General features: G+C 50.4%; 63 protein-coding genes and 1 pseudogene (2 of these 64 only partly in view). 8 read left to right on the forward strand and 56 right to left on the reverse strand.

Annotated features, from left to right (window positions below):
- From R6H26_RS03375 to R6H26_RS03485, 23 genes and pseudogenes are all read right to left on the reverse strand, one after another.
- Window positions 1–235, reverse strand: the start of a protein-coding gene (locus R6H26_RS03375; protein ID WP_404788317.1) for an ester cyclase. It extends 278 nt beyond the left edge of the window; only the first 235 of its 513 coding nucleotides appear in the window; the start codon lies at window positions 233–235; the stop codon falls past the left edge of the window.
- Between the two features lie 204 nt (window positions 236–439).
- Window positions 440–823 carry a nuclear transport factor 2 family protein gene (locus tag R6H26_RS03380; protein ID WP_404788319.1) on the reverse strand — a complete coding sequence of 128 codons (384 nt, stop codon included), beginning with the start codon at window positions 821–823 and terminating at the stop codon, window positions 440–442.
- Between the two features lie 79 nt (window positions 824–902).
- The gene (locus tag R6H26_RS03385; protein ID WP_404788321.1) at window positions 903–1,211 is read right to left on the reverse strand and encodes a putative quinol monooxygenase; all 309 of its coding nucleotides are present in this window, start codon (window positions 1,209–1,211) and stop codon (window positions 903–905) included.
- A gap of 105 nt (window positions 1,212–1,316) precedes the next feature.
- Complete coding sequence (locus tag R6H26_RS03390; protein WP_404788323.1) at window positions 1,317–2,072, reverse strand: SDR family oxidoreductase; 756 nt, start codon at window positions 2,070–2,072, stop codon at window positions 1,317–1,319.
- A 137-nt stretch (window positions 2,073–2,209) separates the two neighbouring features.
- Window positions 2,210–3,178, reverse strand: a complete 969-nt coding sequence (locus R6H26_RS03395) for an SDR family NAD(P)-dependent oxidoreductase (RefSeq protein WP_404788325.1) — start codon at window positions 3,176–3,178, stop codon at window positions 2,210–2,212.
- Between the two features lie 136 nt (window positions 3,179–3,314).
- Window positions 3,315–4,106 (reverse strand): CPBP family intramembrane glutamic endopeptidase, encoded by a 792-nt coding sequence (locus R6H26_RS03400; protein ID WP_404788327.1) that lies wholly within the window; start codon window positions 4,104–4,106, stop codon window positions 3,315–3,317.
- A 73-nt stretch (window positions 4,107–4,179) separates the two neighbouring features.
- On the reverse strand, window positions 4,180–4,500 hold the full coding sequence (locus R6H26_RS03405; protein WP_404788329.1) for a hypothetical protein: 321 nt from the start codon (window positions 4,498–4,500) through the stop codon (window positions 4,180–4,182).
- Between the two features lie 126 nt (window positions 4,501–4,626).
- Complete coding sequence (locus tag R6H26_RS03410) at window positions 4,627–5,310, reverse strand: type 1 glutamine amidotransferase domain-containing protein (RefSeq protein ID WP_404788331.1); 684 nt, start codon at window positions 5,308–5,310, stop codon at window positions 4,627–4,629.
- Between the two features lie 41 nt (window positions 5,311–5,351).
- Window positions 5,352–6,113, reverse strand: coding sequence for an SDR family oxidoreductase (locus tag R6H26_RS03415; protein ID WP_404788333.1), 762 nt, complete (start codon window positions 6,111–6,113; stop codon window positions 5,352–5,354).
- 151 nt (window positions 6,114–6,264) lie between these two features.
- Window positions 6,265–6,657: a RidA family protein gene (locus R6H26_RS03420; RefSeq protein WP_404788335.1), complete on the reverse strand. Its 393-nt coding sequence runs from the start codon at window positions 6,655–6,657 to the stop codon at window positions 6,265–6,267.
- Window positions 6,644–7,237 (reverse strand): SDR family NAD(P)-dependent oxidoreductase, encoded by a 594-nt coding sequence (locus R6H26_RS03425; protein WP_404788337.1) that lies wholly within the window; start codon window positions 7,235–7,237, stop codon window positions 6,644–6,646. Before R6H26_RS03425 ends, R6H26_RS03420 begins: the two co-directional genes overlap by 14 nt.
- Window positions 7,238–7,431: 194 nt before the next feature.
- Window positions 7,432–8,391 (reverse strand): lysostaphin resistance A-like protein, encoded by a 960-nt coding sequence (locus tag R6H26_RS03430; RefSeq protein ID WP_404788339.1) that lies wholly within the window; start codon window positions 8,389–8,391, stop codon window positions 7,432–7,434.
- 314 nt (window positions 8,392–8,705) lie between these two features.
- On the reverse strand, window positions 8,706–9,278 hold the full coding sequence (locus R6H26_RS03435; protein ID WP_404788341.1) for a TMEM175 family protein: 573 nt from the start codon (window positions 9,276–9,278) through the stop codon (window positions 8,706–8,708).
- Window positions 9,279–9,434: 156 nt separating this feature from the next.
- The gene (locus R6H26_RS03440) at window positions 9,435–10,283 is read right to left on the reverse strand and encodes an alpha/beta fold hydrolase (RefSeq protein WP_404788343.1); all 849 of its coding nucleotides are present in this window, start codon (window positions 10,281–10,283) and stop codon (window positions 9,435–9,437) included.
- Between the two features lie 69 nt (window positions 10,284–10,352).
- Window positions 10,353–10,703, reverse strand: coding sequence for a hypothetical protein (locus R6H26_RS03445; RefSeq protein ID WP_404788345.1), 351 nt, complete (start codon window positions 10,701–10,703; stop codon window positions 10,353–10,355).
- A gap of 29 nt (window positions 10,704–10,732) precedes the next feature.
- On the reverse strand, window positions 10,733–10,876 hold the full coding sequence (locus R6H26_RS03450; protein WP_404788347.1) for a hypothetical protein: 144 nt from the start codon (window positions 10,874–10,876) through the stop codon (window positions 10,733–10,735).
- An 83-nt stretch (window positions 10,877–10,959) separates the two neighbouring features.
- Window positions 10,960–11,115, reverse strand: coding sequence for an SDR family NAD(P)-dependent oxidoreductase (locus R6H26_RS03455; protein ID WP_404788349.1), 156 nt, complete (start codon window positions 11,113–11,115; stop codon window positions 10,960–10,962).
- Between the two features lie 71 nt (window positions 11,116–11,186).
- Entirely contained in the window at window positions 11,187–11,978 is a 792-nt protein-coding gene (locus tag R6H26_RS03460) for a CPBP family intramembrane glutamic endopeptidase (RefSeq protein ID WP_404788351.1), read from the reverse strand.
- 200 nt (window positions 11,979–12,178) lie between these two features.
- On the reverse strand, window positions 12,179–12,832 hold the full coding sequence (locus R6H26_RS03465; RefSeq protein WP_404788353.1) for a GPP34 family phosphoprotein: 654 nt from the start codon (window positions 12,830–12,832) through the stop codon (window positions 12,179–12,181).
- Window positions 12,833–12,920: 88 nt separating this feature from the next.
- The gene (locus R6H26_RS03470) at window positions 12,921–13,892 is read right to left on the reverse strand and encodes a lysostaphin resistance A-like protein (RefSeq protein ID WP_404788354.1); all 972 of its coding nucleotides are present in this window, start codon (window positions 13,890–13,892) and stop codon (window positions 12,921–12,923) included.
- Window positions 13,893–13,922: 30 nt separating this feature from the next.
- A pseudogene (locus tag R6H26_RS03475) lies at window positions 13,923–13,997 on the reverse strand (AraC family transcriptional regulator); the annotation flags it as partial.
- Between the two features lie 248 nt (window positions 13,998–14,245).
- A complete protein-coding gene (locus R6H26_RS03480; RefSeq protein ID WP_404788356.1) occupies window positions 14,246–15,316 on the reverse strand; it encodes an LLM class flavin-dependent oxidoreductase in 1,071 nt (356 codons plus the stop codon).
- Between the two features lie 127 nt (window positions 15,317–15,443).
- Window positions 15,444–16,343 (reverse strand): pirin family protein, encoded by a 900-nt coding sequence (locus R6H26_RS03485; RefSeq protein ID WP_404788358.1) that lies wholly within the window; start codon window positions 16,341–16,343, stop codon window positions 15,444–15,446.
- Window positions 16,344–16,489: 146 nt separating this feature from the next.
- On the opposite strand from R6H26_RS03485, the gene R6H26_RS03490 reads away from it, so the two are divergent.
- Window positions 16,490–17,857 (forward strand): IS4 family transposase, encoded by a 1,368-nt coding sequence (locus R6H26_RS03490; RefSeq protein ID WP_404783463.1) that lies wholly within the window; start codon window positions 16,490–16,492, stop codon window positions 17,855–17,857.
- 108 nt (window positions 17,858–17,965) lie between these two features.
- Here the strand turns inward: R6H26_RS03490 and R6H26_RS03495 are convergent, their stop codons facing one another.
- The 4 genes from R6H26_RS03495 to R6H26_RS03510 form a co-directional block, all read right to left on the reverse strand.
- Window positions 17,966–18,313, reverse strand: coding sequence for an AraC family transcriptional regulator (locus R6H26_RS03495; protein WP_404788359.1), 348 nt, complete (start codon window positions 18,311–18,313; stop codon window positions 17,966–17,968).
- Window positions 18,314–18,414: 101 nt separating this feature from the next.
- On the reverse strand, window positions 18,415–18,972 hold the full coding sequence (locus R6H26_RS03500; RefSeq protein ID WP_404788360.1) for a DsbA family protein: 558 nt from the start codon (window positions 18,970–18,972) through the stop codon (window positions 18,415–18,417).
- A 319-nt stretch (window positions 18,973–19,291) separates the two neighbouring features.
- Window positions 19,292–19,708, reverse strand: a complete 417-nt coding sequence (locus R6H26_RS03505; protein WP_404788362.1) for a hypothetical protein — start codon at window positions 19,706–19,708, stop codon at window positions 19,292–19,294.
- Entirely contained in the window at window positions 19,701–20,594 is an 894-nt protein-coding gene (locus R6H26_RS03510) for a pirin family protein (protein ID WP_404788364.1), read from the reverse strand. Before R6H26_RS03510 ends, R6H26_RS03505 begins: the two co-directional genes overlap by 8 nt.
- A gap of 124 nt (window positions 20,595–20,718) precedes the next feature.
- On the opposite strand from R6H26_RS03510, the gene R6H26_RS03515 reads away from it, so the two are divergent.
- A complete protein-coding gene (locus tag R6H26_RS03515; protein ID WP_404788365.1) occupies window positions 20,719–21,252 on the forward strand; it encodes a PadR family transcriptional regulator in 534 nt (177 codons plus the stop codon).
- 235 nt (window positions 21,253–21,487) lie between these two features.
- On the opposite strand, the gene R6H26_RS03520 is transcribed toward R6H26_RS03515, so the two are convergent.
- The 5 genes from R6H26_RS03520 to R6H26_RS03540 form a co-directional block, all read right to left on the reverse strand.
- Window positions 21,488–21,958: a nuclear transport factor 2 family protein gene (locus R6H26_RS03520; protein ID WP_404788367.1), complete on the reverse strand. Its 471-nt coding sequence runs from the start codon at window positions 21,956–21,958 to the stop codon at window positions 21,488–21,490.
- A 106-nt stretch (window positions 21,959–22,064) separates the two neighbouring features.
- On the reverse strand, window positions 22,065–23,630 hold the full coding sequence (locus R6H26_RS03525) for a GMC family oxidoreductase (RefSeq protein ID WP_404788369.1): 1,566 nt from the start codon (window positions 23,628–23,630) through the stop codon (window positions 22,065–22,067).
- A gap of 4 nt (window positions 23,631–23,634) precedes the next feature.
- Window positions 23,635–23,835, reverse strand: coding sequence for a hypothetical protein (locus R6H26_RS03530; protein ID WP_404788371.1), 201 nt, complete (start codon window positions 23,833–23,835; stop codon window positions 23,635–23,637).
- A 212-nt stretch (window positions 23,836–24,047) separates the two neighbouring features.
- Entirely contained in the window at window positions 24,048–24,677 is a 630-nt protein-coding gene (locus tag R6H26_RS03535; protein ID WP_404788373.1) for a response regulator, read from the reverse strand.
- A 7-nt stretch (window positions 24,678–24,684) separates the two neighbouring features.
- Complete coding sequence (locus R6H26_RS03540) at window positions 24,685–28,137, reverse strand: PAS domain S-box protein (protein ID WP_404788375.1); 3,453 nt, start codon at window positions 28,135–28,137, stop codon at window positions 24,685–24,687.
- 221 nt (window positions 28,138–28,358) lie between these two features.
- Between R6H26_RS03540 and R6H26_RS03545 the strand changes: the two genes are divergently transcribed.
- Together R6H26_RS03545 and blaOXA are read left to right on the forward strand one after the other, a co-directional pair.
- Window positions 28,359–28,796 (forward strand): VOC family protein, encoded by a 438-nt coding sequence (locus R6H26_RS03545; RefSeq protein WP_404788377.1) that lies wholly within the window; start codon window positions 28,359–28,361, stop codon window positions 28,794–28,796.
- Between the two features lie 85 nt (window positions 28,797–28,881).
- Window positions 28,882–29,766 (forward strand): class D beta-lactamase, encoded by an 885-nt coding sequence (gene blaOXA / locus R6H26_RS03550; protein ID WP_404788379.1) that lies wholly within the window; start codon window positions 28,882–28,884, stop codon window positions 29,764–29,766.
- A gap of 116 nt (window positions 29,767–29,882) precedes the next feature.
- Here blaOXA and R6H26_RS03555 read toward each other — a convergent pair whose 3' ends face one another.
- From R6H26_RS03555 to R6H26_RS03610, 12 genes are all read right to left on the reverse strand, one after another.
- Window positions 29,883–30,032, reverse strand: a complete 150-nt coding sequence (locus R6H26_RS03555; protein ID WP_404788381.1) for a helix-turn-helix domain-containing protein — start codon at window positions 30,030–30,032, stop codon at window positions 29,883–29,885.
- A gap of 114 nt (window positions 30,033–30,146) precedes the next feature.
- A complete protein-coding gene (locus tag R6H26_RS03560) occupies window positions 30,147–30,566 on the reverse strand; it encodes an ester cyclase (protein WP_404788383.1) in 420 nt (139 codons plus the stop codon).
- Between the two features lie 52 nt (window positions 30,567–30,618).
- The gene (locus R6H26_RS03565; RefSeq protein WP_404788385.1) at window positions 30,619–31,995 is read right to left on the reverse strand and encodes an FAD-dependent oxidoreductase; all 1,377 of its coding nucleotides are present in this window, start codon (window positions 31,993–31,995) and stop codon (window positions 30,619–30,621) included.
- Window positions 31,983–33,563, reverse strand: coding sequence for a GMC family oxidoreductase (locus R6H26_RS03570; RefSeq protein WP_404788387.1), 1,581 nt, complete (start codon window positions 33,561–33,563; stop codon window positions 31,983–31,985). The genes R6H26_RS03565 and R6H26_RS03570 overlap by 13 nt, the downstream gene beginning before the upstream one ends.
- A gap of 24 nt (window positions 33,564–33,587) precedes the next feature.
- Complete coding sequence (locus R6H26_RS03575; protein ID WP_404788389.1) at window positions 33,588–34,301, reverse strand: MBL fold metallo-hydrolase; 714 nt, start codon at window positions 34,299–34,301, stop codon at window positions 33,588–33,590.
- A gap of 125 nt (window positions 34,302–34,426) precedes the next feature.
- Entirely contained in the window at window positions 34,427–35,350 is a 924-nt protein-coding gene (locus R6H26_RS03580) for a GNAT family N-acetyltransferase (protein ID WP_404788391.1), read from the reverse strand.
- A gap of 24 nt (window positions 35,351–35,374) precedes the next feature.
- Window positions 35,375–36,106, reverse strand: coding sequence for an SDR family oxidoreductase (locus R6H26_RS03585; protein WP_404788393.1), 732 nt, complete (start codon window positions 36,104–36,106; stop codon window positions 35,375–35,377).
- Window positions 36,107–36,145: 39 nt separating this feature from the next.
- Window positions 36,146–36,523: a nuclear transport factor 2 family protein gene (locus tag R6H26_RS03590; RefSeq protein WP_404788395.1), complete on the reverse strand. Its 378-nt coding sequence runs from the start codon at window positions 36,521–36,523 to the stop codon at window positions 36,146–36,148.
- A 143-nt stretch (window positions 36,524–36,666) separates the two neighbouring features.
- Complete coding sequence (locus R6H26_RS03595) at window positions 36,667–37,662, reverse strand: aldo/keto reductase (protein WP_404788396.1); 996 nt, start codon at window positions 37,660–37,662, stop codon at window positions 36,667–36,669.
- 46 nt (window positions 37,663–37,708) lie between these two features.
- Window positions 37,709–38,965, reverse strand: coding sequence for an MFS transporter (locus R6H26_RS03600; protein ID WP_404788398.1), 1,257 nt, complete (start codon window positions 38,963–38,965; stop codon window positions 37,709–37,711).
- Window positions 38,966–39,003: 38 nt separating this feature from the next.
- Entirely contained in the window at window positions 39,004–39,792 is a 789-nt protein-coding gene (locus R6H26_RS03605) for an SDR family oxidoreductase (protein ID WP_404788400.1), read from the reverse strand.
- Window positions 39,793–40,038: 246 nt separating this feature from the next.
- Entirely contained in the window at window positions 40,039–40,953 is a 915-nt protein-coding gene (locus R6H26_RS03610; protein WP_404788402.1) for a helix-turn-helix domain-containing protein, read from the reverse strand.
- A 308-nt stretch (window positions 40,954–41,261) separates the two neighbouring features.
- On the opposite strand from R6H26_RS03610, the gene R6H26_RS03615 reads away from it, so the two are divergent.
- Window positions 41,262–41,426, forward strand: coding sequence for a hypothetical protein (locus R6H26_RS03615; RefSeq protein WP_404788404.1), 165 nt, complete (start codon window positions 41,262–41,264; stop codon window positions 41,424–41,426).
- A gap of 50 nt (window positions 41,427–41,476) precedes the next feature.
- Here R6H26_RS03615 and R6H26_RS03620 read toward each other — a convergent pair whose 3' ends face one another.
- The 7 genes from R6H26_RS03620 to R6H26_RS03650 all read right to left on the reverse strand — a co-directional run bounded on the left by R6H26_RS03620 (window position 41,477) and on the right by R6H26_RS03650 (window position 46,323).
- Window positions 41,477–42,106, reverse strand: a complete 630-nt coding sequence (locus R6H26_RS03620; RefSeq protein WP_404788406.1) for a GNAT family N-acetyltransferase — start codon at window positions 42,104–42,106, stop codon at window positions 41,477–41,479.
- A gap of 88 nt (window positions 42,107–42,194) precedes the next feature.
- Window positions 42,195–42,635, reverse strand: a complete 441-nt coding sequence (locus R6H26_RS03625) for a DUF2267 domain-containing protein (RefSeq protein WP_404788407.1) — start codon at window positions 42,633–42,635, stop codon at window positions 42,195–42,197.
- 30 nt (window positions 42,636–42,665) lie between these two features.
- Window positions 42,666–43,088: a GFA family protein gene (locus tag R6H26_RS03630; protein ID WP_404788409.1), complete on the reverse strand. Its 423-nt coding sequence runs from the start codon at window positions 43,086–43,088 to the stop codon at window positions 42,666–42,668.
- A 30-nt stretch (window positions 43,089–43,118) separates the two neighbouring features.
- Window positions 43,119–43,706, reverse strand: coding sequence for a TetR/AcrR family transcriptional regulator (locus tag R6H26_RS03635; protein ID WP_404788411.1), 588 nt, complete (start codon window positions 43,704–43,706; stop codon window positions 43,119–43,121).
- A gap of 158 nt (window positions 43,707–43,864) precedes the next feature.
- Entirely contained in the window at window positions 43,865–44,479 is a 615-nt protein-coding gene (locus R6H26_RS03640) for an FMN-dependent NADH-azoreductase (protein WP_404788413.1), read from the reverse strand.
- A gap of 335 nt (window positions 44,480–44,814) precedes the next feature.
- Complete coding sequence (locus R6H26_RS03645; RefSeq protein ID WP_404788415.1) at window positions 44,815–45,798, reverse strand: NAD-dependent epimerase/dehydratase family protein; 984 nt, start codon at window positions 45,796–45,798, stop codon at window positions 44,815–44,817.
- A gap of 120 nt (window positions 45,799–45,918) precedes the next feature.
- Entirely contained in the window at window positions 45,919–46,323 is a 405-nt protein-coding gene (locus tag R6H26_RS03650) for a GFA family protein (RefSeq protein WP_404788417.1), read from the reverse strand.
- Here R6H26_RS03650 and R6H26_RS03655 point away from each other — a divergent pair.
- Entirely contained in the window at window positions 46,323–46,457 is a 135-nt protein-coding gene (locus R6H26_RS03655) for a hypothetical protein (RefSeq protein WP_404788419.1), read from the forward strand. The genes R6H26_RS03650 and R6H26_RS03655 overlap by 1 nt on opposite strands.
- Window positions 46,458–46,475: 18 nt before the next feature.
- On the opposite strand, the gene R6H26_RS03660 is transcribed toward R6H26_RS03655, so the two are convergent.
- The 3 genes from R6H26_RS03660 to R6H26_RS03670 all read right to left on the reverse strand — a co-directional run bounded on the left by R6H26_RS03660 (window position 46,476) and on the right by R6H26_RS03670 (window position 50,762).
- A complete protein-coding gene (locus R6H26_RS03660; protein ID WP_404788421.1) occupies window positions 46,476–48,236 on the reverse strand; it encodes a mechanosensitive ion channel family protein in 1,761 nt (586 codons plus the stop codon).
- Window positions 48,237–48,249: 13 nt separating this feature from the next.
- The gene (locus R6H26_RS03665; RefSeq protein WP_404788423.1) at window positions 48,250–48,867 is read right to left on the reverse strand and encodes a GerMN domain-containing protein; all 618 of its coding nucleotides are present in this window, start codon (window positions 48,865–48,867) and stop codon (window positions 48,250–48,252) included.
- Window positions 48,868–48,959: 92 nt separating this feature from the next.
- A complete protein-coding gene (locus R6H26_RS03670; RefSeq protein ID WP_404788425.1) occupies window positions 48,960–50,762 on the reverse strand; it encodes a proline--tRNA ligase in 1,803 nt (600 codons plus the stop codon).
- A 371-nt stretch (window positions 50,763–51,133) separates the two neighbouring features.
- Here R6H26_RS03670 and R6H26_RS03675 point away from each other — a divergent pair, with 371 nt between their 5' ends.
- Window positions 51,134–52,531, forward strand: a complete 1,398-nt coding sequence (locus R6H26_RS03675; protein ID WP_404788427.1) for an S-layer homology domain-containing protein — start codon at window positions 51,134–51,136, stop codon at window positions 52,529–52,531.
- Window positions 52,532–52,564: 33 nt separating this feature from the next.
- Here R6H26_RS03675 and dusB read toward each other — a convergent pair whose 3' ends face one another.
- Window positions 52,565–53,620, reverse strand: a complete 1,056-nt coding sequence (gene dusB, locus R6H26_RS03680; RefSeq protein ID WP_404788429.1) for a tRNA dihydrouridine synthase DusB — start codon at window positions 53,618–53,620, stop codon at window positions 52,565–52,567.
- Window positions 53,621–54,002: 382 nt separating this feature from the next.
- Entirely contained in the window at window positions 54,003–54,257 is a 255-nt protein-coding gene (locus R6H26_RS03685; protein WP_404788430.1) for a hypothetical protein, read from the reverse strand.
- 215 nt (window positions 54,258–54,472) lie between these two features.
- Here R6H26_RS03685 and R6H26_RS03690 point away from each other — a divergent pair, with 215 nt between their 5' ends.
- A protein-coding gene (locus R6H26_RS03690; RefSeq protein WP_404788432.1) for a sensor histidine kinase crosses the window boundary here: on the forward strand, window positions 54,473–55,797 show its 5' portion. It continues 361 nt past the right edge of the window; 1,325 of the gene's 1,686 nt are visible here — the first part of the coding sequence; it begins with the start codon at window positions 54,473–54,475; the stop codon falls past the right edge of the window.

Here is a 55,797-nt window from a genome sequence, read left to right on the forward strand (position 1 = left end):
CATCGACCAGTTGATCCGTCCCGATCGTGCGCGAAATTGGAACTAGCTCGAAGTCTGGCGGGATTTGTGGAATGAAGTATTTGGAATAAAACTCACCCACTGCTGGTTTTCCGACTCCTCCGGTCATGACCGGAACGTGGTTCACGTAAGCATCTTCAACCATCGTCGCGAGAGCATCTTCAGTGCTGTGAGTGCCATACTCGGACTGTATATGTGCTTCCCAGACTGCTTGCAAAACCTCCTGGGCTGGTGTTAGGTTGGTGGTTGCCTTTCTATTTGCTTGTTCGTCTACAGTTTGTTTATTGACCGTGTTATATTCTCCTGGTTCTATTCATTTAGAGTGTATTCAGTTCCAATGCTTGATTTCTTTCAGATTCTTATGATTTGATGATGTCCCCCACTATACAAAATGGACTTCACACTACCAGCACTGGACTGTTCAGAACATCGTGTTATCGTTAGCCGACACTTGGATGGTCTGAAGCACATCCCAATGCTCGACTATCTTGCCTTTATCATCCAGGCGGAAGATGTCGATACCTGCCCAGTCGTTGTCGCCCGGCCATTGTTGATAGCAATGCAAGACTACATAATTGCCTTCAGCGAAGACGCGCTTAAACTGAACGCACTTGCCCGGATATTCTTTCGCCATCCTCTCAAAATATTCGATGAAAGCCTGCTTCCCGTCGGCTACTGCTGGGTTGTGCTGGATATACAGGTCGCCGACATATTTCTCGATGGCTTCTGCGGGCTGACACTGATTGAACATCAGGTCATAAAATGCCGTGACCGTCTGTTTGTTCTGCTCAAGTTTATCCATCATTCGTTCCACACCTCACATTACCCGAAACACCCAGCAGCTCAAATCAGCGGCGGCAAAGAAACTCGAACGCAGCACCCATTTAGATTGACGTGAGAACAAGAACTGCTCGCGGAGCTGCGTAGAATGGTTCGCTGCGTTCCAGGTACCGCTGGTAGAAGGGCAGTTGCAGGATCTCGTTCAGGTACTCGTTTCCGTTACGCCAGCGCTCGGACAGCACAAACATCCCAGGGCGATCGGCGACCTCACCGACCTCAAGTGAGAGGCACGCTTCCAAACAGCGGGCTTGAGGCAGGATCTCCCGGAGTTCCATTAAGAACTTCTCGCGGTACTCAGGCTGAATCGTGAGCGTGTTACTCATCATCAGTTCTTGGTCAGAGACTTGCGGCATTTTTTCCTGTGGTATGTGTGTTTCTCCTTCGACTCTGTTCGATGGGAAATTGATAGATAGACTTTTACACGCGATCGCGGAGTGCTTTTGAACTCGGAAGCGATCTTAGATTTGTGCCATACCACCATCGACGAATAGCTCGATGCCGTTGACAAAGCTGCTGTCATCGAAAGCCAGAAAGACAACGGCTTTGGCGATCTCATCAGGCGTGCCGACTCGTCCCAATGGGATATCTTTAGCTTGGTTCTCCATCAATTCTTTCAGTTGCTCTTCACTGAGTCTAAAGAGAGGATTGTAACCGGGAGTCGGAACGGTACCAGGGCTGACCGCATTCACTCGAATCTGGCGGTCTTTGAGGTCGAGTGTCCAGTTGCGGGCAAACGATCGCACGGCAGCTTTAGTCGCGCTATACACGCTGAAGGCTGGGGTGCCCAGGATGGAAGTCGTTGAGGCATTCAGAATGATGGAAGCTCCCTCTGGTATCAGCGGCAGCGCCTTCTGCACGGTGAACAGTAGACCCTTGACATTGATGTTGAATGTTTTGTCAAAGTGTTCTTCGGAGATCGATCCGAGCGGGACGAATTCTCCAACGCCAGCATTGGCGAAGATGACATCCAGGCGACCTTGCTCTCGCTCGATCGTGGCGTAAAGCCGATCGAGGTCTGCCAGATTTGAGACATCGCCCTGAATGCCCATCACATTTTTACCAATCTCGTCTACAGCCGCATCAAGTTCGGTCTGACGACGACCCGTGATAAAGACATAGGCACCTTCGGCAACGAATTGCTTGGCAGTGGAAAGCCCAATACCGCTGGTACCACCCGTAACGAGAGCGACTTTGCCTGAAAGTTTTTGTGACATTGTGTTTTCCTAGTTGAGTTTACGAGAAACGTAAGGGATGGCGATCGACTCTTATACGTCAATCGGGCATTCTTGTGAGCGTTCATCCAAGTCCGAAAGTGGAATGGATGATTGCGTTTAGATGTGCGCGATAACCTTCAAGACGCAGCGCCGATCAGTTCCTCACTTTTTGCCCAAAGCTGCTTAGCTTTGTTGGCATCGAGCGCATACGATCTGACACCATCGGCAAACGGGTTGGGCGTGTCATCGATCGGCGAGATCGCACAATCTTCGAGATAGTGTCCACCGATCTTGTCTTTGTCAGCCACGACTGCTGCCCAGACCGATGTCGCGGCTGCCTGCGGAATTTCTTTCAACGCTTTCGGCGGCAGACCCGCTTCGGCGCGTGCTGCGTCAACAGTCTTCAAAAGTCCCTGCAAGTCCTCCGGCGAGAAATGGCGGGGTAGATCCGTCAGACTGTTTCCGGGCATCACCGAAGCAGCCCGAATGCCGCGATCGCGATGCCGCCTGTCAAACTCCACAGCGAACAGTGAATTGGCGGTTTTCGATCGGCTATAAGCGACCCACGGATCGTAGTCCTGCCGATCGAAATTCGGATCGTCCAAGTCGATGTCGGCACCGCGATGCGAGAGCGACGACAGGACTACCAGCCGTCCATTATCGGCGAGCAGCGGCTCGATCCGATCGAGCAGGGCGAAATGACCCAGATGGTTCGTCCCGAACTGGACTTCAAAGCCGTCGATCGTCCGACCGAACGGAGTTGCCATAACGCCAGCGTTAGCGATGATGGCATCGAACGGTTGACCGTCAGCCAACAGTTTATCCGCGCAGGCACGAACGCTTTGCAAGGATGCCAGATCGAGCTCGATCGACTCCAGGCTGCCACCGCCTTGCGATGCGGCATCACGAACCGATGCAGTGGCTGGCTCAGCTTTAGCGAGGTTCCTAACCGCGCCGACGACGCTAGCGCCGTGAGAAACCAGTGAGCGGGCGGTTTCGAGTCCAATGCCCGATGATATACCCGTAATGAGAAATCGCTTGCCCTTGAGATCGATGCCCGCAAGTACCTCGTCGGCGGTCGATTTTGCCCCAAATTTTTCAGCCATTTCTTTTCCTTTCGTTATAACTGAGGGTGTTAAAAATAGGACTGCATTTGCAACTTCAAGCGGTGTTCCAATTCGTCCGATCGGGTGAAGTCCTGTTATGTAAGCTTTGGCTTTATCCTGCCCACCTGTACCTGCTTTAGGCAAATCTTGCTAGCAAAAGGCTAAGAGCAAAGGAAAAGGCATGAAAGCTGACATGGGATAACATCGCAGCCTCAAGCGAGTATTGCCAAAAGAGCCAACCAAAAGCAATGCCAGCAATCCCATTGAGTAATATCGCTCGGATAATCACAATTGGAGTGAGTGAAACGATCGCGGCAGTTGCGGGCAGGTGTAAAAGTCCAAATACCAGCGCTGCTAGCGCGATCGCACCCTGATAAATCCCTTGACTTGGCAACGTAATGCCTTGTTTTAACCCCTTCCACGCGATCCAAACAAGCAGCGACATTAAGCCCCAGCGCATCAGAATTTCCTCGGTGATGCCGCCATAAAGCATTGCTGTAAGCGAACTCAGCCAATTCGGTTCTGTGCGATTGGATGCCTGTAGCGCTTCAGGTAGAGCAGGTTTCATGAACCGATCGAGCAACAGGAGAACGATCGTCGTCGCTGCACCTACTCGCAAGCTCCATTTCATCTCAATGACAGAATATGGAATCTTAGGGGTATGAAGTACCCAGTAGTCAATCAAATGTGAGTGTAATCCAACGCGGTAGGCACAGCCAATTCCGATCGAAATGCTGATTGCTAGTAGAACTGTAAGCTGTAGTGCTTGCAGCAGCATTAAAACCCACAGTGGTGGAACGTTTACCAGTAGTTCTGGAGACAGTTTCGCCAACTTTTGCTCAACAAATGAAACTGACGTAATCGTAGACATCGCAATTCCCGCAATGCCCAACACAAATAGAATCCCAAATTGTTTCAATACTGCCATTGATTCAATCTCCAGAGATATCAGAATACTGGGTAGACATTTAGGTGTTGGCAACTCATCGTTTGAAACGGCTCTATCCTAAAATTCGGGTTCGATAGCCGCGCCGCTCCAGTCGGTTGGCAGCACGTCGGGCATCGCGACGATTGTAGTGGACACTCTGAAAAATCCATCGCCGATCGTCACGGCTGCGGTAATAAACTACAAATGGCCGATCGCGATATCGATCGCGATATCGATCGTCACGATCGCGATCGCGATCGTACTGAGCGATTGACATATTCGGCTCTCGATTGAGGTTCTGTCCGATTTTTTTTGAATCTAGTGCCTGTGCCATAAAGGGCATAGTTACTACGAATCCCGTACTCACGAGTGCCAGCAAAATTATCTTTTTCATGAGATTATCTCCAAAGTGTAAAATTTAGCTCGATCGATTGAATTTAGAATTTGATTAATCGATACCTTCAGGATTATCAATCTGAGAGAACCTCCCAGAGTGCGGACAACGTGCCTCCCGCACAGCTCAAGCAGAGCGAAGCAACTTCAGTAACTCTTCCGCTGCGGGTCCCGAAGAGGCAGGATTCTGTCCGGTCACGAGCTTCCCGTCTACTTGGACATAGGGAATCCAGTTGGCGGTTTTGCTGTAGAGGCTACCTCGTTCCTTTAGTCGGTCTTCCAACAAGAAAGGCACGATCGCGCTCAAGCCCACCGCTTCTTCTTCTGCATTCGTGAACCCAGTCACGCGCTTGCCTTCGATCAGATACTCGCCATCCTTCCCGCGCACATTGACCAACGCGACTGGCGCGTGACACACTGCACCAACTGGCTTGTCGGACTTCACGAAGGCTTCGATCAGGGCGATCGATGTCGCGTTGTCGGGCATATCCCACATCGGACCATGTCCACCGGGGTAGAAGACTGCATCGAAATCGTCTGCGGACACGTCGGCTAGCTTTTTCGTGTGGGTAAGTTCAGCCTGCGCTGCGGGGTCTGTGCGGAAACGCTGCGTCAATTCGGTCTGGTTTTCGGGTAGATCGCTTTTCGGATCGAGCGGCGGCAGACCGCCCTTCGGGGAGGCTAACGCGATCGCTGCTCCCGCATCCTTCAGCACGTAATAGGGAGCCGCAAACTCTTCCAGCCAGAAACCCGTTTTCTTTCCGGTATCGCCAAGTTGGTCATGAGACGTGAGAACAATGAGAATCTTCATCGCAAACCTCCTTTTTAAGAACTCAAACACCTGCCGATCGACTACTGCACTACATACCCACCATCGACCATCAATGTTGCACCTGTTGTGAACGATGCCAGGTCAGATGATAAAAACAGGACTGCATTGGCAACTTCAAGTGGTGTTCCAATTCGTCCGATCGGGTGAAGTCCTGCCATGTAAGCTTTGGTTTCATCCTGCCCACCTGTCGCTGCTTCAAACATCTCTGTTTCGATTACTGCTGGTGCAACGACATTGATGCGAATCCCCGCTTTGGCATATTGGAGTGCAGCAGCTTTTGTTAAGCCTATTACTGCACTTTTACTCGCGGTGTAGAGGGGGAAGGTAGGAACTGCAACGACTCCATTCGCAGATGCCGTATTGACAATCGAACCACTTCCCTGTTTCAACATCTGAGCGATTTCATATTTCATCGACAACCAAATGCCTTTGATATTGACATTCATCGTGCGATCGTATTCCGCTTCTGTTTGCTCAATTAACGAGGAATTTTCGCCGATAGTTCCTGCATTGTTAGAAGCAATATCTAACCGACCAAAAACGCCAACCGCTTTATCAACCATTGCTTTCACATCGGCTTCTTGCGTGACATCTGCTTGCACAAAAATCGCCTCTCCGCCAGCGTTCTGAATCAATCGAACCGTTTCTTTACCTTCATCCATTCGACGACCCACCACCACCACCTTGGCTTGTTGTTGGGCATAAGCGATCGCCGTTGCACGACCAATTCCTGAAGTTCCGCCAGTGACAAGCGCAACTTTACCTGAGAGTTGTTGTGACATAGTGTTTTACTGGGTATGTGACTACTAATGCGATCGTCAAATCGGCAATTTACTTGCCAATAAGCCCGCGAATCGCTTCGCCTTGATGACAAATGTCGGGCCGGTCGAGTGCAGTGTCGGGTTATCCCGCCGCCCGCTCCGCCTGATGCATTCAGCCTGGAATACGGGCGATAACCTTGATCTCGAAGTCGAACCCCCCGAGCCAGTTGACGCCGATCGCCGTCCAATTTGGATAAGGCGCTTCCGGGAAAACTTCGCTTTTAACGGTCATGACCGTGCCGAACTGATTCTCGGGATCGGTATGAAAGGTCGTCACGTCGACGATATCGTCAAGCCCGCATCCACCCGCTTGCAGGGTCGCCTCGAGATTGGAGAATGCCAGGCGGACCTGAGCCTCAAAGTCCGGCTCGGGCGAGCCATCGCTGCGACTGCCGACCTGACCGGACACGAACAGGAGGTCACCTGATCTGATCGCTGCGGAATAGGTCTGTGACGTGTAGAGGTCATGCCGACCGGCGGGGAAAACGGCGTCACGCTGGGTCATATGGAATGCTCCTGTTGTGGGTTGCTGGAAAGCGGTGTTCGGTTTTTGCATTCTTTACAGTTTCTTCACCTTCATCAATTCGACGACCCACCACCACCTTTGCTTGTTGTTGAGCATAAGCGATCGCGGTAGCTCTGCCAATTCCTGAAGTTCCATCAGTGACTAACGCCACTTTATCCTGAAGTATTATTCTATTTCTCCTAAAATCTAAGTCCGGTTGTTCTCTCTTGAAATCGGTTTTGATGACGAAAGCCTTTAATTCGGCAATCTTACCGCTGCGAAAGCGCCAGACATCGCAGTATGAGTAATGAGCCGCCTTTCCATCTTCGTCCTTCATTGTGATGTCGCCGAGTGCTGTGATGAAATCACCCTCAGCGATTAAGTTAGTAACCATAAACTTTGGTGGCTCTACGTATGCCGTTGCCATCCATTGGCGAACGGCTTCCTTTCCTTTAAGGGTCTTTTCACCTACAAATGTCCATTCCATGTCGTCGGCGCAGAACGACAAGAATCTTTCATTTTTACCTTCAGCGATCGCCGCGTTTGCCTCTAACAAAATGGTTTTATTTCTGTCTGACATCTGAATCTCTCCATAGGTTTTAGCTAATGATTGCAGTAACGCGGATCTCAATCCGCATCGTTGGAAGTGCAAGAGCTGCAACTCCTACCTCTGTCCAAATTGGGGCATGGTTGAGCATGTAATGACGAAATGTTCAGTACGTTTGACGGTGGTTTTATGAACTGACGAGATCGCCGATGACTATTCCGATCGCTCTAGGAAACAGGTTCGGATGCCTTATCGCGTTTGAACACCCGGAAAACAATCACCAGGAAGATGGGAATCAGCACGATAGAAATGATGTCGTAGAATCTCGCATGGTACTCGCTGATGCTGAACAGGGCTGGCGCGGCAAAGAAGCTGCCAGACCAGTTGAACAAGAGAAAGTACGCGATGTTGTTGGCAAAGTGTGCGCCGATCGCAACCTCGGTGGTGCCGTCGATCGATGAAACGATCGCAAACAGCAGACCCGTGCCGACGAAGAGTCCGAGGAACATCCCGATCCAGCCACCCTCCTGTGACTCTGGGTTGGTGGCGTGCGGCAGGGTGAAGATCGCGGCTGAGACGATCGCCAGAAACACGCGGTTAGACCAGATCAGGCTCGCGCCCTGCACGATGTAGCCGCGAAAGAAAAGCTCTTCGGTGGTCGTCTGGATTGCGGTGAAAATCAGTGCGATCGGCACGAAGAGCGCGAACGTCTTGAGGTCGGAGTTGAAGGAGAAGCTATCGGGATAGAGGAAGTACTGCCCCAACCCGCCGAGCAGAACCCAGGGCACGAAACCAGCCACGAAGCCGTGACCGACGCGCCGCCAACTGATCTGCTCCCGCGCCGTGACAAGCGTTCGGGGATGACGCTGGTGGATGAGGGTGACGGCAATGACAATTCCCGCGAAGAACACCGGAAAACCCGCCATAGCCACGACAAAGCCCCCCACGGGACCGAAGGCAGCGTAATCCAGCCGACCGAGCGCTGCGGCACCCTCTTTGCCACCGAGCGCCAGCGCGACGAGCGCACTGGCGACGTTGGCGGCGATCATCCAGGAGAAGAGGATGATCGTCAGCCCCAGCAGATACCGCCACCACCGATACTTCCCCCACCCGGCAGCCTCCACGTAAGTCGCGTCTTTCACATCCGTTCCGATTCCCTGCTTTCTTTTGATTGCTTTGATTCTCATCTTTGTCTCCTTTACTGTTGCCTCTTATGCAAAACTCACGAAATAATTGCATTTCAATCCGCATCGTTGGAGGTTCAAGAGCTGCAACTCCTACCTCTGTCCAAATGGGGGCATGGTTGGGCATGTATAGACCAGCTACTAAGGCTGCGGGGAAAATGTTGTTGATCCCAGAAATTGCGATTGTGAATGAGATAGAGTGCTGTGGTAGTTATTGATTCCTTCTGAGATGAGCGAATTCAGTGAGTCTATGCGATTGAACCTCATTGTAAATCTTGCAGGTTATTAGCATAGATGGCGGTCTGACGATACTTTTATCAACGCATTGCTTTCTCAATCCGGCGATCTGGAACCAACCACATCATTGCTACTAATACATAGAGACTAAAAGCCAACCATGAATTAGCAAAGGCAAGGAGAATCGATACGGCATAGATCGCCACTGATACCTTGCCCTTAAAATCTCTCCCGATGGCAGTCGCGATCGCCGAGCCTTGACCGTGGTGAACAATCAGAGCCATAGTCAGAATTAAATAAGCAATTGCGCTGAACAACAGCACACCACCATAAAAGGCAACAGGTAAAGCGGTGAAGTAATTTTCGCCCATCCAAGCGGTGACAAAGGGAATAAGCGATAGCCAGAATAACAAATGCAAATTAACCCATAAAACTCGACCGCTGACATATTGCACTACCTGAAATAAGTGGTGGTGGTTATTCCAATAAATTCCCAAATTGATAAAGCTAAGGATGTAGCTTAGAAACAAGGGATTTAGCGGACGTAATGCAGCTAAATCATCTCCGTGAGGCACCTTCAATTCCAGTACCATAATCGTGATGATGATGGCGATGACACCATCACTGAATGCTATCAATCTTCCTTTTTCCATATCAACACGCCCCTGTTAAAAACATGGATTTAACAATCTACAATTCTTAGAATCTGGTAGCACAGCGCAACACATCGCTTCCGATCGCACGAGTTTGGCACTCAACACATCAGAGTCAGCATAAGAAACAATTTGTCTACTCTCTCGATCTGTCGATCAATGAGATGAATTCACGCGCTGAAGAAAGTCCAGTAACACGGGATTGACCCGATCGGCGTGAGTCCAGTTGATAGCGTGCGGTCCACCAGGAATGACAACCAGTTGACTGTTCTTAATCAGCTTCGGGAGTCTTGCTGCGGTAGACTCAAGCGGCAAAATGCGATCGGCATCACCATGAATAATCAGAGTTGGAACATCAATGCGGGGCAGATCGTCGCGAAAATCGGTGAGCCAGGACGGTACACAATCTAGAGTCCCTTTCGCAGAAGCTCCTGCTGCCACATTCCAACTTGCCTGAATTGCTTCATTGCTGATGCGATCGCCCAACAACACATCCATATTGAAGAACGCTTTGAAAAATTCAGAAAAGTAAGCTGGACGATCTTCAACGATCGCTTTCATAATGCCATCGAAAACGCTTCGATCGACACCTTCAGGATTATCAGCGGTCTTCAGTAGAAACGGAGGGACGGGAGCCATCAGCACGGCTTTCTGCACGCGCTCTGAGCCATATTTGCCAAGATAGCGCGTGACTTCACCCGTCCCCATTGAGAAGCCGACTAACACAGCGTCATGTAAGTCAAGCTTGGTCATCAGCCCGTTCAAATCGGCGGCGAAGGTATCGTAGTCATAACCAAACGAGGGTTGGCTAGAGTTGCCAAATCCTCGGCGATCGTAGGTAATGACTCGATATCCTGCATTCAGTAAAACTAAAACCTGCTTCTCCCAGGAATGTCCGTTCAATGGAAATCCATGAATCAGTACAATCGGTTGACCTGCCCCAAGATCTTCGTAGTAGAGATCGATGGTTGCAGAGTTTTCTTGACCAACGGTAATGTAAGGCATGAGAGGTTTCTCCGTTTTAAATTGATGATGTGTTTTTGTCTGTTGCATCACAATTGTTATGCAGCAAAATCACCGCGCACCCCAGCTGATGCGACGAAACCAGGCCCCACTTGCTGCTCCTGCTAAAGCGATTGTGGAGTAAGCCGCTAAAATAGCGACTCCAACAGGAATTAACGGACCGCCGGGCAGAAAACAAAGCATATACGTCAGTTGACCAAGAATAATACCGGCATAGTGCGACCAAACATGTTTAGGCCGAGCAAGGCCAACGATAAGGCCAACAATAAGAAGTGCTGCGGAATAATAAAAACCTTTCGCATCCCACGGTTCGACCTGACCGGATAAAAATGGTGACAAGGCCCAGACCATTGCACCGCCCACAAACGAGAACAAAAAATTTATCGCTAACTCTCTTTTCATTCTTCATCCTCGCTACATAACGACCAAGCTCACCGGACGCAGATAGGGTTGTCGAAATTCAGGGAAATGTATGTTGCGTCCTCCGCAACGAGCTGTCGGGCGGCCGCCTCGACCTTTTCGATTGCCGTATTCGCCAGAAACTCTTTGATCGCTTCGGTCGGTTGGGTACTCATGGTAACGATTCCTTTCTTTAGTTTTGTGGTGGTGAGGAGAAGACACTTTGGACATCATCATCAACTCCTAAGTTCTCTTTGTCTTAGTTCACTTGAGTGTAGTCAGTTCCAACACTCAACTTCTTGCAGATTCCTATGGATACTACCTTGGCTTGTTGTTGAGCATAAGCGATCGCCGTTGCACGACCAATTCCTGAAGTTCCGCCAGTGACAAGCGCCACTTTATCCTGAAGTATCATTCTATTTCTCCTAAAATCCAAGTTCGGTTGTTCTCTCTTGAAATAATCGCGAAATCGCTTTAGAAAAAAGCTTAGACAAACCTTGATAGTAAAAGGCTAAGAGCAAAGGAAAAGGCATGAAAGCTGGCATGGGATAACATCGCAGCCTCAAGCGAGTATTGCCAAAAGAGCCAACCAAAAGCAATGCCAGCAATCCCATTGAGCAATATCGCTCGGATAATCACAAGCGGAGTGAGTGGAACGATCGCGGCAGTCGCAGGCAGGTGTAAAAGTCCAAATACCAGCGCTGCCAGCACGATCGCACCTTGATATATTCCCTGGTTTGGCAACGTAGTACCTTGTTTTAAGACTTTCCACGCGATCCAAACAAGCAGCGACATTAAGCCCCAGCGCATCAGAATTTCCTCAGTGATGCCGCCATAAAGCATTGCTGTAAGTGAACTCAGCCAATCCGGTTCTGTGTTGTTGGATGCCTGTAGCGCTTCAGGTAGAGCAGGTTTCATGAACCGATCGAGCAACAGGAGAACGATCGTCGTCGCCGAACCCATACCCAAGCTCCATTTCATCTCAATGATAGAAAATGGAACCTTAGGGGTATGAAGTACCCAGTAGTCAATCAAATGCGAGCGTAATCCAACGCGATAGGCACAGCCAATTCCGATCGAAATGCTGATTGCTAGTAGAACTGTAAGCTGTAATGCTTGTAGCAGCATTAAAACCCACAGCGGCGGAACGTTTGCCAGCATTTCTGGAGACAGTTTCGCTAACTGTTGCTCAACGAATGGAATCGACGTGATCGTAGACATCGCAATTCCCGCAATGCCCAACACAAATAGAATCCCAAATTGTTTCAAAACCGTCATTGATTCAATCTCCAGAGATATCAGAATACTGGGTTAGACACAATGCCAAGATAGAGAATGATAACTGGTGACTAACGCCACTTTATCCTGAAGTATCGTTGTGCTTCTCCTAGCATTAATTTCGTTGCATTGATCTGAAGTGTACTGAGTTCCACTGCTTGATTTCTTCCAGATTCTTATGGTGAAGAGCGAGTTCGTTTTCATCCGCCATTGATTGCGCCCAGAGTCGTGGCTGCTTGAACCGTGAAAATTGCCTTTGAAACTGCTTTGCCGACCAACTCTTCTCTTGCGATCGCCTTAATTCGCGATCGCACTTCAGGACGTTCTTCAGGTCCAAACGCCGCATCGATCAGATGAGAGGCTTGCATCAAACTAATCAATGCTGCCATACGAGAATCCAGCCCAATGCCTTCTAACACGGCTGCACGAACTTGCTGGACAATCTCGCGCTGAATGGATTCATCTCTTAGAAAATATCGCTGCGTTGGAAATAGACCAAGAATGCGTTGCTCTTGTCGTTCTAAAACACTTAAATCGACTAGGTTCTGCAACACAATCGTTTGAAATCTTCGGTATCTTCGTCTCCAATGAGTCACCCAGAATCTTGCAGTTCGAGGACGAGACGATGCGAGAACCTCGTTGAGGCGTTGATCTAAGAATTCATCGCCTGTGCTGCCTGCGATCGCACCAATCGCACGATTGTCGTTGTCGATTTCAAGTTTGCCTTGCAGTACTAACTCTAGTAACAAAGAACCGACCAAGCCATAGTCGAGCGCAGAGTAGAAAGAGAAGCGAGTTTTCCCAGTTTCGGGATTGAGTGCAAGAAGGATTAAGTCCTGTGAAAGATATTGCATGATGAATTCCTGATTGAGGTATTATGCTGCGGTTCCTTCAGAGTTGCGCCTCGGCGCTAATCGCAAGTTTGGTGCTCAACTGACGAGATCACCGATCGCTTTGGGAAACGGGTGCGAATGCCTTATCGCGTTTGAACACCTTGTAGGCGATCGCCAGAAACACGGGTACTGCAACCAGCATTGATAGCGCCGCGTAGGTCGCATGGAATTTGCTGATTGTGAACAGAGCTGGTGCGTTCACGGCGCTTCCGACTACGTTGAACAGGAGTACGCCGCCGATGTTGTTCGCGAAGTGCGCGCCGATGGCGAGTTCGGTGGTTCCGTCAATCAACGAGACGGCGGTCCACAGCAGACCCGGAACGAGGAAGTAGTTGAAGAAGACCGTGAGCCAACCGCCCGCGCTTGCCTCCGGGTTGAGCAGGTGCGCCAGGGCGAAGATCGTGGCTGGCACCAGCGCCAGAAAGACGCGGTTCGTCCAAACAAGGCTTGCGCCCTGCACAATGTAGCCGCGAAAGAAAAGTTCCTCCGTGGTGGTTTGGATCGCAGTGAAGACTATCGCCAGCGGCACGAAGAGCGCGAACGTTGCGAGGTCGAAGTTAAAGGAGAAGGTGTCAGGATAGAAGAGGTACTGTCCCAGCCCAGCGACCAGGCAGAATGGCACAAACCACGCCACAAACCCATGACCGACACGCCGCCAACTGATTCGCTCCCGCGCCGTGATCAGCGTTCGCGGGTGGCGACGATGGACGAGGGTGACGGCAAGCAGGATTCCCGCGAGGAAGAACGGAAAAATTGCCCTGACCGCAACGAAGCTTCCCACGGGACCGAACGCGGCGTAATCCAGCCGACTGAATGCCGCAAGCGCCTCCTGACCGCCGAGCAGGAACGCAATGCGGGGGGTGGCGATGCCGCCGACCACTAGCCCCACAAAGAAGATGACTACTAATCCCAGAAGATACCGCCACCACCGATACTTACCCCATCCGGCAGCGTCCACGTAAGTCGCGTCTTTCCCTTCCGTTCCGCTTCTCTGATGTCCTTTGATTGCTTTAAACTTCATCTTTGTCTCCTTGACTTATGCGCGATCGAGTTAGCGAACCTGTTTTGGGGTCATTCCAGTCAGGCGCTTAAACTGTTGTGTTAAGTGGCTTTGCTGGGAGAAACCTGCTGCTGCTGCTGAGCCTTACCGGATTCGATTGGCGTGATGTTCCTAACGCTGAGCTAAATGGCGATCGCCGTAGTGATGCCTATGCTGAAAAGCTGCGTCAGTCTGTCGAAGTCATACAGGAATACAACGCAGGCCGTGAGCTGGTAAAGCAGTGCTGCATAAACACGTCTGTTCTAATGTCGCTAGCAGGCGTATGGAGCTAGTGTTACCCTGTCGGAACTTGAGTTGAACCATGCCCGCATATTTTAATCGTTCAAGAGTGGCGACATTTGCATTCCAATCAGTTCAATAGAGCGCATCAGTTGGGCGTGATTCATCTGCGCGTTGTCCATTTGAAAAGTTACTCTCGAAATGCCGCCGAGCGATTCGCTGTGACAGCGGATTTTCTCCGCCACTTCTTCGGGACTGCCGACTAGTAACGCGCCGGTCGCGCCGCGCTGCGCGTCAAAAGCGGCGCGTGTAACGGGCGGCCAGCCTCTCTCTCTGCCAATTTTAGTGAAGGTTTCGGCGTAGCCCGGAAAAAATTCTTCAACGGCTTGTTCGGTTGTGTCGGCGACATAACCGATTGAATGCAATGAAACTTTCAATGTTTCGGGCGCGTACCCGGCGCGCGCTCCGGCATCGCGGTATAAATCTACAAGCGAGCGAAAGCGATGCGTTTCGCCGCCGATAATGGCAACCACGAGCGGCAGTCCAAGCATTCCGGCGCGGAGGAAAGATTGCGGCGTACCGCCGACCCCGATCCAGATGGGAAATGGCTTTTGCAGCGGACGCGGATAAATCGCTTGGTTTTCCAGCGCGGGGCGAAATTTGCCCGACCAATTGATCGTTTCATTGTCTCGAATTTTGAGCAAGAGTTCGAGCTTTTCAGCGAAAATCTCGTCGTAATCGCCGAGACTAAATCCGAATAGCGGAAAGGCTTCGGTGAACGAGCCGCGCCCGACAACCATTTCGGCACGACCTTTTGAAATCAAATCGAGCGTGGCGAATTGTTGAAACACGCGCACCGGGTCAGCCGCGCTCAGCACCGTAACCGCGCTGGTTAGACGGATGCGTTCGGTGCGTGCGGCGGCAGCGGCGAGAATAACCGCGTTTGCCGAATCTAAAAATTCATGCCGATGATGCTCGCCGATACCGAAGATATCCAAGCCGGAACGATCCGCTTGCTCTATTCTCTCCAGCAATTGGGCGACAGACTGCGTAGCATCCGCCGTTTCACCGTTTTCACTCGTTCCAACCGAGGCAAAACTGTCAATTCCAACTTCCATATCATTTTCCAAGCGTTTTGCGAATGAAATAGACTTAATCCAAAACATCGCTGTTGAATCACATACTGATGGGGCGAAATCCCCATGACTTGCTAAACACACTCGCATCACCTGCTGCAACCGGGTACGAGTTAAGCTGCTGTTCTCTCGCTCAGCAAAGAACGCCTAACCATCGTCAGCTCAGAGGGGTCGCGCTACTACCGCGATCTGAATTATCAGGGAGCGGAATGAATTCAATCTCACCGGGAACCGCCGGGAAGCGGCGGTCTTGCCAATCTCGTTTTGCCTGCTCGATACGCGCTGAGCGGCTCGACACAAAGTTCCAGTACTTTATGCGATCGCCCACTGGTGCCCCGCCGATAATCATTGCTTTCGCCTCAGTCCCTGCACGGATATCTACTGATTCATCCGGCGCTAAAACGGCTAGACGATATGGCTCTAAAGGCTTTCCATTTAAGAATAGGCCGGATGTGACGCTATAAACTGCCCTTTCTAAACCTTCTATTGGCGCTAGCTGAAATTGACTACCCTCCGTGAAAACGAGCGCTAGGTAAAGAGTAGCAGAGTAGGTTATAACTGGCGATCGGTGAGACTGGTAGCTACCGGCGATCAAGGTCGCGCTGGTGCCTGTTTGAATCCACCTCGGTAAATCAGTCGCTGGATAATGTGAAAAGCTGGGCTCAACTTCTTCAGCGATTTCGGGAAGGGCAATCCAGGTCTGAATGCCGTGAAGAGTAGATTCTTTCTCTCTAAAGCTCTCGGGCGATCGCTCAGAATGAACAATACCTTTGCCCGCTGTCATCCAGTTCACATCGCCCGGAAAAATCTCTTGTACTGTACCTAGACTATCTCTATGCAGAAGGCTTCCTTCAAACAGATAGGTAACCGTCGCCAAATTGATGTGTGGATGGGGTCTAACATCGACGCCTTTTCCAGCCGGGAAAATAGCTGGGCCTAAGTGGTCGAAGAAGATGAAAGGTCCAACCGTTTTTAGGGTTTCACTCGGTAAGATGCGCTGTACGCTAAACCCACCTAAGTTGTGCTTTTCGGGCGTGATTAATTGCTGAATACTCATTTTTGTACGATCCATTCTTAGTTAACGCTGTGGACGAAGATACAATCTTAGTTCCAATGCCACTGAAATAAGGAGACAAAAAAATCTGCAAGGCATGATTTAGAAGCATCATAGCCTTACAGACCAAAATAATACCTCCTTATCTTATGCTGAATCGTGCCGAAATTCTCAAGCAGCAGTTCAATCAGAGTATTGGATTACCTTGGTTGAAGATATTGCCAGCGTCGCGGATTGAAGAAATTTTAGTAGAAGAAAATATTCAGTATCGAAACTGTGTGTATACGCCGATTGTGACGCTATGGGCACTCCTGTCTCAAGTTTTAGACCCGGATAAAAGCCTCAGCAATGCCGTCAAACGGATTACGGCTTGGGTGGGAGCGGCAGGCGGAGACAGCCCCTCCCCTGATACTGGAGCCTATAGTAAAGCCCGTCAACGATTGAGCGAAAGCGTCTTGCAGCGTCTGATTCCCGATACGGCGGAGTCGTTAGAACAAACGATTCCCTCGACCGAACAATGGTGTGGACTTCGGGTGCGGGTCTATGACGGTACCACAGTGCTGATGAGCGATACGCCTGCCAACCAAGCCGATTATCCTCAACACAGTAACCAAAAGCCAGGGTGTGGATTTCCCATCGCCAAGCTTGTGGTGGTCTTCTCCTTAATGACAGGTGCGGTTGTGTCGGCTTGCGTGAGCTGTTTTAAGACCAGTGAGCTGGAATTGAGTCGTCTGCTGTATGCGGACTTAGTGCCTGGGGATGTAGGGCTCGGCGACCGAGCTTATGGAACTTTTACAGATCTGGCCTTAGTCCAAGCCCAGGGCGCTGATGGGGTGTTTCGTAAGCATCATGCCCGTCATAGCGATTTTCGTCGAGGTCAGAAGCTGGGTATTGGAGACCATGCTGTTCGATGGCATAAACCTTCCAAACCTCCTCAACACATGAGTGAGGAAGACTTTAGCCAGTTGCCAAAGTTTTTAGATGTTCGCGAGGTGTCTATCCTAATCCGTCGTCCAGGTTTTCGAGACCTACGAATCATTATTGTCACGACTTTACTCGATGCCAAACGCTATAGTGCCAAGCAGTTAGGTCAACTCTACGGTCTGAGATGGCAGGCGGCTGAGGTTAATTTACGACATCTCAAAACCACCTTGGGTATGGAGATGCTCAGCGCCAAAACCCCGCAAATGGTGCGCAAAGACCTCTGGGCACATCTATTGGCCTACAATCTCTTGCGAACCGTCATGCTCCAGACAGCGCAATCCTCAGAACAAGCCCTATCTCGACTGTCGTTGCAGGGAACTCGACAGCAGTTCCTACAAACAATAGGGTTGTTGGCAATTACAACGCAAAAGATACAGCAAAATTTGTATCGAGTTCTAATGGAGGTTGTAGCAAAGGACTTGCTGCCTTTGAGAGTTTTTCGGTCTGAACCCAGAGTGCTAAAACGTAGGCCAAAGCCATTTGCGCGAATGAATAAACCTCGTGCTGTTCTCAAAGCTGCTCTAGTAAATTGATTTAGCTTATTTCAGTGGCATTGAATCTTAGTTCTGTTTTAAATGTAATGAGTTCCAATGTTCGATTTCTTTCAGATCCTTAGGACAAATTTTCAGACTCTTATGGTGCTAGCGAATCTGCTTGGGAGTCTTTCCCATGAATCGCTTGAAGTGCTGCGTCAAATGGCTTTGACTGGAGAAACCTACTTGTAGGGCAATGTCTGCGATCGCTAAATCTGTTTTTGACAACATCAATGTCGCTTGTTCGACGCGCTGTTGAATCACATACTGGTGTGGAGAAATGTCGATCGCTTGTTTGAATGCACTAGCAAAGTAAGTCGGGCTAAGATTCAGCGTCTTTGCAAGTTCAACCAGTGACAAGTCTCGATCGAGGTGAGTCTGAATATAGTCGAGTACTTGTTGCAATTGAGTACACGTTAAGCCTTTGTGCTTGAATTCAATAGTTGTTGTTAGCATGGTTCAAAAATTGACAATTTGTTCAACAAAAAAAGCAAAGGCTAGCCATAAAAATTTGATCGCTGACTAGCACTAACAAACAAGTCAAATATAAATAGAGTTTAGTGACTTGCAGCAATCATGGCTGTCGTCAACTCTGTTATTTTCCAGCGTCCGGTATATCGAATGTTATTGATAAATAGGGCTGGAGCAACCGTTACTCCACTGTGCAATCCACTTTCAATATTTTCATTGATGCGATCGCTATGTACTTGTTTGTGCAAGTCTTTGAGGAACTGAGGAATATCAAGCCCTAAATCGTTGGCATACTCGACAAGATAACCGTTCTCTAACTTTTGCTGATGGGCAAATAAAGTGTCGTGCATTGACCAAAACTGTCCTTGGGCAGCGGCTGCTTCGGCTGCTTCGGCTGCCCGTTGAGTATGAGGATGAATCTGTGCTTGCGGAAAATGACGGAAGATAAAGCATAAAAAATCCTCTCCAAAAGAAGCACTAAGCTCTCGTTCGATCGCTTTAATCAGCTTGTAAACGTCTGCACTTCTGGAGTCTTGATAGTCTCCATACATCACCAGCACGATCTTGGCGCTCAGAACACCTTGCCTCCAATCTTGGGTTGAAGGGAGTATAAGTAAGGAACTGTGGCTGCGATAATCGTTCATTTTTCTAGATCTGCATCAAGCATGGAACCTTGCAATTTACTTGCTCAATCCATTGATTGCATAACTGTTTGCTATAAATTCACTATAGGCGATCGCCTTCAAGTCGTCGTCTACAGCAAGTTAAAACTTTTACAGTACAAATTGATAGAGCAACCATGTCATCGTGGAGTAGAAGGTTGGCTATAACTTAAGTTAGAATCGGGTGCACTGATTTGTTTGAGAGTACACCTGAACACGCCGCAAATGCTTGCGATTCGGTCAATACAATGGATAAAAGCAGTTCGTCCAGATTAAATTTAATCTGGACGAACTGCTCAATTTATCGTTGAACTTTAGTCGCTAGCAGTGTGACCAAATCGGCATGAGCTAACACCACATCGGGGTTGCGTTGAAACGCCGCATCATACTTCACAGCAAAGTCATCTCCAGCTTCATCAGGTGTGAGTAGAATCCGAACATCAGCAATGAGAGCAGCGATCGCCTCGGAGGTTATAGGCTCATCAGAGTGGATTAACTCATCAATTTGCACGATCGATGCTGAGAGGTGATGCAACCAGGCAAATCGATCGCTATCGATCGCCAGTTGTAGCAATTCACCCTTAGAGACCCGTCCGTGCACCTGTTCGTAACGAATATGCTCGATATCTAACAACAGTTTATGCAAATGCAATAACTTGATGCGGATATCGGTCAGCAGTTGATGTTGGGTAATACGGTGTTGCAGCGTGTTAATCATAAATATGTCCCATCCTTCCATTTTGGTAATCGTCGATCGCTTGTAGTATTTCGGCTTCAGTGTTCATCACAAAGGGGCCATAGCGCACCACAGGTTCATTCAGCGGCACTCCAGCAATCAGCAGTAGATCGAGGGGTTGGGTGGCATCCGCAGGATTGGCGATCGCCACTTCCTCACCATCAGGTGCAAAAATCACCATTTGCCCATCCTCACCCCGTTCCTGCTCAGTACCAAACAAACCAGACCCATCGAGGACATAGGTAAAGGCGTTGTACTCTTTCGGTACCGATTGAACAATGCTTCCTCCCGGTTGGAGCGTGAAGTGCAGGTAGATAATCGGGGTGCGGGTTTCAATCACCGCTTTCGCCCCCAACGCTTCTCCCGCAATTACGCGCACTGTCACGAACCCATCTTTGGTCTGAGCCACTGGAATCTGCGCTGATGGAATTTCCTGATAGCGAGGAGCAATCATCTTGTCCCGCTGCGGCAAGTTGACCCAGAGTTGAATGCCGTGCAGTCGCCCACCCGTGCGGGTAAACTCAGCTTCTGGCATTTCGGAATGCACTACGCCTGCCCCAGCGGTCATCCACTGCACATCACCGGGATTGAGCAGTCCGGCATGACCGACCGAGTCCTTGTGTTCCAGCCGTCCATCCAAGACGTAGCTGACGGTTTCAAAGCCACGATGGGGATGATCTGGTGCGCCCTTTGCTTGACCGGGCTTCTGATTCACGGGACCCAATTCATCGAGGAGGAGAAAGGGGTCAAACTCAGAAAAGCTACTCTTGGGAAAAGGACGACGCACCAGAAAGCCTGCTCCTTCAAGTGTTTCTACACTATTAATGATTCCAGCAACGGTTCGGAATGTTTGAGTTTGAGTGGTCATACAGTTGCCTCCAGGCAGACAGTTTATAAAACTTGTCCTATATATGATTAATCATATACTAACATAGAAGTATATAAATTCTATGGGTAGGGCTTGTCCTCCCTGTTCGTTCGGTAAACCGCCTATGTCTCTTGCCCATGTGATTCTGGGTCTGCTCCAACAACAGGAGCGGACAGGCTACGACCTCAAAACTAAGTGCTTTGACGATTGCATTTCCCATCTGTGGCCAGCAGATCAGGCACAGATTTATCGGACTTTAGACAAACTGGAGTCACAGGGGTGGATTACCTGTACCGTCGAGATTCAGCACGATCGCCCCAATCGCAAGGTTTACCGGATTACCGAAGCAGGTGAAGCAGAGTTAACCCACTGGCTTCAGACACATCATCCGTTGCCCGTGTTGCGAGAGCCGTTGCTGGTGCAGCTCTACTTTGCGGCTCAGTTGCCTAACGAGGCGATCGTGGATCTGCTTGAGCAGGAACTGGAAGCACGGCAAGAAAAGCTAGCCCAGTGTAAGGAAATCGAGGCTCTATCTTTGAGTAATCCGACTGCACCGCGTGAACAAAAACTGCATCGACTAGTTTTGGACTTAGTGAAGCAACGGGAACAGACTTATTTAGATTGGTTGGAAAAGGCGATCGCAACAATCCGAAGCTAATCAACGTAAATTCCTTTGAATATATTGCGATGGAAAGTCAACAGAAATTCAAGCATTGGATACGACGCATGGAGACGGAGAGGTATGCCATCTGCGCCAGTGCGTTGATAGGGCTTTGCGCCTCGCCATAGCACCCGAGCAGTGCCCGCGCAGGCCCCTCCTGCGGCAAGTCGGACGGAGCCAGGTAGATGCTTTACGCAGGCGTGTTTTCTTCTGTGGCGATCGCGGCGCGACCTCAGAACTTTGCGCCGCTCATGGCTGCCATGAACGCCATCGGGTTCCAGTACTCGCGGTAATTGACGATCAACCCATTCTTGAAAGTCACAAACGTGGCGTAGCTCATTTCATAGGGATTGCCGTTACCGATCACCCGGCCCGACACGCTCCACTCGGCAATGGCCATGCTGGGGTCATCGGTAGCGACGATCTTCAGCGTGGGAGTCCGCTGCACGTCGATGACGCTGGGATAGTTCTTCAAATACTCGTAGATAGCCGCTCGGCCCACCAGCTTTCTGGATGCCACGTCGGGCGCGAAGGGGAATTCGACGACGACGTTTTCGTCGCAGAGTTCAGCCCAGCCCTTAATATCTTTGGCTAGGAAAGTGTCCAGACTGCGCTTCAGCAATTGCGCTGCGGTCAGACCCTTGCCAGCCTCTTGCGTGTGTGCGGGTGCGGCGGTGTCGCTTGTGGGATGATCTGGTTTCATGTGATTGTGTCCAAGTTGGGGTTGATGATGTTGACTTGCCCCTGTGGCAAATCTCAGAGCTATCGCTCTTTCGGGCGGGGTTGCTTTCACTGATTGCGTACTTCTCTTAGGCCATCCGGGCAGCGATGCTTTCGGCCAGCATCATTGTCGGGAAAGCCGTTGCGACGGAGGGCACGTCAGGCCAGATCGAGGCATCGACGACTCGCAGGCCTTTGACGCCACGAACGCGTCCGTCAATGTCCACCACAGCCCCGGCATCGCGCGGTCCGCCCATGGGTACAGTGGAGGTCGGATGATGATAGCTCTGCACAGAGGCCGCGAGCGCGGCGTCGATCGAAGCGCGGTCGCTCTTTGCCGCGCCCGGCGCCAGTTCTGCACCCACCATATCGGCAAAAGGCTGCTGACGCGCAATGTGCCGGATGACTTCGACACCATCGACCAAGCGCTCGCGGTCACCGCTGTCCGTCAGGAAGCCGAGATCGATGATGGGCGCAGCATAGGGATCGCGGCTGATGATAGTCAGGGAACCCACGGAACGCGGTCTCACGAGCGCAGCGAACAGCAGGAACATCGCGCCGTCGGAAGTCTGCCCACCGTCGGGCATGGGCGCGGTGCTGATGTTCAGATCTGCCTCGCCGTTCGTCGCGTGGTTGGATGTCGTCCACAGCATTGCGCCGATGGGTGGATACGGAAGGCCTACTGCTTCCTTGCGAATCGACCAGACGGTCGGAACCATCGGGTGATCCTGTAGACGGCGACCGACCGGCAGCTCGGACACGACCGGGATGTCAAGACCTCGCAGCACCTCAGAGGGTCCAATGCCGGAACGCATCAGGATCGCCGGGCTGACATAGGTGCCCGCTGACAGGATGATTTCACCAGCTAGGACGATCGCCCCGCCCGCCAGTCGGACGCCTTGGGCCTGGCCATGCGCCACTAACACGGCATCGACCAGCGTCTCGTCGCGGATGGTCAGATTAGGCCGGGCGCGCACCGCATCGCCCAACAAGGTCATTCCTGTGTTAAGCCTCACACCCATGCGGGTATTCATCACATAGGGACCAGCGCCCAGCGGCTGCCCCGTCGTAAAACCCGATGTGCGCTGGTAGCCCGCAGCCAGTGCCGACGCGATGAAGTCGCGATGCTGGTCAGACACTTCTTCATCGCCGAGCTGGTGGATGGGGACGCAGCCGTCGCGGCCGTCGCCGCCAGTGCCGGAGGTACGCTCCAGCGAACGATAGAAGGTCTGCGCGCTTTGCCAGCTCAAGGCTTCGAGGTCGTGCGCCTTGGCCCAGCGATCGTGGTCGTATTTCGGCACCCGCATCGCCACTGCACCGTTGATGGCAGATGAGCCACCCAGCACCTTGGCGCGGTTGAGCTGAAGCCTTCTGCCCAGCACGCCAGGCTCGCTGTAAAAGCCCCAGTCGTGCTGCGGATCGCCACCCACTAGGTCCTGGCGGCGGACTGGGTCGGGATAGGCGTTTGGGAGATAAGCCTTGCCCGCTTCAATCAGCAAGACACTGCGAGATGGATCGGCACTCAGGCGATTGGCAAGCACTGCGCCGGCGGATCCGCCACCGACAATGATGACGTCAAACTCTGCTCGGCCAGCGCGCCCAGCAAAGTCTCGGCGGCTCTGTTCTGTTGCGTTGATTGTTTGATTGCCTTTCATTTCATTACTCCTGTAAGGTCTTCTCCGCACGACACATGCCGCACATTGGGGTGGCATTGGCGCGGAGGACTGGGAGTTCGATGTCACGCACAAGTTGGAAGAGTCCGCTCTGACGATCGATCGGCAGCAGAACGGCGTCGTTGGGATCGATCGTTGTGTCGATGGTATTGCTCATGGGTTTGTCTCCTTTTTGATTCAAATTCATGCAAGGTCATTTTTTCCTAGCTATCTGAAGTGTTGCCGGTTTTAGTACTCAGCTTTTTTCAGAACAAATTCAATATAGGAGATCGCTTTCGAGCCGTCGTCTATAGCGAGTTAACTCTTTTACAGTACAAATTGATAGGGTCGCCATACTATCGCGAAGTAGAAGGCTGGCTCTAACTTAAGTTAGAATTCCAATCCGATCGAAAGTACACCCTACAAACTAACAATGCCGCGTTTAACAGCAACAATCACAGCTTGAGTGCGATCGCTCACATCTAACTTATTCAAAATCCGATTGACATGAGATTTAACCGTACCTTCACCGATATTCAAAGCCGCCGCAATCTCGGCATTGCTCATCCCCTGCGCCAGCGAGCGGAGTACTGCTAGTTCTCGTTCGCTCAGTTCTGGATTGCTCATTCGCTGTACCAACTTGGCTCCCACATCGGGCGGAATATACTTCTGACCCCGATGAACGGTGCGAATGGCATTCAGAAGCTCGTCCGGTTCAGTTTCTTTCAGCAGGTATCCTTTTGCGCCTGCCTGTAATCCTCGATAGATATCTTCGTCACTATCATAAGTGGTTAGTACAATAATTCGAGCAGATTTAGCGATCGCACAAATTTCCCCGATGGCAACAACGCCTTCCACTTCAGGCATTCGCAGATCCATCAGCGTGACATCTGGTTGGTGTTCCTCAAATAGCGCGATCGCCTGCTCCCCATTTTCGGCTTGGGCAATCACGTTCATACCTGGGTCACGGTTAATAATCGTGGCTAATCCTTGCCGAAAGATGGCATGATCGTCCGCAATCAGAATCCGAATGGTCGTGGTTTGGATCATCGTAATGCTACTCCTGATTGACGATGACAATAATCTCTGTTCCTTGTCCGGGTTGACTCCTAATTGTGAGTTGTGCGCCGATGCGCTCTGCCCGTTCGCTCATGCCGAGTAAGCCAAAACCCTCAGAGGCTGGAATACTGCCAACTCCAAAGCCCTGCCCATTATCTTTTACGCGCAAGCAAACCCGATCGCGCTCGTAGACTAGCTCCACTCGGATTTCGTCAGCATTTGCATGTTTAATCGCATTGGTCAATGCTTCCTGCCCCATCCGCAGTAGGTTACTCTCAACTTCAGTGGGTAGAGAATATACTGCACCCTCGATTTCATAATATAAAGTGGTTTCCAATGCGGCAGTTCTGAATTGAGCGACGAGACGATGGAGAGCGCTCTGTAAACTGCCTTCCTCCAAAAGCTGAGGACGGAGTGCGACGACCGATCGCCGCGCTTCAACCAGTCCTGTTCGTGCCAATTCTTTGATCAGGTCTAGATGTGCCTGAGTTGCTTCTACATCATCCGTTAGTACCTGGTTTGCAGCTCCGACCTGAGCCAGAATGCCTGTAAACGCCTGAGCGAGTGTATCGTGAATTTCGCGTGCCATGCGGTTGCGCTCCTCTAAAATTGAGGCTTCTTCTGCTTGCTTCAGCGCCGTGATATCTCGCACTAACCAAATCACCTGCTCGTGCCGAATCGGGGCAATGCGAACCGAAAACCAGATTTCTCGCCCAGCTTTCCAGTGGCTGTATTCAATGGTAAGGACTTGCTGGGTTCTCAGCACCTGCTGCATGCAACTCAGGAATTCATCGGCTTGTTCCTTGGCAAGGAGTTGATGCAGTGTTTTACCAATCTGCTCCTCGATTGGTCTACATGACTGATTGGGCTCTCTCTCGACTGCATCGAGTACTTGCCCTTCAGAAGTTAGTACATACAGCGGGTCGGGAATTGCCGCAATTAAAGTTTGCAGCTCTTTCTCTGAGGCTTGCAGCGCGGCTTCTGCCTGTTTGCGATCGTCGATATCCGTAACAACTCCCAACGCTCGGATGGGTTCACCGAATTCATTCCAGGCAACAACGTTGCCAACAGCAAGAATCCATTTCCACTGACCATCCTGGGTACGATGGCGATACTCTGCTTGATAGCTGGGGACTTCTCCGGTAATACAAGCATGGTAAACTGCAAGCACTGATTCTCTATCGTCAGGATGCAAACTCTCAATCCACGTAGATTTGGTCACGTGAAATGTTGCTGGATCGTAGCCCAGCATTAAAGCGTATTCTGGGTTAATCACGACTTCTTCAGTTTTGATATTGAGATCGTAGAGTCCCTGATTTGAAGCGGTTAATGCCAAGCGTAGTCGTTCTTCACTCGTTTGTAGAGCGGCTTCTGCTTGCTTGCGATCGCTAATATCCACAATCACTCCTTCGATGTAGTCATCGTCGGCATTCAAATAAGAAGAGAAAAGTCCCCAAAATGGTGTCCCATCTCGTTTTCGCATCTGGATTTCATAGCTTCGCACTTCCCCGTCCCGCTTCAGCACCTCAATGAATTGTTGGCGATCGTTGGGATTTACATTAAAGTCTGTAGTGTGTTCCAGCCCAACGATCTCTTCTGGCGAATCAAAGCCAAGCAGATCGGCAAAGCGTTGATTGGCATTGAGAATTAATCCATCACAGGTGCGGGTTCGGTAGATGCCGACCTGGGAGTTTTCAAAGATGTTTCGGAACTTGGCTTCACTGCGTTGTAATGCCTCTTCTGCTCGTCTACGCTGGGTGGTATCATTGCCAACCGATAAGATTTCAACGACCTCTCCCTGATCGTTGAAGATGGCTTGATTCGACCACTCCATCCAAATTCGCCGACCATCTCGACACAGGTTTTCACCTTCACCTTTCGGGTATGATTGAGGGTTGCGAAGTAAATCACGGACAAAGGGTCTCATATCGCGTCCAGAGAGTTCGGCTTCTGGAATGATGGTTTCAAATAAGGTTCGCCCTACAATTTCATGTTCTTCATAGCCCAGGAGTTTGACCCCATAATCGTTGATGTAGCAAATTCGTCCTTGCGGATCGTAGCGAAGGATGACTGAATTCGCGGTTTGTAGCAGGTTGCGATAGTTCGCTTCACTTTGCCGTAATGCCGCTTCTGCCTGTTTGCAATCGCTAATATCGGCAAGCACCCCTTCAATGTAGTCATCGTCTGCATTCAAGTAAGAGGAGAAAAGTCCCCAAAACACTGTCCCATCTTGTTTTCGCAGCTGTGCTTCATAGCTTCGCAGTTCCCCATCCCGCTTCAGCAACTCAAGGGAGTGTTGGCGATCGCTGGGATTTACAAAATAGCCGATGCTGTGTTCCAGCCCGATAATCTCCTCTGGTGAATCAAAGCCCAACAGATTGGCAAGGCGTTGATTGGCATTGAGAATTAACTCATCCGAGAAGCGGACTCGGAAGATGCCAACCTGCGAGTTTTCAAAGATAGTTCGGAACTTGGCTTCACTGCGTTGTAATGCCTCTTCTGCTTGTCTGCGTTGGGTGGTGTCATTGCCCACCGATAAGATTTCAACGACCTCTCCTTGGTCATTAAAGATGGCTTGATTTGACCAAGCCATCCAAACTCGCCGACCGTCTCGACACAGGTTTTCACCCTCGCCTTGCGGGTAAGATTGAGGATTGCGAAGTAGATCGCGGACAAAGGGTCTCATATCGCGTCCAGAGAGTTCGGCTTCTGGAATGATGGTTTCAAATAAGCTCCGCCCTAAAATCTCATGTTCTTCATAGCCCAGAAGTTTGACTCCATAATCATTGATGTATCGAATCCGTCCTTGCGGATCGTAGCGAATGATGACTGAATTTGCGGTTTGTAATAGGTTGCGATAATTTGCTTCGCTTTGTCTCAATGCCGCTTCGGTTTGTTGACGTTCAACGATCTCCTGCTGTAAGGCTTGCGTTTGCTCTTCTACCTTCCTTTCCAGTGTTTCGGCATAGTTTTTTAACTGTTCGTACAGTCGAGCATTTTCTAGAGAAATTGCTGCCCGATCCATCAACAATTCGAGGGCTTGTAAGCGATCGCTGGTAAACACGCCAGTACTGAGATTGTTCTCCAGATAAAGGATGCCGATCGGCTGACTTTGCTTGAGAATTGGCATACAAAGGAGCGATCGCGTCTGTTGGTGTTGAATGTAAGGATCGGTTGAAAAAGGCGATTCGCTGACTGCATCATCAAGCATCAGCGTTTCTTGAGTGCGTTCTACCGAGTGAATGACGGAGACAGGAATCGTTGTACAGTCAGCAACCGTAAGCTTTTCTAGATTGCACTGTCTACTTCCACTGCATTGAGCCACCACAGTGAGTCGATCGTCTTCCACGAGAATCAGAGCGCCTGTTTCGGCTCCGGCATTTTCGATCGCCACCTGCATCAACGGGGCAATCAATCGATCGAGATGGATCGTTCCAGGCAGGGTAATCATTGAACTCTTCCCCGACGAAGGACTGTCAGCCGCCTCCTAAAGTATATCGCTTGCCAAACTCCAGAGAATTAAGCTTTTTGGTGGAGTTCGCAAGAACGATGCGATCGCCATCAAGATTAGATGCTTCAGCAACCTGCGCGATTAAGTCTGGCTTACAGACTTTGTCAACCCAGTCAGCGATCGCTCATAGCACTGATTGAAATGGGGTTGACTACAATGTAGTGAATGTTTCAAACGAACGCATGGAGGATTTAGATATGGACAATAATCCCAGCATTCTCTCGCACGTTTCGATTGGCACCAATGATTTCGAACGGGCGATTGCATTCTACGATCGCGTTCTACTCACGCTAGGCTGCAAGCGACTGATGGAACATCCAGGTGCGATCGCTTACGGCAAACAATATCCTGAATTCTGGGTCGGAACTCCGTTTGACGGACAACCTGCGACCGTGGGCAATGGCACGCATGTTGGCTTTATTGCTCCCACGAAAGAAGCCGTCCATGCCTTCTATGAAGCAGCACTAGCCGCAGGCGGCAAAGACGAAGGTGCACCAGGTTCTCGCTCAGACTACAGCGATGCATACTACGGCTGTTTTGTGCGCGACCCAGATGGACATAAAGTAGAAGCTGCCTTTTGGGACGAACAGCTTGCTTGACGCGTTTCGCACAAATTGGGGCTTTCCGGAATCGCTCTACATTGAGATGTATTCTTCAACTTACAATTTCAGGATCGGGACAACAATGCGTAGAATCGAAGCTGCTTTAAGCAAACGGCTCAAACTAGGGTTCCTCAATGTTTCTAGCCTTGCGCTGCTTTGCAGTTTAGCGATTTGCACGATCGCGGCGCGACCTGACGCGATCGCAGTGGCACGATCGCATCCAACTGAGCGAGTTCAAATAGCACAAGCTCCCAATCTCAGCAAAGCCTTCCAGGAGTTGGGCATCGATGGTGCGATCGTTATCTACGATAAAAACCGCGATCGCTTCTACGAACACAACCCCTCACGCAATCGCACCGCTTTCTTTCCTGGTAGCACCTTCAAAATCTTAAATGCTTTAATCTCACTTGAAATAGGGACGATTCGAGATGATGTCACTGTTCTAACATGGGATGGCATCCAACGATCGATTCCGGCTTGGAATCGCGATACGAATTTGCGTCAAGCGTTCAAGGATTCCACCGTCTGGTTTTATCAAGTGCTGGCACGGAAAAATGGGCATCAAAGCATGCAAAAGTTTGTTCGGCAAGTCAACTATGGCAACCGTCAAATTGGGGCCGCTGACCGGATCGATCGCTTCTGGTTAGATGGACCGCTACAAACCACGCCCAAGCAGCAAATCGAATTTCTGCAACGCTTGGAACGCAATGCTTTACCCTTCTCGCAACGCACAAGCGATCTTGTTAAAGACATGATGGTCGTCGAGCGGACACCAAATTATACTTTGAGAGGTAAGACAGGCTGGATCGATTCTGTGAAGCCTAGTATTGGTTGGATTGTTGGGTATTTAGAACAGAACAACAATGTGTACTTCTTTGCAACGAATATCACCATGCCCAGTGCAAAAGAAGCTCCTCAGCGATTAGAACTGACTCGTCGGAGCTTCAAAGCATTAGGATTGCTCTAGCATTGCATTGCACGGCTCATGTACGCTCAAACTTCGACCGCTCCTATAAGTTCTAATAAGTTCTAACACTTAAATTCTTTCAAATTCTTACGGCGATCGATCGGATTCTTATGGAGCTAGCGAATCTGTCTTGGCGTCATTCCAGTAATGCGCTTGAACTGTTGCGTCAGATGGCTTTGACTGGAGAAACCGACTTGTAAAGCGATGTCTGCGATCGCCGAAGACGGCGCGCAAGCTTCGCCAAATCCGTTTTCGCCAACATCCATTTTGCCTCTTCTACTCACTGTTGAATCACATATTGATGTGGAGCAATTCCCATCGCCTGTTTGAATGTTCCATTTCCACCACTCAAGATTTGCCAGTTAAATACCAATTTTATCTTATGGGTTCAACGGGTTCGCACCAAGCTGCTGCAAAATGCCCAGTTGGTCAGAGCTACCCCACCGCTCGACAATTTGACCGTTCTCGAAGCGGGCAATCTGAACGCCACGGGCTTTAATGGGACGACCCGTTGCCGGAATGCCCAAGAAGTCACCCTGATGAGTGCCCGTAACCGTGTAGGCGATCGCCACATTATCGTCGTCGGCCACCAGTTGCTCTACACTAATGCTCAAGTCCGGGAAGGCAGCTCGAAATCCCGTAAAGAAGTGGATGAAACCCGCTGGCCCTGGCTCCTGATCGGGGGCCGGGTCGCGATCGATGACGGTCGGTGCGAACACCTCGCGCAAAATTTCTAGATTTCCGCTGTTGACCGCCTCTCCCAGTCGCTGTGTGGCGGCGATGTTAGCTTGCTGACTCATGGTTTTCTCCTTTGATATTCGATCGAAAAGTAATCCGTCGGCAGTACCCAACTCATCGGTTTGGGCACCCTGGCATATCATCTCCCAGCAGTAACCGTGCCAGACTCGGTAGTGCTTCTCCATAGGTAGGATGGATGTGAACCGATCGCTCTAATAACTGCCAGGTAGCGTCTGCCTCCATCAGATCCAGGAAAACATGTACGAGTTCGGCGGTTTCATACCCCACCAAGGTCGCCCCCAAGATTTTGTCGGTGTCGCTGTCGATGACTATACGATAAAATCCCAGCTCGTGCCCCCATTCTATCGCCCGCGCAATCTGGCTCATAGGCAAGGTGACAGCTCGCGCATTAATACCTTGCTTCAGAGCCTGCTCTAAGGTGATTCCCACCCGCCCAACCTGAGGTTCTGTGTAGACCGCATAGCCGAGAACGCGATCGCTCCGAGTCCGATTTTCGCCGCACAAAATGGCTTTTAAGCGCCGATAGTCCTCCCAAGACACATGGGTAAACGCAGGCTGTTTGGCTGCATCGCCGATCGCGTAAATACCAGAGCAGCTTGTCTGAAACTGGTCGTCAATTTTGATAAATCCCTGGGTATCAAGCTCAATGCCACTGGTGGCTGCATTTAAGGCCCCTGTATTGGGTTTGCGACCAATTGCAATCAGCAACGCTTCTCCCTGAAGTTGCTCGCCATTGGTCAGGGTCAGTTCAAACACGCCATCCTGATGGGCAACTTGATTCACCTCAACCCCAAAATGGATTTGGACTCCATCCTGCTGTAAAGCGTTTGCTAAGACCTCACTGACCTCAGGTTCTTCTCGATCGAGGACGCGATCGCCCCGGACGATTAAGTGAGTCTGACTGCCCAAACGCGCTAGTCCCTGGCCCAATTCCAATCCGATATAGCCTGCTCCCAGCACGAGTAAACGCGGTGGCAATGCGGTCAGATCGAAAAAGTTGCGATTAGTCAGATAGGGAGTTCCAGCCAAACCGGGAATATCTGGGATCGGGGACGACGTGCCCGTGTTGATGATAACCAGGGGGGCCTGGACTGTCACATCCTCGCCTTGAATCGTTCGCTCTCCCACAAAGGCGGCTTCGGCGCAAACGATTTTGACGCCGACATTCTCTAAGCGTTGGCGGATGCCCTGGTTGAAATCGTGGCGAATACTTCGGACTCGCTCCATCACAACGGGAAAATCAACTTCAACTTGCGTGTGAATTCCTAATTTCTCTCCTTGACGGGCACGACCCGCTGTGTGGGCTGCTGCCAAGAATGCTTTGGACGGCGTACAGCCATAGTTAATGCAACTGCCACCTAAGGCATCCCGCTCGAATAAAACGACCTTGCGACCCTCTTTAGCAAAATCAGTGGCTAACGGAATACCACCTTGACCGCTGCCGATGATAATGACATCTACTGTTTCCATCGTGTCGATCTCCTTAGAGGCAATGACGATCGTGAAAATTGCAACTGACTGGCCGATTTGATTAAATCGGCTGCTTTTTCGCCAATCATGATGGTGGGCGCATTCGTATTTCCGGTGGTGATTGTGGGCATGATGGAAGCATCGACAACCCGCAATCCTTCTACTCCACGGACTCGAAGTTCGGGATCTACAACTGCCATTGAGTCAGTACCCATTTTACAAGTGCCAACCGGATGATACATCGTGGTGCAAACTTCCCGAACGTAAGCTTCGAGGGCTTCACCAGTTTGAACATCAGTGCCTGGAGCAACTTCCTCACCGCGAAACTCATCCAAGAAATCGGAATGAAATAAGTTACGAAGGAGTTGAATCCCTGCCACTAGCTTTTGCACGTCGGATCGAGTTTGCAGATAATTCAGTCGAACGATCGGAGCGTCTTTCGGCTCGGAAGAACGCAACGCGACACTCCCACTGTTTTGGGGATGGGTTAAGCTAACGACACCCGTAAATCCCCAATCAACTGGGGAATAACCCGGAGGTAACCAGGGAATGGCACAACAGAAAAATTGCAAGTCTGGTGCGACATCTATTTTTCCCTCGCTCTGCAGAAACAGTCCAGCTTCACCAATCCCACTATTGGTGGTAGTGAGGTGCAACGCCTGAGTTGCACGGTAGACTGCGGGAACGAGGATGTGATCTTGCAGGTTTTGACCGACACCCGGTAGATCGGCGACGACAGAAATCCCCATTGCTTGCAGGTGTTCTGCGTCGCCAATACCTGAGAGCATCAGCAGCTTAGGTGAATCGATCGCGCCCGCACTTAAAATCACTTCCCGATTGACCCTGACTTGATGTATTTTCCCTGCATGTAAGTACTCCACACCAATGACGCGAGTTCCCTCAAATAGCAATCGAGTCACCAATGCATCCGTTTGAACGGTTAGATTCGGGCGCTCTAGTATTGGCGTGAGGAAAGCAGCAGCCGTACTGTGCCGTTTTCCATCTTTGACTGTCATTTGGTAGAATCCTGCTCCTTCCTGTTGTGTGGCATTGAAATCGGGATTGCGGTCATATCCCATTGCTACACAGGCATCTACAAACCGTTGAGAGGTCGGGGCACGCACAGTCAGGTCGGTGACATTCAACTCTCCATCCACACCGTGATAGTCATCGGCTCCACGTTGCTGATGCTCTGATTTTTTGAAGTAGGGCAAAACACTCTGATAACTCCAGCCAGGGTTACCTAATTCTTGCCAGCGATCGTAATCGTGAGGATTGCCTCGAATATAGAGCAGAAAGTTAATCGAACTGCTGCCCCCTAGGACTTTGCCGCGAGGATAAAAGATAGTGCGATCGTTCAGGTAGGGTTCGGGTTCCGAGAAATAGCCCCAGTCCACCTCAGAGCCGAGGAGTTTGAGGCAATCTGCTGGGATGTGAATCTCTGGTTTAGTATCGGGATTACCTGCTTCCAGCAGCAGCACAGTTGTTTCGGGATCTTCGGTGAGGCGATTGACGACCACACAACCTGCCGAACCTGCACCGATCGCAATATAATCGTATTGAGTCATGATATTCTCCTGCTCCATTGATTGTTAGCCAGAGAGTCTGTCAGCCAGCGCCCTTAGTAAGCCTGCTCCATCACCTTGCCATGCACTACCATGCATACAGGCTAGAACCCTCGGTTCTTCTGAAGCTAATCGCTCTAGCATCTCTCGCCCTTTCTGCGTATGGGAGTAGTAATCCATTTGCTTGCGAAATGCTTCGCTCGGTTCTAGTATGTCTGATTCTGTCAATGGAGGCAGATTTGCCCCGCCTTGTGTGAATAAATCTCCGCACAGAAGTGTTTTGGTAACTTCTTCCATGAGATAGCCACAATCCCATCCGTGGGGCAGGTGCGGAGTATCAAACCACTGAAGCGAGTGCTTCCCAATCGAAAGAACCTCTCCATCCGCGAGCGCCTGTGGAGACCGATCTGCTAAATCTTCGACGGACACGAGTGCTCCAACCTTGCCGCAGACAGGAATAGCGTCTGGGGCGGCGCAGAGCCATTCATTAAGAGAGCCGCACTCATCTGATTCTACGTGCGAAAATGCAATGTATCTTAGACTCTCCGCAGGCACAATTTTAGAGACTGCCTCACGAACCAGTTGAAACATTTTGCGAGGACCCGTATGAAATAGCAGGGGAGCATCATCGACAATCAGGTATTGGTTAAACGAGAAACCAGCTACTGGTGTGTTGATTCGGTATATTCCATCAGCAATCTCATATAGGTTTGTTCCTGATTGAGTATTTGCGACTACCATAAACTCATATCTCCACGGTGATGAAAAAACTTAAGCGATCGCAGAAATCTTGCTGTATTGAGTTTCTATGCTTGACTTCTTTCAGCTTCTTACAACGCTTTAGCGTCATAAAATGCGGGGTTCTCTCAAAAAAGAATAGATGGTAGAAATGTACCAGTGGGCTGGTTGTAGAGACCGAGACTCATCAATGTCATAGGTTGCACAATGCGAAGTCCGTGGTGCAAACACCAGCGAAATAGTTGGTTGTTGCGGGTGGGTAGCAGAAATCCAGCCCCCTCAAAAGACTTTGCCGCACCAATCAGTGCCTTCAGGTCTTCGTTGTTTTCGCCGACAGCATGACCAAAGAAGCCGATGAGCGTGGCATAGCCTGCGATCCGAGCATCGTGCTCCACAACGGTTGCCGTACCTTGTTGAATGGCTTGAAGCAGCTCTCGACCCCGATCGAACCCATGAACTTGCCAACAGAGACGATTACAGGCTGCCAAATCTGCCTCGATCGCTGGGCGGACTGCATACCCTGGAATTTCCAGCCCCAGTGCTGCCCCTTGTAGAAGCGCCAGTGGCTCCTGCACATCAAACCCCAGTTTGGTGTAGAGGGCTAGCGATCGGTTATGAAATGCTGCCTGCACCAAACGCACCCCAGCAAACCCTTGTTGTTGCGCCCGTTCCAGTACCGCTTCCATTAATCGTCTCCCCAGGGTAGCATTCTGGAGATGGGGGGCAATGGTAATCGGGCCTACCCCAGCAATCGTTGACGCTTCCCACAGGAAGTTACTGCCGACGATCTGTCCAGCCATCTCAGCAACGATAGCGTACACATCGGGTTGCGAAAACAGCATCGACATCATATCCTGAGCCATTTCAGGCATTGGGAAATCGGGGGGAAACCCATGCCGATCGGAAATGCTTTTGAAAGCTTCGTAGCAGATTTCGGCGCAAGCCGGAGCATCTGCTGAGCTACCCAACCGCAGTGTCAAGCTGAGATCGGAGGTGGGTCGATCGAGTGGGGAAAGTTGGAGCGGTAAGTGCTGTGACGGTATGCGTGACATAAAACTATCCTCATCGGCTGGTGCTTAACTGCTTTTAATGTGTCGAACAACAATCTCATTCACCTCCACATCTTCGGGCTGCTCGACCGCAAAAGCAATAGCACGGGCGATCGCATCTGCTGGGAGGATCGCCTTGCGAAATTCTTCTACCCACTCCGCCGCTTCAGGATCGGTGATGGTGTTGGGAAGTTCGGATTTAGTCGGACCGGGCGAGATCGTTGTGACCCGAATATCCGTCGATTCCTGTCGCAGTCCCTCGGAGATCGCCCGGACTGCAAACTTCGTGGCGCAGTATACGGCTGCTGTCGGATAGACGTTGTGTCCTCCGGTCGAGGATATATTGACAAACTGTCCAGACTGTTGCTGCTTGAAGATCGGCAGCGCGGCAGCAATACCATGCAGAACACCGCGAATGTTGACATCAATCATCCGGTTCCATTCGTCGATCTTTAAGACATCTAGCTTTGAGAGTGGCATCAACCCAGCATTATTGACAACGACATCCAGGCGACCAAATTTGTCTTTGGCAAACTCGACAAAGGCTTGCATGTCTTCGAGGCTGGTCACGTCCAGAGCACAGTATTCTGCTTCGCCACCCTGCTCGCAGATTTCGGAGGCGATCGCTTCTAGTCGGTCAGTGCGCCGTGCCCCCAGCACCACCCGTAAACCCTTTTGAGCGAGTAATCTAGCGGTAGCTTCACCAATACCGCTACTCGCACCTGTAATGGCAATGACTTTATTCTCAACGGTTGACATGGTGATTGTCTTCCTTTTTACTTTGGGTATTTGTCAGCATCAGATTTGAACTGGCTCCATATATAGCCTTGCCCATGCGATCGTGTTTTCTCTGAGTCCCGTAACGACAGCGCCTCGCAGATTGAATGCTGTGCCGTTTGTCTGATTTCCCTGCCAATGCCATTCCGACCAACCAATGTCACCCGCGATCGTGTGGGTCACTAATTTCGCTTGAATATCGGGCACTTGAGCAAAGATGCCAGTCCAGTTCTTTCGCACCTGTTCTGCGCCAGTCACGTTTCGCTCCGGGTGTACTGGCTGTTCGCCCACGAAGTCATTGGCAAAGCAGTTCACCAACGCGTCAATATCATGAGCGTCGATCGCAGCTTCCATCTTGAGCAGAACTGAGAGATTGCTTTGATGAGGAGGAGTATTCATCTGCATATCATCGATCTCCATGCGTTATAAAACTCGAACAGCAAAGTGTAGCCAGCTCCATTGCTCGGCTTCTTTCAGATTCTTAAGGCGGTTTGTCAGATTCTTATGGGAAACGATTTGCATGGGTATATATTGCAGCAGAACTAACGATTGACCGAGGTCATCAATGCTTCAGGATAGCGAGTTCCTGCAGCAGCGCCGATCGGCACAACGGTTTCAATTTGTTGAATCTCGTCAGCCGTTAATGCAATATCTAATGCACCTACGTTTTCGTGCAGTCGTGATTGACTTTTCGTCCCAGGAATGGGAATAACGTCTTCGCCTTTTGTTAGCAACCAAGCGATCGCAAGTTGAGCAGGCGTGCACTGCTTTTGGATGGCAATCTGTTTGATTTTTTCGACCAGTTCCAGATTGCGATAAAAATTCTTGCCCTGAAAGCGGGGATTGTTCCGCCGAAAATCGCCCGGTGGAAAGTTATCGGGAGATTGAAACGCTCCGGTTAAAAATCCTCGTCCCAATGGTGAGTAGGCAACTAAACTCGTTCCCAATTCTCGACACACGGGCAACAGATCGGTTTCAGGCTCTCGCGTCCACAAACTGTATTCGGCTTGCAGCATGGCAATGGGATGCACCTGAGTCGCTCGACGCAACGTTTGAGCAGATGCTTCTGAGAGTCCGGCGTAGCGCACTTTACCATCTTGAATCAGGTCTGCGATCGCGCCTACCGTGTCCTCAATCGGCACAGTTGGATCGACTCTAGCGGGATAGTACAGATCGATGTAGTCTACTCCCAAACGCTGGAGACTATAGGCTAGAAAGTTCTGCACTGCAACTGGACGATTATCGTGCCCATTAAAGTTTCCTTTATGATCGCGCAACGCTCCAAACTTCACTGAAATAAAGACTTTGTTACGGGGAATGCCTTCGATCGCTTCTCGAATCAACAGTTCGCTGCGCCCCATACCATAAAAATCGCCTGTATCAAGGAAATTAATGCCAAGGTCAATCGCGGCTCGAATGGTTGCAATACTCTCAGCGTCATCGCGTTGTCGATCGCTGTAGAAGTCAGCCATACCCAAGCAGCCTAATCCCAATGCTGAGATTTTTTCATCTGTTAGGCCTAGTTTGCGATATTTCACGATCGGGTTCCTTTTGTTTGATTTGCGTTAATTAACGAGTAAAAAACTAGCGATAGTAAATTGCCTCATCATGAATAGCACGATACTTATGATTCAACCGCTTCAGTCTTGAACGTGCAAAAAGCATGATAGCTACAGCGACAAGCGCTTGGATTGCGGCTGCCCAGTAAGGAGCCGATGGACTCACTGATTGGTATAACCAACCCGCCCAGGATGGACCTATGACTTGCGCGATCGCCATCACCGCAGCAATACTCCCTTGAACGCGTCCTTGCATACTGCTACCCATACTCTTTGACATCGTTCCTGTAAGACAGGTTTGCACAATAGGTTGCCCGATGCTAAAGACTACCATTGCGATATAAACAAGTTGTAGAGTGCCTGTAAGGGGGAATAGACCGAGCAAGAAGAATGCGAATCCAGCCATTACACCACCCAGAATAGCCAGTCGGATTTCTCGAAATCGCCGCAGCAGTAACGGTAAAATAACTAATTGGACGGAGACGTCAATGACACCAAAGATGATGAACAAGGGAGAAATCTGTTCTGGAGACCAATTGAGTCGGTCCGAGAGTAAGCTGGGCAAATTAGCTGAAGGCACCATCACAATCGTCCAGAACAGCAAAAAACTCAGCAATAATAATCGCAGTTGCGGAAATTGCACTATATTGCGCAATTGCGTCAAGGGATTCAGGTGGCTAAATTGAAGTGATGTTGCCCGCTGCTCTGGGGGCAAGCTTTCTGGCATCGAGAAGTAGCCCCAGATAGCAGCAAAAATGAGCAACGCAATCAGGATATGGAGAGGGGTGGCAGGACTATAGCGCGAGAAGAAACCACTTGTCGCTGGACCTACAATGAATCCGGCACCAATAGCAGCGCTGAGAAATGCAAAGTAGCGCGTGCGATCGTTAGATTCAGTTACGTCTGCCACATAGGAAAATGAGCTGCCAATCCAACAGTCAGCCAGACCTACAATCATCCAGCCCAAAAACAATGCCCATAATGACCCACCTACTGCAAATAGGGAAAAGCCGAAAATTGCAACGCATAAACTTACCAGGATGACCACGCGTCGCCCATAGCGATCGCTAATCGCGCCGAGGGTGGGTGCACTTAGAAATTGCGCAAAAGAATAGCTAGAAAATAGCATCCCAATAGTAAACGCATTACCCCCATATTGCTCAACCAAAGTAGGTAGAATAGGGCTCATTAACCCAATACTAAATGTGCTCAAAAAAGCAGCCAGCAAAATAAATGGATGCAAGCGATGGGATCGCTGCTGCGGTAATTGCTCAATATTCATTGTTTACTTCCTAATCTAGATACCTAATCTGGATAAGATTACCGGGCGACGTAGCCGCCATTAATAAAGATGGTTTGACCGTTAACCCAGCGAGATTGTGGTGACGCGAGAAATACAACCAATGGCACAATGTCATCAACTTCGCCTAAGCGACCGACTAATCGAGTCCCCCGCTCAATATCTTCTGGCGTTAGCCCCACGCGATAAAACGGCGTATCGACTGGACCAGGGCCAATGGTATTGACAGTAATGTTCCGTTTCCAATCGATTTCTCTGGCCAGTGCGCGGGTAAAGTCCTCCATCGCTGCCTTGGTGCCTGTATAGGCAGAATAGTTAGGAATGTTGGCAGCTAGCAAAGAGGTGCCAATATTAATAATTCGTCCATTGTCTGCAATCCGCCGAACGGCTTCCTGCATGATAAAGAACGTCCCCTTGGAATTAATCCCTGCGGCGCGATCGAACTCTATTTCTGTTACCTCCGCTAATGGATTTTTCACCGATCGTCCTGCACTATGAACTACGATATCGACTCTTCCAAACGCTTTCATTGTTTCGTCAAAAAGTCGTTTGATGTTGCTCACTTGAGAAAGATCGCCAGATACAAGGAGTGCCTGCGTTCCCTGTTGCTGCACGAGACGAGCCGTTTCTTCAGCCTGGTCGCGTGTTGCTTCACGATGATAATGCACAACCACATCCGCGCCATTCCGAGCCAGCGCAACCGCAAATCCACGACCCAAGTTGTTTCTTGCACCTGTAATAATGGCGACTTTACCTCCAAGGTGTCGATCGCTAGAGATTGCAAGAGATGGAATAGCCTGAGAAGACATTGGAGCTTGCGCACTAGTTTGTGTCGCAGCTATTGCACTCATAACTCCGGTCGCTCCAATCGCACTCAAAAATCTACGACGATTAGGGTTCATAATCACCTTCTTGAATTTAAAGTTGACTAAAATTGCAAATCCTTTATTGAATTAAGCCAGATCCCACCGATGAAGAACAGGCATATTTTCTCGATAGACTTGTTTATTTCTAAGTTCGAGAAATGTAATTCTGAGGATAGAAATTTTGAATGCTTAACGTTGCAGGCTTTGACGAAAGTCTGAAGGTGAAGATTGAGTATGCTTTTTAAAGAATCGAGAGAAGTGCGCTGCGTCCTTAAATCCTAGACGAAAGGCTATTTCCTGTACCGAGTCTGGAGATCGCGCCAGCAGTGACCTTGCCTCCGCGATTGTCTTCTCAGCAATCCAGCTATTGACGGACTTTCCGGTTTTGTATTTGATGACGGTGCTGAAATAGTTAGGATGTAAATACTGTATCTGGGCATAATCCTGGACTTGAAATAAGCGCTCGCATTTGCCAGCGAGTAGATCGCGAAAATGTGCTTCGAGATTACGCTTAAAGCTCAGGGTGATGTCAGAACTTGTTAAAGCCTCAGTCAATGGATTGTATGCTTTCCAAAATCGCTCTTTAATTTTGAGCAGCAACACTACGGTCAAGCTGGCAATCACTTTAAACTTATAGGTAGAATCTAATTGATATTCCTGTAACAACTGACCGCCCAAGTTATCAAAGGCTTGAAAGACTTCAGGCTCAGGATAGCTCGGTGGTGCCACCTCCGCAATCAGGAACGGAAACTCATCTAAAATATTTCCATGTACATACTGCTTGAGAAACGATTCTGAGAAGGTAATGATATATCCCTGCAATATCTCATCAATCTCAAACCCTTTTACATGTCCTGGATTTGTAAAATAAATAATATTGTCCCGAATTGGATAAGATCGATCGTCAATGATATATCGACCTCGACCTTTGCGAAGGATTAAAACTGAGTAGTAGCTTGTCCGAAAGAGCGGAGATTTGATCGGGATTTCTCTGTAGAGTTCCTCATTCCGATGGATTGTAAAATCAGCATCCTGCTCCATCTTGCCACCGAAGGAGGCATAGAGTTCAGACATCGAATGATAGGTTCTAATCGTTTCATTCATTCGGCTTAATGTGATTTACAGCCATCGTTCAACAGGAAAAACCTAGAGATCGATCTTTGGGTCGGATTTGATTGTGCTGAGCAATGTACTTGGTATAGAGTTTATCTTCACCGATCGCTTACCGCATGAAGAAGAAACAGTCTTAATCAGATTGTAGCTTGTGCTATGAGCTATAGTAGGCTCAATCGCATGCCGCACAAGTACACAAACTTTTCAGATGATTGCCTAATCCTCTCAAGTTAGGCGCTCGTGGCGAAAAGTTTTCTAGGGTGAGTCTAGGAGAAGTGCTCATCTGTCAGGAGTCCAGCATGAACATTAAGGCACTGAATCACGATCCCGCGATCGTGACCTCAATGCGTCCGCTGCAATATCAAAAACAATTGAGACTGTTAATTGCACGTCAGATGATGCTAGCTGAGGCGATCGATGCCACCCAAGCTGCCTATCGGGTTGACTATGAGAGCAGGTTATAGTTTAGCCGCGAATATCCTCCCATGTTTGGTGCGCTATCGATAAGAGATATTTAGTCACTCGAACTCTTTATGTTAAGGTAGATTGTCAGCAATCTCGAACCATTGAGCCTCTTGCGAACCTCCCATTGCGATCGCGTCATTCGCCACTTGACCTCACTCCATCCTCGTTCAGACAGCCACGATTCGCCTGGACAGATCGTCACAATCTCTGCCCCTGCCCACTCGGCTAATCGAGCAATTTTAGCGTTGGCGCTCACGGTCGAACCGGAAATCGTCTCTAGCTTTAGTTCCCTGAACCCAAACTCTAGCAGCGCTACCCCAGTTTCAATCGCGTAGGCGTAGCTACCCCAATAGGTGGGTGCGAGTTCAATTCCCAGCTCCATCTCATTTGTCGTGTTGTTGATAGTTCGCAATCCACCGCAACCAACCAGTGCATGCGGAGACTGTCGTTGGACGATCGCCAGTTGATAGTTGAGTCGCGGGCGCTCGTCTGCCCAAGTTTGAAATAACTCGAATAACCGTGCAGCACGATTCTCTTGCAGAGACGCTTCGCGAAAGGGATTAGACTCATTGGGATTGTAGAAGGTGAGATTGCGCGGATCGGCTTGATACGCCAGAAACGCGGCGCGATCGGACTCTATAAAATCCCGCAGTAGAAATCTTTTCGTTTCAATTTCCATAGTGATTAGATGTTTGCTGAAGCATTAGCGATATCCAGTTGCATCAGCAGGTTTACTAACTGATTGCATCTCCTAGCAACTGACTATTTCAACGGGCGAGATTGCAATACTCTGGACACCAGAAGTCACGGGCTGCGGCTGGCAGTGTGACTAATACGCGATCGAGTCGTGCTTCGTCAATGTTCTTCCTGAGTGCAGCAGCAACAGCTTGAATGGCGGTGTCGGGTGCAAAGTTGTGATCGGCACGCAGTGATTGTACTTCCTGGATCATTTCGTCGCGATCGCCAAAACTGCGGCGTGGCTCATTGGTATCCCAGTCTGCGACAAAGATAGCTCGCAAGACGGGCGGAAGCACTGCGGCGAAGTAAATTGCCTCTGGAAGCGTGAGCCGACGGCGAAAGGTTTGCAAGACCCCTTGCACCATTGTATAGACCTGATTTGTTGTGGTTAGGTCAGAGGCTTCGCGGGCATCCAACAAGAATTTCTCGAAATCAAGGGAGGCACGTTGATATTCTGGAGGTATCGGCATAATGACTGGCTCCTAAATGACTGGCTCAATTCAGTCGGCTGTTGTAGCAGACGGCATCTTGGCGTACTTGGGCAAATCTGGATTCATGTAATCCCAGGGCTGGGCACTGTCTGTATAACCATCCATGCTGGGTTGAAACCAGCTTGGTTCATCAAGGCTGCCTGCCATGATGCCCATGAGTTCGCGAACAGGCGGCTGACTAAACAACTGAGAGCCGCAAGTCGGACAGAATCCGCGACCGACGATGCCTCCGCTATCGCCTTTTACGTTATAGTATTTAACCTCTCCAACAACTGTTACTGCGTCGCGCGGAACCAACATCCCAGCGGAAAAGGCTGTACCTGTTGCTTTTTGGCAATCTCTACAATGACAATTACCCATCACAATGGGTTTGGCGTTGCACTCATAGCGAACGGCTCCGCACAGACAACTGCCCGTAAATGGTGTTTTCATAATGGACTCTCCTTCCTCGTTCTATAAGCGTTATTGTTGACAGAACTCAGCAATCACTTGAGCCTCGATCTCATCCAGGGGAAAACTCTGGGGATAGGTGGCAAACATCAACATCACCCCCTGTAACGTGGCTGAGAAGTACAGCGATCGCTCTCTGGGATGCTCTACCCCCAATTGCTCGAACATCCTTGTTTGCACTTGAAATTGTCGGGCTTGTTCGTCTCGCAGTTTTTGGCTCTGCTTTGCCACCAGCGGATCGAGATTGGGTTGGCTAAATAAATTCAGATAGAACTGAAAAACAGCAGGTTTTTCGCGCACATCTGCGAATGCACCTTCCACAATGTGACGAATTTGGGCCACGGGGGTTGATTTTGCTTTAGCAGCATTCATCACGACTAAGATATCCTCAATCCGCAGATCCACCAGCGCTCCTAGCACCTCTTCTTTACTTGCAAAATAGTGATAGAGCAATCCCTTCGAGATGCCTGCTTGTTTGGCAACCTCGGCGATCGCCGTGGCGTAATATCCCTTCTCGCAAAACAACCGCAGCGCTGTTTCGAGAATCTGCGTTGTCGTCGCACGACGGATGAGATCGTTTGCTTCAGGCGATCGCGGCATTGTGTTTTCTTGAGGCTTACAAGTACAGTCTATCTAAAACTGACTAGTCAGTCAATCAAAACAAGTTGCAAAGCAATATATTTCTCGAATGGCATTTCTCCCATTTCAGTGCTTTAACCGTGGGGAAGATGAGCAACATCACACAAGCAGGACAGCCTTTAGGCAACCATAGTTTTAAGTGCAGATCGAGCGCTTGCGATCGCCTGACTTCGAGTATCATCTCCCAAAGCAAGTCCATTAGCGTAAACGAAGTCAATGTCTGTAATGCCCATGAAGCCAAAAATGAGTTTTAAGTAGGGTGTTTGCAGGTCATAGATTTGGCTGGGGCTGCCTTCTGGATAGACTCCCCCCTGAGCCAAAATGATAGTCATTTTGCGATCGTGTACTAACCCTTTATAACCAGCTTCATCCAATACAAATGTGCGACCGACGCGCACAATTTGATCGATGTAAGCTTTGAAATGAGCAGGAATGCTGAAGTTATACATAGGGATGCTGAAAACGTAGCGATCCGCTGCCCAAAATTCATCGACCAACTCATCTGAAATCTGCAAGGCTTTAGCACTCTCAGGAGACCACTGATCGGGCGTTGTAAACACTCCGGCAATCCAGGCTTCACTGAGCAGTGGAACCGGATAGCGTCCAATATCTCGGTAAGTTACTGTGTCGTCTGGATAGGTCGCTTTCCATTGAGCAACAAATTCTTTGGCAAGCATGCGAGACACTGAACGCTCACCGCGTGGGCTAGCATCAATATGAAGAATATGAGCCATCTATTTGCCTCCTGTAAAGGGTAGAAAATTTTTACAAAATCGGCGTGACTGGCACATGAAGTCAACTCTGAATAAACGCCAGCAAATCATGATTTAACTGTTCATGGTGCGTTACAAAGCGCTTTTTCGAGAATCTGCGCCGTCGTTGCACACTAAATGCGAGCGTTTGCTTCAGGCGATCGTGACATTGTGTTGTTGAAGTTTACAAATACAGTCTATCTAAAACTGACTGGTCAGTCAATAAAAAATAGTTGACGTTGCGGGTCGCATGCTCAATTTTGTCGCGTGAATCGACCTGCGCGAGTTGGTGTTTGGAGTGAAGTGAGATCGACGCTTTACTCCACAGGATAAGGCTCTTTCAAAAATTTCTGGGCATGGTATCCCTTTGACCCCACTGCGCGCGCTAATGGGCTGCGCGGGTCGGTGCCTGCTTTCAGTTTATCGAGTACGACTCGAAAGTCATAGCGCGGTTGCCAACCCAGATCCTTCCTTGCCTTTTCGTTGACATAGACCCTGTCAATAGTGGGAAACATGTTCCATCCTCGGCGTACATATTCTTCCGCATAGTCTGGAAACTTTCGTTTCACCACCGACGGTGCGTTTACCCGTAGGTCAAACAGATCGTCAGGTGTAAAAGGAGTGGTTGCACTGATGATGTAGCGATCGAACCCAATTTCAGGAGCCTTCTTAATAGCAAGAAGATGGGCACTCACAACATCTTCAAGATCTACCCGTCGATAGAGAAATTCGTTGGCTTTAATGTTGTCATCTTGGTAAGCCTGACGCGTCTCTAGGTGGTCGTCATCCTCTGGGAAAAAGCGTGAGGTTCTTAAAATCAAGCATGGCAGATGGTAATTCCGGTGGAATAGTTCACACAGGTCTTCTGCTGCAACCTTGGTCACACCATAGATATTCCTGGGAATGGGAGGGACGCGCTCTGTTATCCACGTTGCAGCAGCCTCCGCTGATGGTACGAGTGCTCTCCCGAAGGCGCTGGTCGTACTGGTAAAGACAAAAGCGCTCGCATTGGCGACGACTGCCTCTTCCAGAAGATTGAGCGTGCCTGTAATGTTGGTATCAACGAAACTTTGCCGACTGTGGGTGGAGACATGAGGCTTGTGCAGGGTCGCTGTATGGAGAATAGCATCTACCCCTTGCATAGCGTGCTTGACCCGATCTCGATCGACAATAGACCCAACTTGGTTCGTGAAGTCTGAGTGAATGAGATCGAGACTGATGACCTCATGATTGGTGTTCTGTAGAGTGCGAACCAACGCTTCACCTAGATGTCCCGAACTTCCTGTTACCAAAATCTTCATCAGTCACCTCCTGTTCCCAGAGAGTGGGATAGCGCGTGATGGCACCATAAGTATCAACCTCTAAGTTTGCTGCATTGCGCGATCGGGAGCACTCATCAAACGACTTAAAATGCTTGATACTCAAAGATGCCGAGTCTCAGTAGGAGGTGACTGCCAGTTGTTATTGCGTCCATCGGCATAATGAACTGGCGCATTGGCAAGTTCTCGATCGTCCACATCATTCAGGCAATTAATTTTGACTGCATAGAAATCTCCGCCAAGGATTTCGAGGTGCCCGCGTCCAAAGGGGCGTACACCACAGTGCTTGCAGAACAGATGATGCACGCTGTTGGAACCAAATGGATAATCCGATAGATCGGCCTCTCCAGCCAGTAAACGAAACGCATCTGGTTTGACAATCGCTGACCAATTCCTGGTCTTGCTACAAATCGAGCAGTTGCACTTGCCAGTCCCCGCACTGAGATCGATGTCGGCTTCAATACAAACCTTGCCGCAGTGGCAGCTCCCTCGATAGGTCTTTTTCATTGCTGAACCTCCTGATGATTACAGTCATTTTTGACAGTATTGCAACGGGTGCTTCCAACAATCTACACCGTGCAACCGATTTGGCCGAGCGAATGCAGGTCATAATTTTGGGCGCAAACCTGCATAAACTCTAGATTTATGCTTGCAGGCGCTTAATGATGATGGCTATTGGTCGGCACTGCACCGTGGCCTTTGGACTCATCCCCCGTGGAAGCGACCAACTGGGGTTTGCCGATGGGCACATTCCGTTCTTCAAACGCCAGTCGTACCCGATAGCGAAATTCGCGCCCTACCCGCCACTGTTCGAGGGGAACGGTTTTGATCCAAACGCGCAGCAGCATCCCCGTATGGGATAAATTATCAACCCCCAGCACCTCCGGCGGTTCGGGAATTTTGGGCTGCCACGCCGGATCTTCGTAGAGCTGCTGGGCCACCTGCTGCAAAACCGCCAGCGCTTTTTTGAGATCCGCTTCGTAGGCCACTTCAATTGAAAAATCGACCCGCGACCAGCTGCGCGTGAGATTCTCGACGGCAACGATAGAGCTATTGGGCACCGTGATCAGTTCTCCCTCTGGGCTGCGCAGTTGCGTCACCCTTAAATTGAGGTTTTCCACCAGACCCTGAAAGGAATTCAGCCGCACCACATCGCCTACGGCAAACTGATCCTCCGCCAGAATGAGACAGCCATTCACCAAGTCTTTGACGAGGCTTTGCGACCCAAAGGAAATGGCTAACCCTAAAATGGCTCCTCCTGCTAAAACCGACCCGGTGGGGATACCCAAGACGTTGAGCGCTCCGATAATGCCCGTGGCGCTCAGCAGAAACGTGACCAACCCATCAGCGGCAGTTTTGATCGTGGCCGATCGCAGGAGCCGCCGCTGGGAGTCGCCCAGCGCTTGAGAGAGGAAGGCACTGTTGGCCCAATTTTGGCTGAAGCGATCGATGAGGCCGTGGCTGATGCGAATACTGAGTCCGGTGGCGAACCAGATCAGCAAGATCTGGATGGGAGTTCCCCACAGCCAGTCGCGATAGCCCATCAGGTAGGGAACCTGAGAAATGACAATGAAGGTCCCGAAATACCACAGCAATACCTGCATCCAAAACAGCAGCCACCGCAATGACGAGTAAATCCGAAGACGCCGTTTGAGGTTTAAAAACCCTTGGACGGTCACCAAAAACTGCGATCGCAATCGATCGATAGAATCTGCTTGTAAATCTGAGGTTTTAGCCTCGTTCAGTTCGGCTTGGGCCTCTCGATCGCGGGCTTTTTGTTGCGCTTTCAAAGTTTTCCACTGGCGGTGCAGCGATCGCTGAAACAGCCAGAACAAAAAACTGACAGAGGCAATGACGAGAACCAGCTTCAGCGCGTTGAAAAGATATTCTAAAAGCACGGTCGGCGAAGTCAGTCGCACCTCCTCCGCCAGCGCTTGCTGAAGGCTTTGCTGCCATTGCGCGGCTACATCGGCTTGAGATTGGCCGTAATAGTAAGCGTCTAAGTCTGTAACCGTGGCCAGTTGAAACTGGCGCGACTTACTGTTGGCAACCAGAACGAAGGCACCATTGAGCTGACTTGCCAAGACTTGCAGCGGTTCTTTTGTCTGCGAAAAATGCGCGACCGTTCGCTCTAGGGTGCCAGCAATCTGGGCCGCTCTGACCTCAACGGGAATCTTATCCCCTGGGTTGCTGCGGTTCGAGACCGTTTCAGAGGCTACCTCAAACAACGGCTTGCCCGTCAGCCGCGATCGCACGGCGGTGACTTCGATGTTGCCAAACCGCGATACCTTGGATGGTAAAAACGAACCGCCCGTGCTGGGGGTCGGCACCGTTAACTGGCTGTTTGCGAGCGGCGCAAAGCCTAAAGTCAGCGCTAGGGTTAAAACGCCGAGAATGAAAAAGCGAAGAATTCGACCCATAGGCAAACGCACGCTAGAGCGAAAATCCTTTCTTGAAGTCATCTCGCGTCATCGGCTGGGGCACTTCTAGCCCTTCACCGCCCAAAACGGATAGGGGTTCGCCTTCTACAGAAATCCATACCGGTTCCGTCGGATTCAGGCAGCTAGCGGTATAAATCACCTGCCCCAGTCTTCCCTGCATAGAAGTGCTCCCGCCGCCGCTGGTAAAGGCTTTATTGAGATCGACGTGAACCCCGTCTCGTTCGACTTTAAGAGAGTTAAGCTTCGTTCCATCTGGAATCGAGCTGGTGACATCGGCATTTGCAGGCCCCTTAAGGAGCCGCTCTACCGTAGCCTTAAGCTTCTCGCTCGGCGTATTGCCGACCTCAATGGTCACTTTGACAGGAGAAAGCTCTAGCTTTTTACCTTCGCTGCGCAGCCAATAAACCTGAGGTTCGGCTGCGGCAATTGGATCGGTCGTGTCACCGGAGGGGGTCGCTGGGGGTGCGGGTTCGACGGAAGGCACCGCAGACGTGGGGGAAGCCCCTGTTTTGGGCGCATCCGACTCGAAACAGCCACTCAGCCCGAACGGCAAAGCCGCAAGGATGATGCTAGAGAGCACCCCCACCATGCGCATTCGAGATTTCACCATAAACCGACGTTCTCCTCCACTCCTACCTTCATTCTAAGGGTACTGCGTCGCCTCCTTCCCCGGACTGCTCTGGTCGTCTGCGAGTTCCAGCCCTACCGCAACGCTTCGGCAATCCAGGCTTTGAGCGTAGAAACCAGCTCCGAGATGGGGACCTCCACTGAGGTTTTGTCAGCGCGTTTGACCACTTCCACCTTTCCTTGAGCCAGCGATCGCCCCGTCACCACCCGATACGGAATTCCAATCAATTCCGAGTCTTTGAACTTCACGCCGGGCCGCTCGTCGCGATCGTCCAGCAAGGTTTCAATGCCCGCCGCGTTGAGGTTTTGGTAGATTTGCTCCGCCGCTTCGACTTGAGTGGCTTCTTTTAGGTTGGGGACGACCACGATCGCGTGATAGGGGGCGATCGCCACGGGCCAGATAATGCCGTCTTTATCGTGGGACTGTTCCACCGCAGCTTGAGCCAGCCGGGAGACGCCCACGCCATAACAGCCCATCACGAGGGGAGATTCTTCCCCCTGCTCGGTGGTAAAGGTCGCGCCGAGCGCTGCTGAGTATCTGGTCCCAAGTTGGAAGATATGACCGATTTCGATGCCTCGTGCGGTTTGAAGCAGCTGGGTCGAGTCGTGGAGGGCGCGATCGCCCGCCGTCGCTTTCCGCACATCCACCGCTTTACCCAAGGGCATGAGCTTGCCCCAGTTTGCGCCAACCCGATGCTGGTGGGGCTGATTTGCGCCCGTGACAAAGTTTTTTAGCTCTATTACGGTTTGGTCTGCCAAGCGCAGAAACTTATTGGCAACCTTAGGTTTGGTCTGGATTAATTTATCGCCAAGGTCTGGGCCGATATAGCCGACGGGGATAGGACTTGCGGCCCACTGGGACTGGCTGTCCGCGTCGGCAACGGTCAAACTTAAAATTGCCTTTGCCTTGTAGTCTGCGGCAACCTTCACTAGCTCGTTATTCAGCTTGACCTCATTTACCGCTTGGTCGCCGCGAATGCTGACCAAGACTAATACCAATTGACCGTTATCAAAGGTGGCTTGGTACAGGACGTTTTTAACGATGGTGGTTGCGTCGCAGTCGAGCTGCTGGCAGAGTGCCTCAATCGTATTGGCATTGGGCGTGTCTTTGATTTCGTCCTTGGTAAAAGCAGAGGCGACGGCTTCTGGGGGAAGGGCGATCGCTTTTTCGACGTTGGCGGCATACTTGCCGTCCTCGGTATACAGCACTTCGTCTTCACCCGCATCGGCTAAGACCATAAACTCGTGGGAGCCAGATCCGCCGATTGCCCCAGAATCCGCTTCTACGGCGCGGAAGGTCAGCCCCGATCGCCGCAGGATGTTGCTATAGGCTTGATACATGTGCGCGTAGGTTTCTCTAAGGCTCTCAACATCTGTATGGAAGGAGTAGCCGTCTTTCATGATGAATTCGCGCCCGCGCATGAGGCCAAAGCGGGGGCGGATTTCATCGCGGAATTTGGTTTGGACTTGATAGAGATGTAGCGGCAACTGACGATAGGAGCGGATCGTATCGCGGGCGACGGTGGTAATGACTTCTTCGTGAGTCGGTCCTAACCCCAACTCGCGACCTTGGCGATCTTTAAGGGCAAACATGATGCCTTCGGCTTTGGTATAGGTGTCCCAACGCCCCGACTCTTGCCACAGCTCGGCAGGTTGAATTTGAGGCAGCAGGCATTCTTGGGCGCCCGTCGCGTCCATTTCTTCGCGCACGATCTGGGTCACTTTTTTGAGCACCCGCCACATTAACGGCAAGTACGCATAAACCCCGCTCCCAATTCGACGGATGTAGCCCGCCCGCAGCAGCAGCTTGTGGCTTGGAATTTCAGCCTCTGCGGGATCCTCGCGCAGGGTCACGAACAGCATTTGAGATAGCCGCATTGCTTCCTCGGTATTGGCGAACAGTAGTGCAATTTTACAGCTTAGATGATTTGAGGTGGCGGATATGCGAAAGCTGCCAAAACCACACCCTCCGTTGAGGCGCGCTCGACCGTCAAATAGAAAGGATGTCGGGCTTAAGCAAACTCAAACGGACTAAACAGCAATGATTTTGACGCCTTAGATGGTTTGAGCGTTCATTTTCATATTCTCAGCAATATTGTCTTATTGAGAATCTATGGGGACGCGATCGCTTCAATCTTTATGGCTTCATTGTAATTATTTCCCCCTTTGGATCGGCGGAATGTGTTTTCAATCTCTCTCTTGCGGCATACTTACTAATTCACAACTTGAATCTAGTATTGTACTGATATATGAAAATTATTCTTTTTGTAATTCAAGAGTTGTTTTTGTGGTTGCTTTTTAAAGGAAAAATAATAAGTAAGTTTTACCTCCAACATTGCTCACTAATGAAGCTTTATTTTATGAAATCTCTAAATCGATTAGCTCTTAGGTCTTTTTGTCCATTTGCCCTAGGTGCGAGTGTAGCAATTATTCCAGGGATATCTTTTGTGAATGCTGCCTCCGCCCAAAATACTACGTTTACAGACGTAGAGTCTAATTATTGGGCCAGACCCTTTATTGAGCGGCTGGCGCGAGAAGATATTATTGCGGGCTTTCCAGACGGTAGCTTTAAGCCTAATCAACCCGTTACCCGCGCTCAATTTGCCGCAATTGTACGGAAAGCGTTTAATGAAGGTATTGTGCGAAACAGCCGGAGTTTTAGCGATATTCCAGCGAGGTATTGGGCAGCCAGCGCTATCGAGAAAGCTTACACCACTGGATTCATGTCTGGCTATCCTGATAATACCTTTAAGCCAGAGCAGCAAATTCCTAAAGTGCAAGCGCTGGTTTCACTCTCTAGCGGATTGAAGCTTGACCCATCTGGTTCTGTCGATCGAACCTTAAACATTTTTAGGGATGGCAATGAAATTCCTGACTATGCTCGCAGTGGCACTGCTGCTGCAACTCAGCGTAATATTGTCGTTAATTATCCCAACCGTGCTTATCTGAATCCCAACGAAGTTGCGACGCGAGCCGATATTGCAGCCTTTATTTATCAGGCTCTGGTTAATAAGAACGAGTTTAAGGCACTGCCATCCCGCTCTGAAGCTGCAGACTATATCGTGACCTATCAACAAAGTGGCACACCCACGACAGGCTCTCCAACAACTCCTAGCAGTGACAACAGCATTCTTGCGCGAAATACTGTTTTACCAGTGCAATATCCGGGTGGAAATGACGTTAAGCTCATTTTGACGCCTGGAGAGACGATATCTACGAATCTAGAATTGTCCTCAAACATTTTGAACAGTGCGGGGCAGGTGGTGATTCCTCAGGGGAGTCAAGTTAAGGGGCAATTCCGCCCGGTCAGCATCAATGGAACCACTCAGGGCACTCAGTATTATGCAGAGTCCGTCACGATTGGTAATCGAATCTATCCGATTAACGCTATTTCCGATCCTTTAGTCGCCACTAGCGCTCAGAATCTCTCTACAACAACGCTCAAAGGTGGCATTGCTTCTACTGCTGCACAGCTCTTGTTGAGCCGAGTACTGGGGAGCGGTGGCGGACTGGATATTGGAAGTTTGTTAGGAAACTTAGGTGGTGGTACTGTTCAAACAGCACCCACCAATAGTTCTGTTATCGTTGTTGAGCCTAGGAGTCTTAGGTTAAGGGTGCTGAATGATGTAAGCACTGCGATTGAATAGACCTTTTGTCCGAATCAGGACTTGAGAGGTAATTCATGGTTGGGTAAAGGTTTTGAGGTCGAGTAAAGCGCTCGTCCGGGTGCGTAACGATTCAATGGTTCGGTCGATGAGCGCTGAGCCTTCCTCAACCGAGTCGATCGCGCACAGCCGATCGCGCAACTCTGCCGCACCCTCAAACCCCTTGGCATACCACGTCATGTGCTTGCGCGCCTGCTGAATGCCTTTGCTACCCTTGTACTCAAACAGCGATCGCAGGTGTTCTTTGGCGCATTCCAGACAATCGATCGCCGTGGGAGTCGGCCTGTACTGTCCGTATTTCAAATAGTGGTCGATCTCTCCCACCAAAAACGGATAGCCCAACGTCCCGCGAGAGCACATTACCCCGTCAGCCCCCGTGCGAGCTAGGCACGCAATGGCAGACTCCACCGAAACGATATCGCCATTGGCAATCACTGGAATGGTCAGCTTTTCCTTCACGCGGGCAATCCACTCCCACCGCGCCGCGCCCGTATAACCCTGGGCGCGGGTGCGGGCGTGAACCGTAATCATTTGAGCGCCCGCATCCTGCATCCGCTGGGCAAAGTCTAAAATATTGATTTCGCCATCGTCCCAACCGATGCGGGTTTTAACCGTCACCGGTACTGCAACTGCAGCGACTACCGCCCGAACGATCGCCTCCGCCGTCTCAGGATCGCGCAACAGCGAAGAACCGCCGCCTTTTTTCGTGATTTTGTTGACCGGACAGCCCATATTGATATCGACTGTATCGGCTCCTTCTGCTGCGGCACGTTGGGCCGCCTCTGCCAAAAAATGGGGACGACAGTCAAAGAGCTGAATGCTAATGGGTTGCTCCTGAGGATCGATTTCCATGAGCTTCGGTAATTCGCGGACGTGGCACACTTGCGATGCGTGCACCATCTCGGTGTACAGCATCGACTCCGGTGCAAATCGTCGCACCAATCGCCGAAAGACCAAGTCTGTCACGCCCGACAGCGGCGACTGCAAAACGCGACTGTTGACCGAAACAGAACCGATCTGTAGCGGCCCGCTCAGATGAGACATTCCGGGCAGTGCTGAAGAAATTGTCATGTTGACCGAGGTGCCCCGTATCCGTTTCAATCAATGATTAAAAGAATAGCTTGCATTTCAGCAAAGGGATCTTGAATAGCGCGGCGATCGCCTCTCAATACCTCTTCTGTCCGCTGTTTTAGGGGTGAGACAGATGCAGATTGACGCTTAAAAATTCGCTTCGATATTTTTTGAACTTGCCGCTGGAAGTTAGATAACTGCTCGGAGGAAGAACGGCGCATAAAATAATTTCACTTAATCAGTGATTCTATGGTGGCCAATTATTGAGAAAGCTCCCTCCGAGGAACTACGTAATTTTGCCGTAGCGATCGAAATCAACCTCGTACTGTAAAAAGCGGGGGTTGTAAATGAGTCTGTGCCAAAGGTTAATCCAGCCCAACTGTCAGGCTAAAAGGGGGGGAGGGGAGATAGGGAAGATGGGGGAGAGTTTGTAGTCCAACTTTGGGGAAATGCTTAAAAGCTGAGCGCTGACTAATTCCTGGTAGGTTTCAATCGAGTTGCGGAGTAGCTCGAATACGGGGGCTTGGGGAGTTGGCACGCCTTGAGTTAAGATATTTTCTCGTCGAGCTAGCGTTTGAAGCCGATCGAGCATTGCATCTGCTGCCCGCATTAGTACGCCATATTCATTTCCAGTCAAAATTGTATCTGTTTAGCATGCTAGAAAATGTATCCCCGATTCGCTCTGTAAAGAAAGGAAAGACAAGGCGATTGGGTTGATTCTTAACCTTCTTAGTCGAAAATTAATCTGATCGAGTCAGTTCTTAAAAACTGTTTTTAAGTTGCGTCGGGTATAAACTGAAGACGGAGCAGGCATTTCTTCCCGGCTTAGCTCAACTCACTACCTATGGCCTAATGTCAGCGTCCTCACAGTCTCGCGATTCAGAGGCTTCAACGCCCTCCCTCCATCCAGCCCTCTTTGGGGCAGAGATTTTGTCTGGATCTGTGCCCACTATCTCGGTTTGTCCCCTTCCCTTGCCGGGGTTGCCTCACGAGCAGCTCTTGCCCGAACTCAGCCACGAGCTAAAAACGCCCTTGACGGGCATTATGGGCCTTGCTCAGGTCCTTCAACGCTATTCCAATCCGGTTGCAGAGCGCGAGTGCCAGTATGCGGAACTGATCTATGAAAAAAGCCAACAGCTTTTAGTGTCTATCAATGACTTGTTCGATCTGGCTCAGCTTTGCACCCATCAGTTTGTGTTGCAGTTGCGCCCGATCGATCTGTCCTCCGTCGTCAAAACGGCCCTCAAGGTGGCCCAGTACGCCACCGATGCTGAAATGCCCGCAGTAGAGCATCCCGCAGACCCCACTGACGGTTCCGAGCTATGGATGATGGGAGATCTGCCCCGGCTGGAGCAGCTTTTGACGCATTCGATCGGCTACTTCTCCGCCCAAGGTACGCCAGCGAGCCATCCCGTGCTGAAGCTGCGATCGCGGGATGCCTGGATTTCCATCACCTTCGTGGGTACCCTCAGGGACGAATCCGCGCAGGCCCAAGAGCAACTGAGTTGGCCCTATCAATCCTCAGACCCCGGTGCGTCTGCTATGCCAGGGCGGAGCAGCGCAGTGCTCAAGTTTCTGCTTGCAAAACAGCTCGCCCAATTACATGGGGGTGACATCAGTTGGATTTTCCGAGGATCTATAGAAACTGAAGTTACGATTTTGCTCCCCCGCGACCTCACGCGGGCTACGGTTCTGAGGCGACCTAAATCGTCCCAACCTTTGTTTTTGCTTTACAGTCAGCCCGCTGCCGGAATGGACGACATTGCGCAAATGCTTCAGAGCCAAGGAATCCTGGTAGCAATTGGGCGATCGCCAGACGAGATTCAAGAAAAAATCAAAATACTCTCCCCAGAGGCGTTGGTTTTAGAGAGCGGCTGTGTCGAAGCGCCAGAATGGCCCGCACTCCAGGCATTGCTGACCGGACAATCGACGCAAACGCCAGTGCATCCCGTTTGGTTGACCGCATCGCCATCGCGCAAGACCAAGCCGCCACTCAAGGGCCTGGATGTTTGGCCGCTACCGCTCGAACCCGATCGCATCGCTCAAACCTTAGCGCTGATCCGACGCAGAGCCGAACGGGGTTGCACCTCTCCAGCCGCCGCTGACTCGAGCTCGAAAGGGACAGGGAGGCCGAACCAGCCCGCCCGCGTGTCGATCGTGCTTCAGTTAGATTCCGT

This window comes from Altericista sp. CCNU0014, from assembly GCF_044923475.1.
Taxonomy (GTDB): Bacteria; Cyanobacteriota; Cyanobacteriia; order Thermosynechococcales; family Thermosynechococcaceae; genus JAAURS01.

Excerpts from the sequence above, each read along its gene's own strand:
- R6H26_RS03380 (WP_404788319.1), bottom strand. The coding sequence starts at position 823 with ATGATGGATAAACTTGAGCAGAACAAACAGACGGTCACGGCATTTTAT.
- R6H26_RS03385 (WP_404788321.1), bottom strand. The coding sequence starts at position 1,211 with ATGCCGCAAGTCTCTGACCAAGAACTGATGATGAGTAACACGCTCACG.
- R6H26_RS03390 (WP_404788323.1), bottom strand. The coding sequence starts at position 2,072 with ATGTCACAAAAACTTTCAGGCAAAGTCGCTCTCGTTACGGGTGGTACC.
- R6H26_RS03395 (WP_404788325.1), bottom strand. The coding sequence starts at position 3,178 with ATGGCTGAAAAATTTGGGGCAAAATCGACCGCCGACGAGGTACTTGCG.
- R6H26_RS03400 (WP_404788327.1), bottom strand. The coding sequence starts at position 4,106 with ATGGCAGTATTGAAACAATTTGGGATTCTATTTGTGTTGGGCATTGCG.
- R6H26_RS03405 (WP_404788329.1), bottom strand. The coding sequence starts at position 4,500 with ATGAAAAAGATAATTTTGCTGGCACTCGTGAGTACGGGATTCGTAGTA.
- R6H26_RS03410 (WP_404788331.1), bottom strand. The coding sequence starts at position 5,310 with ATGAAGATTCTCATTGTTCTCACGTCTCATGACCAACTTGGCGATACC.
- R6H26_RS03415 (WP_404788333.1), bottom strand. The coding sequence starts at position 6,113 with ATGTCACAACAACTCTCAGGTAAAGTTGCGCTTGTCACTGGCGGAACT.
- R6H26_RS03420 (WP_404788335.1), bottom strand. The coding sequence starts at position 6,657 with ATGACCCAGCGTGACGCCGTTTTCCCCGCCGGTCGGCATGACCTCTAC.
- R6H26_RS03425 (WP_404788337.1), bottom strand. The coding sequence starts at position 7,237 with ATGTCAGACAGAAATAAAACCATTTTGTTAGAGGCAAACGCGGCGATC.
- R6H26_RS03430 (WP_404788339.1), bottom strand. The coding sequence starts at position 8,391 with ATGAGAATCAAAGCAATCAAAAGAAAGCAGGGAATCGGAACGGATGTG.
- R6H26_RS03435 (WP_404788341.1), bottom strand. The coding sequence starts at position 9,278 with ATGGAAAAAGGAAGATTGATAGCATTCAGTGATGGTGTCATCGCCATC.
- R6H26_RS03440 (WP_404788343.1), bottom strand. The coding sequence starts at position 10,283 with ATGCCTTACATTACCGTTGGTCAAGAAAACTCTGCAACCATCGATCTC.
- R6H26_RS03445 (WP_404788345.1), bottom strand. The coding sequence starts at position 10,703 with ATGAAAAGAGAGTTAGCGATAAATTTTTTGTTCTCGTTTGTGGGCGGT.
- R6H26_RS03450 (WP_404788347.1), bottom strand. The coding sequence starts at position 10,876 with ATGAGTACCCAACCGACCGAAGCGATCAAAGAGTTTCTGGCGAATACG.
- R6H26_RS03455 (WP_404788349.1), bottom strand. The coding sequence starts at position 11,115 with ATGATACTTCAGGATAAAGTGGCGCTTGTCACTGGCGGAACTTCAGGA.
- R6H26_RS03460 (WP_404788351.1), bottom strand. The coding sequence starts at position 11,978 with ATGACGGTTTTGAAACAATTTGGGATTCTATTTGTGTTGGGCATTGCG.
- R6H26_RS03465 (WP_404788353.1), bottom strand. The coding sequence starts at position 12,832 with ATGCAATATCTTTCACAGGACTTAATCCTTCTTGCACTCAATCCCGAA.
- R6H26_RS03470 (WP_404788354.1), bottom strand. The coding sequence starts at position 13,892 with ATGAAGTTTAAAGCAATCAAAGGACATCAGAGAAGCGGAACGGAAGGG.
- R6H26_RS03480 (WP_404788356.1), bottom strand. The coding sequence starts at position 15,316 with ATGTTTTGGATTAAGTCTATTTCATTCGCAAAACGCTTGGAAAATGAT.
- R6H26_RS03485 (WP_404788358.1), bottom strand. The coding sequence starts at position 16,343 with ATGAGTATTCAGCAATTAATCACGCCCGAAAAGCACAACTTAGGTGGG.
- R6H26_RS03490 (WP_404783463.1), top strand. The coding sequence starts at position 16,490 with ATGCTGAATCGTGCCGAAATTCTCAAGCAGCAGTTCAATCAGAGTATT.
- R6H26_RS03495 (WP_404788359.1), bottom strand. The coding sequence starts at position 18,313 with ATGCTAACAACAACTATTGAATTCAAGCACAAAGGCTTAACGTGTACT.
- R6H26_RS03500 (WP_404788360.1), bottom strand. The coding sequence starts at position 18,972 with ATGAACGATTATCGCAGCCACAGTTCCTTACTTATACTCCCTTCAACC.
- R6H26_RS03505 (WP_404788362.1), bottom strand. The coding sequence starts at position 19,708 with ATGATTAACACGCTGCAACACCGTATTACCCAACATCAACTGCTGACC.
- R6H26_RS03510 (WP_404788364.1), bottom strand. The coding sequence starts at position 20,594 with ATGACCACTCAAACTCAAACATTCCGAACCGTTGCTGGAATCATTAAT.
- R6H26_RS03515 (WP_404788365.1), top strand. The coding sequence starts at position 20,719 with ATGTCTCTTGCCCATGTGATTCTGGGTCTGCTCCAACAACAGGAGCGG.
- R6H26_RS03520 (WP_404788367.1), bottom strand. The coding sequence starts at position 21,958 with ATGAAACCAGATCATCCCACAAGCGACACCGCCGCACCCGCACACACG.
- R6H26_RS03525 (WP_404788369.1), bottom strand. The coding sequence starts at position 23,630 with ATGAAAGGCAATCAAACAATCAACGCAACAGAACAGAGCCGCCGAGAC.
- R6H26_RS03530 (WP_404788371.1), bottom strand. The coding sequence starts at position 23,835 with ATGAATTTGAATCAAAAAGGAGACAAACCCATGAGCAATACCATCGAC.
- R6H26_RS03535 (WP_404788373.1), bottom strand. The coding sequence starts at position 24,677 with ATGATCCAAACCACGACCATTCGGATTCTGATTGCGGACGATCATGCC.
- R6H26_RS03540 (WP_404788375.1), bottom strand. The coding sequence starts at position 28,137 with ATGATTACCCTGCCTGGAACGATCCATCTCGATCGATTGATTGCCCCG.
- blaOXA (WP_404788379.1), top strand. The coding sequence starts at position 28,882 with ATGCGTAGAATCGAAGCTGCTTTAAGCAAACGGCTCAAACTAGGGTTC.
- R6H26_RS03555 (WP_404788381.1), bottom strand. The coding sequence starts at position 30,032 with ATGGATGTTGGCGAAAACGGATTTGGCGAAGCTTGCGCGCCGTCTTCG.
- R6H26_RS03560 (WP_404788383.1), bottom strand. The coding sequence starts at position 30,566 with ATGAGTCAGCAAGCTAACATCGCCGCCACACAGCGACTGGGAGAGGCG.
- R6H26_RS03565 (WP_404788385.1), bottom strand. The coding sequence starts at position 31,995 with ATGGAAACAGTAGATGTCATTATCATCGGCAGCGGTCAAGGTGGTATT.
- R6H26_RS03570 (WP_404788387.1), bottom strand. The coding sequence starts at position 33,563 with ATGACTCAATACGATTATATTGCGATCGGTGCAGGTTCGGCAGGTTGT.
- R6H26_RS03575 (WP_404788389.1), bottom strand. The coding sequence starts at position 34,301 with ATGGTAGTCGCAAATACTCAATCAGGAACAAACCTATATGAGATTGCT.
- R6H26_RS03580 (WP_404788391.1), bottom strand. The coding sequence starts at position 35,350 with ATGTCACGCATACCGTCACAGCACTTACCGCTCCAACTTTCCCCACTC.
- R6H26_RS03585 (WP_404788393.1), bottom strand. The coding sequence starts at position 36,106 with ATGTCAACCGTTGAGAATAAAGTCATTGCCATTACAGGTGCGAGTAGC.
- R6H26_RS03590 (WP_404788395.1), bottom strand. The coding sequence starts at position 36,523 with ATGAATACTCCTCCTCATCAAAGCAATCTCTCAGTTCTGCTCAAGATG.
- R6H26_RS03600 (WP_404788398.1), bottom strand. The coding sequence starts at position 38,965 with ATGAATATTGAGCAATTACCGCAGCAGCGATCCCATCGCTTGCATCCA.
- R6H26_RS03605 (WP_404788400.1), bottom strand. The coding sequence starts at position 39,792 with ATGTCTTCTCAGGCTATTCCATCTCTTGCAATCTCTAGCGATCGACAC.
- R6H26_RS03610 (WP_404788402.1), bottom strand. The coding sequence starts at position 40,953 with ATGAATGAAACGATTAGAACCTATCATTCGATGTCTGAACTCTATGCC.
- R6H26_RS03615 (WP_404788404.1), top strand. The coding sequence starts at position 41,262 with ATGAACATTAAGGCACTGAATCACGATCCCGCGATCGTGACCTCAATG.
- R6H26_RS03620 (WP_404788406.1), bottom strand. The coding sequence starts at position 42,106 with ATGGAAATTGAAACGAAAAGATTTCTACTGCGGGATTTTATAGAGTCC.
- R6H26_RS03625 (WP_404788407.1), bottom strand. The coding sequence starts at position 42,635 with ATGCCGATACCTCCAGAATATCAACGTGCCTCCCTTGATTTCGAGAAA.
- R6H26_RS03630 (WP_404788409.1), bottom strand. The coding sequence starts at position 43,088 with ATGAAAACACCATTTACGGGCAGTTGTCTGTGCGGAGCCGTTCGCTAT.
- R6H26_RS03635 (WP_404788411.1), bottom strand. The coding sequence starts at position 43,706 with ATGCCGCGATCGCCTGAAGCAAACGATCTCATCCGTCGTGCGACGACA.
- R6H26_RS03640 (WP_404788413.1), bottom strand. The coding sequence starts at position 44,479 with ATGGCTCATATTCTTCATATTGATGCTAGCCCACGCGGTGAGCGTTCA.
- R6H26_RS03645 (WP_404788415.1), bottom strand. The coding sequence starts at position 45,798 with ATGAAGATTTTGGTAACAGGAAGTTCGGGACATCTAGGTGAAGCGTTG.
- R6H26_RS03650 (WP_404788417.1), bottom strand. The coding sequence starts at position 46,323 with ATGAAAAAGACCTATCGAGGGAGCTGCCACTGCGGCAAGGTTTGTATT.
- R6H26_RS03660 (WP_404788421.1), bottom strand. The coding sequence starts at position 48,236 with ATGGGTCGAATTCTTCGCTTTTTCATTCTCGGCGTTTTAACCCTAGCG.
- R6H26_RS03665 (WP_404788423.1), bottom strand. The coding sequence starts at position 48,867 with ATGGTGAAATCTCGAATGCGCATGGTGGGGGTGCTCTCTAGCATCATC.
- R6H26_RS03670 (WP_404788425.1), bottom strand. The coding sequence starts at position 50,762 with ATGCGGCTATCTCAAATGCTGTTCGTGACCCTGCGCGAGGATCCCGCA.
- R6H26_RS03675 (WP_404788427.1), top strand. The coding sequence starts at position 51,134 with ATGAAAATTATTCTTTTTGTAATTCAAGAGTTGTTTTTGTGGTTGCTT.
- dusB (WP_404788429.1), bottom strand. The coding sequence starts at position 53,620 with ATGACAATTTCTTCAGCACTGCCCGGAATGTCTCATCTGAGCGGGCCG.